The sequence below is a fragment of the Piscinibacter defluvii genome, assembly GCF_004011805.1.
GTDB lineage: Bacteria > Pseudomonadota > Gammaproteobacteria > Burkholderiales > Burkholderiaceae_C > Piscinibacter > Piscinibacter defluvii.
In genome coordinates this window covers 1-55,331 of record NZ_RCHJ01000030.1, presented here as the reverse complement: position 1 = coordinate 55,331, position 55,331 = coordinate 1, and the positions used below count along the sequence as shown (strand labels likewise).

The 55,331-nt window shown below is 67.2% G+C and carries 60 protein-coding genes and 1 tRNA gene; 45 read left to right on the top strand and 16 right to left on the bottom strand.

Annotated elements, in window-relative coordinates; all coding sequences use genetic code 11:
• Positions 1-73: 73 nt before the first annotated feature.
• From rpsJ to D9C15_RS30110, 33 genes are all read left to right on the top strand, one after another.
• A complete protein-coding gene (gene rpsJ, locus D9C15_RS30270) occupies positions 74-385 on the top strand; it encodes a 30S ribosomal protein S10 (protein ID WP_019561663.1) in 312 nt (103 codons plus the stop codon).
• Positions 386-470: 85 nt separating this feature from the next.
• Positions 471-1,142, top strand: coding sequence for a 50S ribosomal protein L3 (gene rplC, locus D9C15_RS30265; RefSeq protein WP_128003208.1), 672 nt, complete (start codon positions 471-473; stop codon positions 1,140-1,142).
• Positions 1,142-1,777, top strand: coding sequence for a 50S ribosomal protein L4 (rplD, locus tag D9C15_RS30260; protein WP_128003206.1), 636 nt, complete (start codon positions 1,142-1,144; stop codon positions 1,775-1,777). Before rplC ends, rplD begins: the two co-directional genes overlap by 1 nt.
• Positions 1,774-2,088 carry a 50S ribosomal protein L23 gene (gene rplW, locus D9C15_RS30255; RefSeq protein ID WP_112189928.1) on the top strand — a complete coding sequence of 105 codons (315 nt, stop codon included), beginning with the start codon at positions 1,774-1,776 and terminating at the stop codon, positions 2,086-2,088. Before rplD ends, rplW begins: the two co-directional genes overlap by 4 nt.
• On the top strand, positions 2,088-2,912 hold the full coding sequence (gene rplB / locus D9C15_RS30250) for a 50S ribosomal protein L2 (protein ID WP_128003204.1): 825 nt from the start codon (positions 2,088-2,090) through the stop codon (positions 2,910-2,912). Before rplW ends, rplB begins: the two co-directional genes overlap by 1 nt.
• 12 nt (positions 2,913-2,924) lie before the next feature.
• Positions 2,925-3,203: a 30S ribosomal protein S19 gene (gene rpsS / locus D9C15_RS30245; protein WP_112189926.1), complete on the top strand. Its 279-nt coding sequence runs from the start codon at positions 2,925-2,927 to the stop codon at positions 3,201-3,203.
• An 11-nt stretch (positions 3,204-3,214) separates the two neighbouring features.
• Positions 3,215-3,544, top strand: coding sequence for a 50S ribosomal protein L22 (rplV, locus tag D9C15_RS30240; RefSeq protein ID WP_112189934.1), 330 nt, complete (start codon positions 3,215-3,217; stop codon positions 3,542-3,544).
• Positions 3,545-3,560: 16 nt separating this feature from the next.
• Positions 3,561-4,457: a 30S ribosomal protein S3 gene (gene rpsC, locus D9C15_RS30235; RefSeq protein WP_128003202.1), complete on the top strand. Its 897-nt coding sequence runs from the start codon at positions 3,561-3,563 to the stop codon at positions 4,455-4,457.
• 2 nt (positions 4,458-4,459) lie between these two features.
• A complete protein-coding gene (gene rplP / locus D9C15_RS30230) occupies positions 4,460-4,876 on the top strand; it encodes a 50S ribosomal protein L16 (protein ID WP_128003200.1) in 417 nt (138 codons plus the stop codon).
• 10 nt (positions 4,877-4,886) lie between these two features.
• The gene (gene rpmC, locus D9C15_RS30225; RefSeq protein ID WP_128003198.1) at positions 4,887-5,087 is read left to right on the top strand and encodes a 50S ribosomal protein L29; all 201 of its coding nucleotides are present in this window, start codon (positions 4,887-4,889) and stop codon (positions 5,085-5,087) included.
• Entirely contained in the window at positions 5,084-5,368 is a 285-nt protein-coding gene (gene rpsQ, locus D9C15_RS30220) for a 30S ribosomal protein S17 (protein WP_128003196.1), read from the top strand. The genes rpmC and rpsQ overlap by 4 nt, the downstream gene beginning before the upstream one ends.
• Positions 5,369-5,530: 162 nt before the next feature.
• Positions 5,531-6,514: a hypothetical protein gene (locus D9C15_RS30215; RefSeq protein ID WP_128003194.1), complete on the top strand. Its 984-nt coding sequence runs from the start codon at positions 5,531-5,533 to the stop codon at positions 6,512-6,514.
• A 70-nt stretch (positions 6,515-6,584) separates the two neighbouring features.
• Positions 6,585-7,100 (top strand): peroxiredoxin, encoded by a 516-nt coding sequence (locus tag D9C15_RS30210; protein ID WP_128003192.1) that lies wholly within the window; start codon positions 6,585-6,587, stop codon positions 7,098-7,100.
• A gap of 176 nt (positions 7,101-7,276) precedes the next feature.
• Positions 7,277-7,645, top strand: coding sequence for a 50S ribosomal protein L14 (gene rplN / locus D9C15_RS30205; protein WP_011831006.1), 369 nt, complete (start codon positions 7,277-7,279; stop codon positions 7,643-7,645).
• A 22-nt stretch (positions 7,646-7,667) separates the two neighbouring features.
• Positions 7,668-7,985, top strand: coding sequence for a 50S ribosomal protein L24 (gene rplX / locus D9C15_RS30200; RefSeq protein WP_128003190.1), 318 nt, complete (start codon positions 7,668-7,670; stop codon positions 7,983-7,985).
• Positions 7,986-7,999: 14 nt separating this feature from the next.
• The gene (rplE, locus tag D9C15_RS30195; protein WP_128003187.1) at positions 8,000-8,581 is read left to right on the top strand and encodes a 50S ribosomal protein L5; all 582 of its coding nucleotides are present in this window, start codon (positions 8,000-8,002) and stop codon (positions 8,579-8,581) included.
• An 8-nt stretch (positions 8,582-8,589) separates the two neighbouring features.
• Positions 8,590-8,895: a 30S ribosomal protein S14 gene (gene rpsN / locus D9C15_RS30190; protein ID WP_112189917.1), complete on the top strand. Its 306-nt coding sequence runs from the start codon at positions 8,590-8,592 to the stop codon at positions 8,893-8,895.
• A gap of 21 nt (positions 8,896-8,916) precedes the next feature.
• On the top strand, positions 8,917-9,312 hold the full coding sequence (gene rpsH / locus D9C15_RS30185) for a 30S ribosomal protein S8 (protein ID WP_128003185.1): 396 nt from the start codon (positions 8,917-8,919) through the stop codon (positions 9,310-9,312).
• Between the two features lie 11 nt (positions 9,313-9,323).
• Positions 9,324-9,857, top strand: a complete 534-nt coding sequence (gene rplF, locus D9C15_RS30180; RefSeq protein WP_128003183.1) for a 50S ribosomal protein L6 — start codon at positions 9,324-9,326, stop codon at positions 9,855-9,857.
• A gap of 12 nt (positions 9,858-9,869) precedes the next feature.
• Complete coding sequence (rplR, locus tag D9C15_RS30175; protein ID WP_128003181.1) at positions 9,870-10,238, top strand: 50S ribosomal protein L18; 369 nt, start codon at positions 9,870-9,872, stop codon at positions 10,236-10,238.
• Positions 10,239-10,254: 16 nt separating this feature from the next.
• Positions 10,255-10,773: a 30S ribosomal protein S5 gene (gene rpsE / locus D9C15_RS30170; protein ID WP_128003179.1), complete on the top strand. Its 519-nt coding sequence runs from the start codon at positions 10,255-10,257 to the stop codon at positions 10,771-10,773.
• 19 nt (positions 10,774-10,792) lie between these two features.
• On the top strand, positions 10,793-10,975 hold the full coding sequence (gene rpmD / locus D9C15_RS30165; RefSeq protein WP_128003177.1) for a 50S ribosomal protein L30: 183 nt from the start codon (positions 10,793-10,795) through the stop codon (positions 10,973-10,975).
• A 2-nt stretch (positions 10,976-10,977) separates the two neighbouring features.
• The gene (gene rplO / locus D9C15_RS30160) at positions 10,978-11,412 is read left to right on the top strand and encodes a 50S ribosomal protein L15 (protein ID WP_128003175.1); all 435 of its coding nucleotides are present in this window, start codon (positions 10,978-10,980) and stop codon (positions 11,410-11,412) included.
• A 22-nt stretch (positions 11,413-11,434) separates the two neighbouring features.
• Positions 11,435-12,745 carry a preprotein translocase subunit SecY gene (secY, locus tag D9C15_RS30155; RefSeq protein WP_128003173.1) on the top strand — a complete coding sequence of 437 codons (1,311 nt, stop codon included), beginning with the start codon at positions 11,435-11,437 and terminating at the stop codon, positions 12,743-12,745.
• 1 nt (position 12,746) lies between these two features.
• The gene (gene infA, locus D9C15_RS30150) at positions 12,747-12,965 is read left to right on the top strand and encodes a translation initiation factor IF-1 (protein WP_128003171.1); all 219 of its coding nucleotides are present in this window, start codon (positions 12,747-12,749) and stop codon (positions 12,963-12,965) included.
• A 28-nt stretch (positions 12,966-12,993) separates the two neighbouring features.
• The gene (gene rpmJ, locus D9C15_RS30145; protein WP_009548427.1) at positions 12,994-13,107 is read left to right on the top strand and encodes a 50S ribosomal protein L36; all 114 of its coding nucleotides are present in this window, start codon (positions 12,994-12,996) and stop codon (positions 13,105-13,107) included.
• Positions 13,108-13,120: 13 nt separating this feature from the next.
• Positions 13,121-13,486: a 30S ribosomal protein S13 gene (rpsM, locus tag D9C15_RS30140; protein WP_128003169.1), complete on the top strand. Its 366-nt coding sequence runs from the start codon at positions 13,121-13,123 to the stop codon at positions 13,484-13,486.
• Between the two features lie 19 nt (positions 13,487-13,505).
• Positions 13,506-13,910 carry a 30S ribosomal protein S11 gene (gene rpsK / locus D9C15_RS30135; RefSeq protein WP_112189907.1) on the top strand — a complete coding sequence of 135 codons (405 nt, stop codon included), beginning with the start codon at positions 13,506-13,508 and terminating at the stop codon, positions 13,908-13,910.
• 145 nt (positions 13,911-14,055) lie between these two features.
• The gene (gene rpsD / locus D9C15_RS30130) at positions 14,056-14,679 is read left to right on the top strand and encodes a 30S ribosomal protein S4 (RefSeq protein ID WP_128003167.1); all 624 of its coding nucleotides are present in this window, start codon (positions 14,056-14,058) and stop codon (positions 14,677-14,679) included.
• Positions 14,680-14,831: 152 nt separating this feature from the next.
• Positions 14,832-15,824 (top strand): DNA-directed RNA polymerase subunit alpha, encoded by a 993-nt coding sequence (locus D9C15_RS30125; protein ID WP_112189905.1) that lies wholly within the window; start codon positions 14,832-14,834, stop codon positions 15,822-15,824.
• Between the two features lie 71 nt (positions 15,825-15,895).
• Positions 15,896-16,297 carry a 50S ribosomal protein L17 gene (rplQ, locus tag D9C15_RS30120; protein WP_112189904.1) on the top strand — a complete coding sequence of 134 codons (402 nt, stop codon included), beginning with the start codon at positions 15,896-15,898 and terminating at the stop codon, positions 16,295-16,297.
• 94 nt (positions 16,298-16,391) lie between these two features.
• The gene (locus D9C15_RS30115; protein ID WP_128003165.1) at positions 16,392-16,793 is read left to right on the top strand and encodes a hypothetical protein; all 402 of its coding nucleotides are present in this window, start codon (positions 16,392-16,394) and stop codon (positions 16,791-16,793) included.
• Positions 16,794-16,843: 50 nt separating this feature from the next.
• Positions 16,844-16,920: transfer RNA gene (locus D9C15_RS30110), tRNA-Met, on the top strand.
• A gap of 850 nt (positions 16,921-17,770) precedes the next feature.
• On the opposite strand, the gene D9C15_RS30105 is transcribed toward D9C15_RS30110, so the two are convergent.
• The 3 genes from D9C15_RS30105 to D9C15_RS30095 all read right to left on the bottom strand — a co-directional run bounded on the left by D9C15_RS30105 (position 17,771) and on the right by D9C15_RS30095 (position 20,435).
• On the bottom strand, positions 17,771-18,922 hold the full coding sequence (locus D9C15_RS30105) for a hypothetical protein (protein ID WP_128003164.1): 1,152 nt from the start codon (positions 18,920-18,922) through the stop codon (positions 17,771-17,773).
• 13 nt (positions 18,923-18,935) lie between these two features.
• Positions 18,936-20,012, bottom strand: coding sequence for a serine/threonine protein kinase (locus D9C15_RS30100; RefSeq protein ID WP_205854950.1), 1,077 nt, complete (start codon positions 20,010-20,012; stop codon positions 18,936-18,938).
• A 201-nt stretch (positions 20,013-20,213) separates the two neighbouring features.
• Entirely contained in the window at positions 20,214-20,435 is a 222-nt protein-coding gene (locus D9C15_RS30095; RefSeq protein WP_128003161.1) for a helix-turn-helix domain-containing protein, read from the bottom strand.
• Between the two features lie 133 nt (positions 20,436-20,568).
• Between D9C15_RS30095 and D9C15_RS30090 the strand changes: the two genes are divergently transcribed.
• Genes D9C15_RS30090 through D9C15_RS30075 form a run of 4 tightly spaced genes read left to right on the top strand, consistent with a single transcriptional unit; the run spans position 20,569 to position 23,386 of the window.
• Positions 20,569-20,808: a hypothetical protein gene (locus D9C15_RS30090; RefSeq protein ID WP_128003218.1), complete on the top strand. Its 240-nt coding sequence runs from the start codon at positions 20,569-20,571 to the stop codon at positions 20,806-20,808.
• A complete protein-coding gene (locus D9C15_RS30085; protein ID WP_128003216.1) occupies positions 20,801-22,069 on the top strand; it encodes a site-specific integrase in 1,269 nt (422 codons plus the stop codon). The genes D9C15_RS30090 and D9C15_RS30085 overlap by 8 nt, the downstream gene beginning before the upstream one ends.
• Positions 22,062-23,168: a nuclease-related domain-containing protein gene (locus tag D9C15_RS30080; RefSeq protein ID WP_128003159.1), complete on the top strand. Its 1,107-nt coding sequence runs from the start codon at positions 22,062-22,064 to the stop codon at positions 23,166-23,168. Before D9C15_RS30085 ends, D9C15_RS30080 begins: the two co-directional genes overlap by 8 nt.
• Positions 23,165-23,386, top strand: a complete 222-nt coding sequence (locus D9C15_RS30075; RefSeq protein WP_128003157.1) for a hypothetical protein — start codon at positions 23,165-23,167, stop codon at positions 23,384-23,386. Before D9C15_RS30080 ends, D9C15_RS30075 begins: the two co-directional genes overlap by 4 nt.
• 36 nt (positions 23,387-23,422) lie before the next feature.
• Here D9C15_RS30075 and D9C15_RS30070 read toward each other — a convergent pair whose 3' ends face one another.
• The 5 genes from D9C15_RS30070 to D9C15_RS30050 all read right to left on the bottom strand — a co-directional run bounded on the left by D9C15_RS30070 (position 23,423) and on the right by D9C15_RS30050 (position 35,359).
• Positions 23,423-24,274: a hypothetical protein gene (locus D9C15_RS30070; RefSeq protein ID WP_128003155.1), complete on the bottom strand. Its 852-nt coding sequence runs from the start codon at positions 24,272-24,274 to the stop codon at positions 23,423-23,425.
• Positions 24,275-24,276: 2 nt separating this feature from the next.
• The gene (locus D9C15_RS30065; protein ID WP_164886923.1) at positions 24,277-29,925 is read right to left on the bottom strand and encodes a site-specific integrase; all 5,649 of its coding nucleotides are present in this window, start codon (positions 29,923-29,925) and stop codon (positions 24,277-24,279) included.
• Positions 29,926-30,274: 349 nt separating this feature from the next.
• Complete coding sequence (locus tag D9C15_RS30060) at positions 30,275-32,341, bottom strand: TniQ family protein (protein WP_128003149.1); 2,067 nt, start codon at positions 32,339-32,341, stop codon at positions 30,275-30,277.
• Complete coding sequence (locus D9C15_RS30055; RefSeq protein ID WP_128003147.1) at positions 32,338-33,363, bottom strand: AAA family ATPase; 1,026 nt, start codon at positions 33,361-33,363, stop codon at positions 32,338-32,340. Before D9C15_RS30055 ends, D9C15_RS30060 begins: the two co-directional genes overlap by 4 nt.
• A 4-nt stretch (positions 33,364-33,367) precedes the next feature.
• Positions 33,368-35,359 (bottom strand): hypothetical protein, encoded by a 1,992-nt coding sequence (locus tag D9C15_RS30050; protein ID WP_128003145.1) that lies wholly within the window; start codon positions 35,357-35,359, stop codon positions 33,368-33,370.
• A gap of 723 nt (positions 35,360-36,082) precedes the next feature.
• Between D9C15_RS30050 and D9C15_RS30040 the strand changes: the two genes are divergently transcribed.
• From D9C15_RS30040 to D9C15_RS30025, 4 genes are all read left to right on the top strand, one after another.
• The gene (locus tag D9C15_RS30040) at positions 36,083-36,802 is read left to right on the top strand and encodes a ZIP family metal transporter (protein WP_128003143.1); all 720 of its coding nucleotides are present in this window, start codon (positions 36,083-36,085) and stop codon (positions 36,800-36,802) included.
• Between the two features lie 342 nt (positions 36,803-37,144).
• The gene (locus tag D9C15_RS30035) at positions 37,145-40,309 is read left to right on the top strand and encodes an IPT/TIG domain-containing protein (protein ID WP_128003141.1); all 3,165 of its coding nucleotides are present in this window, start codon (positions 37,145-37,147) and stop codon (positions 40,307-40,309) included.
• A 305-nt stretch (positions 40,310-40,614) separates the two neighbouring features.
• Entirely contained in the window at positions 40,615-41,403 is a 789-nt protein-coding gene (locus tag D9C15_RS30030; protein ID WP_128003139.1) for a transporter, read from the top strand.
• Positions 41,404-41,555: 152 nt separating this feature from the next.
• Complete coding sequence (locus tag D9C15_RS30025) at positions 41,556-42,029, top strand: hypothetical protein (RefSeq protein WP_128003137.1); 474 nt, start codon at positions 41,556-41,558, stop codon at positions 42,027-42,029.
• A 46-nt stretch (positions 42,030-42,075) separates the two neighbouring features.
• On the opposite strand, the gene D9C15_RS30020 is transcribed toward D9C15_RS30025, so the two are convergent.
• Positions 42,076-43,827 (bottom strand): BamA/TamA family outer membrane protein, encoded by a 1,752-nt coding sequence (locus tag D9C15_RS30020; RefSeq protein ID WP_128003135.1) that lies wholly within the window; start codon positions 43,825-43,827, stop codon positions 42,076-42,078.
• 85 nt (positions 43,828-43,912) lie between these two features.
• On the opposite strand from D9C15_RS30020, the gene D9C15_RS30015 reads away from it, so the two are divergent.
• Positions 43,913-45,820, top strand: coding sequence for an LTA synthase family protein (locus D9C15_RS30015; protein ID WP_128003133.1), 1,908 nt, complete (start codon positions 43,913-43,915; stop codon positions 45,818-45,820).
• Between the two features lie 55 nt (positions 45,821-45,875).
• On the opposite strand, the gene D9C15_RS30010 is transcribed toward D9C15_RS30015, so the two are convergent.
• The 3 genes from D9C15_RS30010 to D9C15_RS30000 form a co-directional block, all read right to left on the bottom strand.
• Positions 45,876-47,564, bottom strand: coding sequence for an alkaline phosphatase D family protein (locus D9C15_RS30010; RefSeq protein ID WP_240668655.1), 1,689 nt, complete (start codon positions 47,562-47,564; stop codon positions 45,876-45,878).
• A gap of 50 nt (positions 47,565-47,614) precedes the next feature.
• Positions 47,615-48,037, bottom strand: a complete 423-nt coding sequence (locus D9C15_RS30005; RefSeq protein ID WP_128003131.1) for a hypothetical protein — start codon at positions 48,035-48,037, stop codon at positions 47,615-47,617.
• Between the two features lie 67 nt (positions 48,038-48,104).
• Positions 48,105-48,332: a hypothetical protein gene (locus D9C15_RS30000; RefSeq protein ID WP_128003129.1), complete on the bottom strand. Its 228-nt coding sequence runs from the start codon at positions 48,330-48,332 to the stop codon at positions 48,105-48,107.
• Positions 48,333-48,491: 159 nt separating this feature from the next.
• Here D9C15_RS30000 and D9C15_RS29995 point away from each other — a divergent pair, with 159 nt between their 5' ends.
• From D9C15_RS29995 to flgB, 3 genes are all read left to right on the top strand, one after another.
• Positions 48,492-48,998, top strand: a complete 507-nt coding sequence (locus tag D9C15_RS29995) for a DUF6328 family protein (protein WP_240668654.1) — start codon at positions 48,492-48,494, stop codon at positions 48,996-48,998.
• 42 nt (positions 48,999-49,040) lie between these two features.
• Complete coding sequence (locus tag D9C15_RS29990) at positions 49,041-49,361, top strand: double zinc ribbon domain-containing protein (protein ID WP_128003127.1); 321 nt, start codon at positions 49,041-49,043, stop codon at positions 49,359-49,361.
• Positions 49,362-49,480: 119 nt separating this feature from the next.
• Entirely contained in the window at positions 49,481-49,909 is a 429-nt protein-coding gene (gene flgB / locus D9C15_RS29985) for a flagellar basal body rod protein FlgB (RefSeq protein ID WP_375138831.1), read from the top strand.
• Positions 49,910-49,945: 36 nt separating this feature from the next.
• Here flgB and D9C15_RS29980 read toward each other — a convergent pair whose 3' ends face one another.
• From D9C15_RS29980 to D9C15_RS29965, 4 genes are all read right to left on the bottom strand, one after another.
• Positions 49,946-50,263: a copper-binding protein gene (locus D9C15_RS29980; protein WP_164886922.1), complete on the bottom strand. Its 318-nt coding sequence runs from the start codon at positions 50,261-50,263 to the stop codon at positions 49,946-49,948.
• Between the two features lie 10 nt (positions 50,264-50,273).
• Positions 50,274-52,961: a heavy metal translocating P-type ATPase gene (locus D9C15_RS29975; protein ID WP_128003123.1), complete on the bottom strand. Its 2,688-nt coding sequence runs from the start codon at positions 52,959-52,961 to the stop codon at positions 50,274-50,276.
• Between the two features lie 128 nt (positions 52,962-53,089).
• Entirely contained in the window at positions 53,090-54,754 is a 1,665-nt protein-coding gene (locus D9C15_RS29970) for a phosphoethanolamine transferase (RefSeq protein ID WP_128003121.1), read from the bottom strand.
• A gap of 19 nt (positions 54,755-54,773) precedes the next feature.
• Positions 54,774-54,977 carry a hypothetical protein gene (locus tag D9C15_RS29965; protein ID WP_128003119.1) on the bottom strand — a complete coding sequence of 68 codons (204 nt, stop codon included), beginning with the start codon at positions 54,975-54,977 and terminating at the stop codon, positions 54,774-54,776.
• Positions 54,978-55,331: the final 354 nt, after the last annotated feature.

Genomic DNA, 55,331 nt, shown 5'->3' with positions numbered 1-55,331 from the left:
TTCGCGATCCGCGAAGGCGGCCGCACCGTCGGCGCCGGCGTCGTGGCCAAGATCATCGAATAAGGAGCGGGCCATGCAGAAGCAGAAGATCCGCATCCGTCTCAAAGCGTTCGACTACAAGCTGATCGACCAGTCGGCCCTCGAGATCGTCGACACCGCCAAGCGCACCGGCGCGATCGTCAAGGGCCCGGTGCCCCTGCCGACGCGCATGCAGCGTTTCGACATCCTGCGCTCGCCGCACGTCAACAAGACGAGCCGCGACCAGTTCGAGATCCGCACGCACCAGCGTCTGATGGACATCGTCGACCCGACCGACAAGACCGTGGACGCGCTGATGAAGCTCGACCTCCCGGCCGGCGTGGACGTCGAAATCAAGCTGCAGTAGAATCGCAGGCGTTTCCGGCCCGACACCTCACGTGTCGGGCCAAACTCGTCAGCTCCGCCAATCGATGTGGGGCATTGGAGAAAACATGAGTCTGAGCAACCGTCTCGGTTTGCTGGGGCGCAAGGTGGGCATGATGCGCATCTTCACGGACGACGGCGACGCCGTGCCCGTGACGGTGCTGGACGTGTCCAACAACCGCGTCACCCAGGTCAAGACCGCGGAGTCCGACGGCTACAGCGCCATCCAGGTGGCGTTCGGGGCGCGCAAGGCCTCCCGCGTGAACAAGCCGGAAGCCGGCCACCTCGCCAAGGCGGGTGTCGAAGCCGGTGAAGTGCTGAAGGAATTCCGCGTTGCCGCCGACGTCGCCGCCGGCCTGAAGCCGGGCGCCACGCTGCCGGTGACCACCTTCGCCGTCGGCCAGCTGGTCGACGTGCAGGGCACCTCCATCGGCAAGGGCTTCACGGGCACCATCAAGCGTCACAACTTCGGCTCGCAGCGCGCGTCGCACGGCAACAGCCGTTCGCACAACGTGCCGGGCTCGATCTCGATGGCGCAGGACCCGGGCCGCGTGTTCCCGGGCAAGAAGATGTCCGGCCACCTCGGTGACGTGACCAAGACGGTCCAGAACCTCGACATCGTCCGCATCGACGAGGCGCGTTCGCTGCTGCTCGTGCGCGGCGCCGTCCCGGGCGCGAAGAACGGCCACGTGGTCGTGCGCCCGGCCGTCAAGGTCAAGGTCAAGAAGGGAGCCCAGTGATGCAGCTCGAGCTCCTGAACGAACAAGGCCAGGCCACCTCGAAGGTCGACGCGCCGGACACCGTGTTCGCGCGCGACTACAACGAGGCGCTGGTGCACCAGGTCGTCGTCGCCTACCAGGCCAATTCGCGCCAGGGCACCCGTGCCCAGCTCGACCGCGGCGAAGTGAAGCACTCGACCAAGAAGCCGTTCCGTCAGAAGGGCACCGGCCGCGCCCGTGCCGGCATGACCTCCTCGCCGCTGTGGCGCGGGGGTGGTCGCATCTTCCCGAACCGCCCGGACGAGAACTTCAGCCAGAAGATCAACAAGAAGATGTTCCGCGCCGGCATGGCCGCCATCTTCTCGCAGCTGGCCCGCGAAGGCCGCGTCGCCGTGGTCGACTCGCTGTCCATCGAGGCGCCCAAGACCAAGCTGCTGGCGTCCAAGTTCAAGGCCATGGGTCTGGGCACCGGCACCGACAACTCGGTGCTCGTGATCGCCGACCAGGTGGACGACAACATCGCGCTGGCCTCGCGCAACCTGGCCAACGTGCTGGTGGTCGAGCCGCGCTACGCCGACCCGCTGTCGCTCGTCTTCTTCAAGAAGGTGCTGGTGACCAAGGGCGCGATGGAACAGCTCAAGGAGATGTTCGCATGAGCACCGTGAAGCATGACGAGGGCCGCCTGGCCCAGGTGCTGGTGGCGCCGATCGTCTCCGAGAAGGCCACGCGCGTGGGCGAGAAGCACAACCAAGTGCTGTTCAAGGTGCTGCGCGACGCGACCAAGCCGGAGATCAAGGCGGCCGTCGAGCTGATGTTCAAGGTCGAGGTGGCGTCGGTGTCGACCGTCACCCAGAAGGGCAAGGTCAAGCGCTTCGGCCGTTCCATCGGCCGCCGCGACCACGTCAAGAAGGCGTACGTCGCGCTGAAGCCGGGCCAGGAGCTCAACTTCTCCGGGGAGGCCGCGTAATGGCCATCGTCAAAGTCAAGCCGACTTCGCCCGGCCGCCGCGCCGTGGTGAAGGTGGTGCACGCGCACCTGCACAAGGGCAAGCCGGAAGCCTCGCTGCTCGAGCCGCAGAAGCAGAACGCGGGTCGCAACAACAACGGCCACATCACGATGCGGCACAAGGGTGGCGGCCACAAGCACCACTACCGCGTCGTCGATTTCCGCCGCAACAAGGACGGCGTGCCGGCCAAGGTCGAGCGCATCGAGTACGACCCGAACCGCACCGCCCACATCGCGCTGGTCTGCTACGCCGACGGCGAGCGCCGCTACATCATCGCCCCGCGTGGCCTGGAAGTCGGCTCGATGGTCGTCTCCGGCGCCGAGGCGCCGATCAAGGCGGGCAACACGCTGCCGATCCGCAACATCCCGGTGGGTTCGATCATCCATGCGATCGAGCTGCTGCCCGGCAAGGGTGCCCAGGTGGCGCGCTCGGCGGGCGCCTCGGCGACGCTGCTGGCGCGCGAGGGCACCTACGCCCAGGTGCGCATGCGCTCGGGCGAAGTGCGCAAGATCCACATCGACTGCCGCGCGACGATCGGCGAGGTCAGCAACGAAGAGCACAGCCTGCGCCAGTACGGCAAGGCCGGTGCGATCCGCTGGAAGGGCATCCGCCCGACCGTGCGCGGCGTCGCGATGAACCCGATCGACCACCCGCACGGCGGCGGCGAAGGCCGCACCGGCGAGGCGCGCGCACCGGTCAGCCCGTGGAACACGCTGACCAAGGGCTACCGCACGCGCAACAACAAGCGCACGCAGACGTTCATCGTCTCGCGCCGCAAGAAATAAGGGGCCGACGACATGACGCGTTCGCTCAAGAAGGGTCCCTTCGTGGACCACCACCTGATGGCCAAGGTCGAGAAGGCCGCCGCCATCAAGGACAAGAAGCCCATCAAGACCTGGTCGCGCCGCAGCACGATCCTGCCCGAGTTCATCGGGCTGACGATCGCCGTGCACAACGGCAAGCAGCACGTGCCGGTCTACGTCTCCGACCAGATGGTCGGCCACAAGCTCGGTGAATTTGCGCTCACGCGCACGTTCAAGGGCCACCCGGCCGACAAGAAGGCGGCGAAGAAGTAAGGATGAGCAGCATGGAAACCAGATCCATCGTTCGCGGCGTGCGCCTGTCGGCCGACAAGGGCCGGCTGGTCGCCGACATGATCCGCGGCAAGAAGGTCGACCAGGCGATCAACATCCTGACCTTCACGCCCAAGAAGGCCGCCGGCATCATCAAGAAGGCGCTCGAGTCGGCCATCGCCAACGCCGAGCACAACGACGGTGCCGACATCGACGAGCTGAAGGTGAAGACGATCTTCGTCGAGCAGGCTGCGACGCTGAAGCGTTTCTCCGCGCGCGCCAAGGGCCGCGGCAACCGCATCAGCAAGCCCACCTGCCACATCTTCGTCACCGTCGGCGACTGAGGCCACAAGGAAGACCATGGGACAGAAAATTCATCCGGTCGGCTTCCGTCTGCCGGTCACGCGGAACTGGTCCTCGCGCTGGTATGCGTCGAACCAGAACTTCGCCGGCATGCTGGCCGAAGACCTGAAGGTGCGTGACTTCCTCAAGACGCGCCTGAAGAACGCCGCCGTCTCGCGCATCCTGATCGAGCGTCCGGCCAAGAACGCCCGCATCACGATCTTCTCGGCTCGTCCGGGCGTGGTGATCGGCAAGAAGGGCGAGGACATCGAGAACCTGAAGGCCGAGCTGACCCGCCGCCTCGGCGTGCCGGTCGCGGTGAACATCGAGGAGGTGCGCAAGCCCGAGATCGATGCGCAGCTGATCGCCGACAGCATCACCCAGCAGCTCGAGAAGCGCATCATGTTCCGCCGTGCGATGAAGCGCGCGATGCAGAACGCGATGCGCCTGGGTGCGCAGGGCATCAAGCTGATGTCCTCGGGCCGCCTGAACGGCATCGAGATCGCGCGTTGCGAGTGGTACCGCGAAGGCCGCGTGCCGCTGCACACGCTCAAGGCCGACATCGACTACGGCTTCTCCGAGGCCAAGACGACCTACGGCGTGATCGGCGTGAAGTGCTGGGTCTACCGCGGCGACCGCCTCGGCCAGGGCGAAGCCCCGGCCGTGAAGCCGGAAGCGCAGGAAGACGACCGCCGCAACCGCCGCGGCCCGCGTGGCCCCGGCGACCGCCGTGACGACCGCCGCGGTGGCCCGCGTGGCCCCGCTGGCGACCGTGGCCCGCGCGGGACCGCGACGATGGGCGCGCCGGCCGACGGCAGCGACAAGCCGGCGGCCGCCGCCGACGCGCCCAAGACCCCGGCCGTCAAGCGCGTGCGCAAGGTCGCCGCGCCGGGCGCCGAGGGCAAAGGAGAATAAACATGCTGCAACCCGCACGCAGAAAGTTCCGCAAGGAGCAGAAGGGCCGCAACACCGGCATCGCCACGCGCGGTGCCAACGTGTCCTTCGGCGACTTCGGCCTGAAGGCCACCGAGCGCGGCCGCCTCACGGCGCGCCAGATCGAGGCCGCGCGCCGTGCCATCTCGCGCCACATCAAGCGCGGCGGCCGGATCTTCATCCGCATCTTCCCCGACAAGCCGATCTCGCAGAAGCCGGCCGAAGTCCGCATGGGCAACGGCAAGGGCAACCCCGAGTACTACGTGGCCGAGATCCAGCCGGGCAAGGTGCTGTACGAGATCAACGGCGTGCCCGAGGCGCTGGCCCGCGAGGCGTTCACGCTGGCCTCGGCCAAGCTGCCGCTGAAGACCACCTTCGTGGCGCGCGCCATCGGGTCCTGAGGAGCAAACGATGAAAGCATCTGAACTGCGCGCCAAGGACGTCGCCGGCCTCGAGAAGGAGGTCAGCGAGTTGCTGAAGGCCCATTTCGGCCTGCGCATGCAGAAGGCGACCCAGCAGCTGACGAACCATTCGCAGCTGGGCAAGACCAAGCGCGACATCGCGCGCGCCAAGACCATCCTGGCCGAGAAGAAGAAGGAGGCCGCGAAGTGAGCGAAGCCCAAGCCGCCGCGCCGAAGGCGAAGAACACCCGCACCCTGATCGGCAAGGTCGTCAGCGACAAGCGCGCCAAGACCATCACCGTGCTGGTCGAGCGCCGCACCAAGCACGAGCTGTACGGCAAGATCGTCGGCAAGTCGAGCAAGTACCACGCGCACGACGAGAAGGGCGAGTACAAGCTGGGCGACGTCGTCGAGATCGCCGAGAGCCGGCCGATCTCCAAGACCAAGTCCTGGGTCGTGACCCGTCTGGTCCAGAAGGCGCAGGCGGTCTGATCCGCCGCGCGCCGCGCCGCACGACGGCTGGTGTCCCGGGCAACCGGGCCCAGCCGTCTTGCTTTGCAGCGACCAACAAACGAAACACGCCGGGCCGGCGCGCGGAGCCCGCGTGAAACGCGCGCTGCCGAGCATGGCGTTCCCGACCAACCGGAACGAACCATGCGCCCGACGATCCTGCCGCCTGCCCTCCGTGCCGACAAGGCGCTCGCCCGCCAGGTGGCGGACATCGACGAGTCACTCGATTGCGCAGAGGACTTCATCGAACTGATCCGCACCGACAGCGTGCGCGCCGGGCTGCGCCGCGAGGTCGCGGCGCTGCGCAAGCGCCTGGCCGATGCGCTGGCCGGTAGCGATGCACGTGCGGCCGCCAAGCCGGTCGGCGCGCTGGCCAAGGAGGCGGCCAAGCTCGCCGACAAGGCCAGCGAGGCCAATGGCAAGGACCTGGCCAACCGTGCGCTGCCGCTGCTGCACAAGGCGCGCGCGCTGATGGCGCAGGCGATGGTCGAGGTCGGCCGCATCGAGCCGCCGGCGCTGCGCCTGCCGCTGCAGCGCGAGCAGGCGGTGCTGCGACTGGCGCTCAACGAGCTCGAGGCTGAACGCTGCGCGACGCCCGGCGGCATCGCCGCGCTCGAGAAGCTGCTGCCGGAGGTCGAGGCGTTCCTGCAGCGGATGGAGCCGGCGCGGCGGGCCGGCGACTGGATGCGTTCGACCTGGCTGCCGCAACGCGCGCGCGCCGAGGCCATCGTCAAGCGCGTGCCGGCCGATCGCTGCCGCCGCAGCCTGCTGGCCGAGCTCGACTTCATCGAGGCGGACATGCAGAAGTCGCTCGCGCGCGGCGACGTGCGCGGCGCCCAGGCGCAGGCCCTCCCGGCGCTGCAGCGCATCGAGCGCCTGGCCGTGCGGGTGAGCGCCGCGGCGCCGGCGGTCGACCGGGAGCTGCTGCGTCTTGCGCGGCTGCTGGCCGGCGCGGGCGACGCCACGCTCGGCAAGCGGCTGCGCGCGCTGATCCAGGTCCGGGCGGCGCAATGGCCGGAGGGTGCCGACGCCGACGCGATCGACGCCGCGCTGACCCGCTACGAGCGCGACCTCGCCCGCCTGGCGAGCGATGCCGCCGCCGCCCCCCGGGTGACGGCGAAGGCCTGAACGTCGACAGGGCGTCGCCCGGCCGGAGATACTTGCGGCCGTTTCCCAACACAACCCACGAGGAGCGCCCATGATCCAGGTCGGAGACAAGCTGCCCGCCGGCAGCCTGCAGGAGTTCATCGAGGTCGAAGGCAACGGCTGCACGCTGGGCCCGAACACCTTCGACATCCAGAAGTCGACCGCCGGCAAGACGATCGCCCTGTTCGGCCTGCCCGGCGCGTTCACGCCCACCTGCTCGGCCAAGCACGTGCCCGGTTACGTCGAGAGGTACGACCAGCTGCGCGCCGCCGGCATCGACGAGATCTGGTGCGTGTCGGTCAACGACGCCTTCGTGATGGGCGCCTGGGGGCGTGACCAGCACACCGCCGGGAAGGTGCGCATGATGGCCGACGGCAGCGCCGAGTTCGCCAAGGCCACCGGCCTGACGCTGGACCTGACGGCGCGCGGACTCGGACTGCGCTCGAACCGCTACTCCATGCTGGTGGTCGATGGGGTCGTCAAGGCCCTCAACGTCGAAGGCCCGGGCAAGTTCGAGGTCAGCGATGCCGGCACCCTGCTGGCCCAGGCCGGGCAGTTGCTCAAGTGACACCGGCTTCCCGGCGGCCGTTTGACACGGCCCCGGGGAAGCCCTCATAATCCGCAGCTTCGCCGAGCGTCGGCGGCTCGCGTTCGCGGGTCGACGGCCTCGGATCCGCCCCTTCGGTAACCCACGGGGCCCAAGACTGACCGGTGCATGCACCGGTTCAAGTTGGGGATCAGACAATGATTCAAATGCAATCGCGACTCGACGTCGCGGACAACACTGGCGCGAAGTCCGTCATGTGCATCAAGGTGCTGGGCGGCTCCAAGCGCCGCTACGCCGGCATCGGCGACGTCATCAAGGTTTCCATCAAGGAAGCCGCGCCGCGTGGCCGCGTCAAGAAGGGCGAGGTCTACAGCGCCGTCGTCGTGCGCACCGCCAAGGGCGTGCGCCGCCAGGACGGCTCGCTGGTCAAGTTCGACGGCAACGCCGCCGTGCTGCTGAACGCCAAGCTCGAGCCGATCGGCACCCGCATCTTCGGGCCGGTGACGCGCGAGCTGCGCACCGAGCGCTTCATGAAGATCGTGTCGCTCGCGCCGGAAGTGCTCTGAGCGTCGAGCGGAAGGACAGGCCATGAACAAGATTCGCAAGGGCGACCAGGTCATCGTGCTGACCGGTCGCGACAAGGGCAAGCGCGGCACCGTGCTGCAGCGCGTCGACGACGAGCGCATCGTCGTCGAGGGCGTCAACGTCGTGAAGAAGCACGTCAAGCCGAACCCGATGAAGGGCACGACCGGCGGCGTGGTCGACAAGACGCTGTCGATCCACCAGAGCAATGTCGCGATCTACAACGCGACCACCGGCAAGGCCGACCGCGTCGGCGTCAAGGTCCTGGGCGACGGCAAGAAGGTGCGCGTCTACAAGTCCAGCGGCGAAGAGATCAAGGCCTGAGAGGGTTGCTGACCATGGCGAAACAACAAGCTGCTGCCCAGGGCGCCGAGCCGAAGTCGGCCCGCCTGCAGGCCGTCTACCGCGAGAAGATCGTGCCGGACCTCATGAAGAAGTTCGGCTACAAGACCACGATGCAGGTCCCGCGCATCACCAAGATCACGCTGAACATGGGCGTGAGCGAGGCGGTGGCGGACAAGAAGGTGATGGACAACGCCGTCGGCGACCTCACCAAGATCGCGGGCCAGAAGCCGGTCGTGACCAAGTCGCGCAAGGCGATCGCGAACTTCAAGATCCGCGAGAACGTGCCCATCGGCACGATGGTCACGCTGCGCGGCGTTCGCATGTACGAGTTCATCGACCGCTTCGTGACGATCGCGCTGCCGCGCGTGCGCGACTTCCGCGGCATCTCGGGCCGCTCGTTCGACGGCCGCGGCAACTACAACATCGGGGTGAAGGAGCAGATCATCTTCCCCGAGATCGACTACGACAAGATCGACGCGCTGCGCGGGCTGAACATCAGCATCACGACGACCGCGAAGACCGACGACGAATGCAAGGCGCTGCTCGCCGCATTCAAGTTCCCGTTCAAGAACTGAGGTGGCCCGTGGCTAAGCTGTCTTTGATCAAGCGCGAAGAGAAGCGCGAGCAACTGGTCGCCAAGTACAAGAAGAAGTACGACGAACTCAAGGCCGTCGCCAACGACGCCAAGAAGTCCGACGACGAGCGCTACGCCGCCCGCCTGGAGCTGCAGAAGCTGCCGCGCAACGCCTACCCGACGCGCCTGCGCAACCGCTGCGAGCTGACCGGCCGTCCCCGCGGCACGTTCCGCAAGTTCGGTCTGGCCCGCAACAAGATCCGCGAACTGGCCTTCAAGGGCGACATCCCCGGTGTCGTCAAGGCCAGCTGGTGATCGGCGCATAGGAGATAACCCATGAGCATGAGTGATCCCATCGCGGACATGCTGACGCGCATCCGCAACGCGCAGATGGTCGAGAAGGCCAGCGTGTCGATGCCGGCGTCCAAGCTGAAGGTCGCGATCGCCAAGGTCCTGAAGGACGAGGGCTACATCGAGAGCTTCGCGGTGCGCGGCGAACCGGCCAAGGCCGAGCTCGAGATCGCGCTGAAGTACTACGCCGGTCGACCGGTCATCGAGCAGCTCGAGCGCGTCAGTCGCCCGGGCCTGCGCATCTACAAGGGCCGCCACGACATCCCGTCCGTGATGAACGGGCTGGGCGTGGCCATCGTCACCACGCCCAAGGGCGTGATGACCGACCGCAAGGCACGCCAGGCCGGCATCGGCGGCGAAGTGCTCTGCTACGTCGCCTGAGGAGCAAGAACATGTCTCGCGTGGGAAAGATGCCGATCGCCCTGCCGCAAGGTGTGGACGTGTCGGTCAACGCCGATCAGATCAGCGTCAAGGGCGCGCTGGGCACGCTGGTGCGCCCGGTCAATGCGCTGGTGACGGTCAAGAGCGAAGGCGGCAAGCTGCAGTTCAGCCCGGCCAACGAGTCGACCGAGGCCGATGCGATGAGCGGCACGATGCGCGCGCTGGTGGCCAACATGGTGACCGGCGTCAGCAAGGGTTTCGAGAAGAAGCTGACGCTGGTCGGCGTGGGCTTCCGTGCCCAGGCCGCCGGCAGCAAGCTGAACCTGCAGATCGGCTTCTCGCACCCGGTCGCCAAGGACATGCCGGCCGGCATCAAGGTCGAGTGCCCGACGCAGACCGAGATCGTGATCAAGGGCGCCGACCGTCAGGTGGTGGGCCAGGTCGCCGCGGAAGTCCGCGCGATCCGTCCGCCCGAGCCCTACAAGGGCAAGGGCATCCGCTACGCCGACGAGAAGGTTTCCCTCAAGGAAACCAAGAAGAAGTAAGGAGCGACGACCATGTCCCTGACCAAGAAGGAACAGCGCATCCGCCGCTCCCGTCAGACCCGCGCCCGCATCGCCACGCAGGTGATCGCGCGCCTGATGGTGCATCGCACGAACCTGCACATCTACGCCAGCGTGATCTCCGAGGACGGCACCAAGGTGCTGGCGAGCGCCTCGACCGCCGAGGCCGACGTGCGCAAGGAACTCGGCGCGCCCGGCAAGGGCGGCAACGTCGCTGCCGCGACCGTGATCGGCAAGCGCATCGCCGAGAAGGCCAAGGCCGCCGGCATCGAGAAGGTGGCCTTCGACCGTGCGGGCTTCGCCTACCACGGCCGCGTCAAGGCCCTGGCGGACGCGGCGCGCGAAGCCGGCCTGCAGTTCTGAGCAAGGAAGACACGAGATGGCAAAGTTCCAACCCCGCGTTCAGGACGAAGGCCGCGACGACGGCCTGAAGGAAAAGATGATCGCGGTGAACCGCGTCACCAAGGTGGTGAAGGGCGGCCGCATCCTCGGCTTCGCCGCGCTGACCGTGGTGGGCGACGGCGACGGCCGCATCGGCATGGGCAAGGGCAAGGCGCGCGAAGTGCCGGTGGCGGTGCAGAAGGCAATGGAAGCCGCGCGCCGCAACATGTTCAAGGTCCAGCTGAAGGACGGCACGATCCACCACAAGGTGGTCGGCGAGCACGGCTCGGCCAAGGTGCTGATGGCGCCGGCCAAGCAGGGTGACGGCATCATCGCCGGCGGCCCGATGCGTGCGGTGTTCGAGGTGATGGGCGTGACCGACATCGTGGCCAAGAGCCACGGCTCGACCAACCCGTACAACATGGTGCGCGCCACGCTGGACGCACTGCGGAGCTCGACCACGCCGGCCGAGGTCGCCGCCAAGCGCGGCATGACCGTCGAGCAGCTGTTCGGCTGAGCGGCTGCGGAGAGAAGTCATGGCTGACAAGAAAACTGTCAAGGTCAAGCTGGTGCGCAGCATCGCCGGCACGCGCGAGTCGCACCGCGCGACGGTGCGCGGCCTGGGCCTGCGCAAGCTCAACAGCGAGTCGACCCTGGAAGACACCCCCGCGGTGCGCGGGATGATCAACAAGGTCTCGTACCTGGTGAAGGTGCTGTGATCATGGAACTGAACTCCATCAAGCCCGCCGAGGGCAGCAAGAAGGCGCGCCGCCGCGTCGGCCGCGGCATCGGCTCGGGCCTGGGCAAGACCGCGGGCCGCGGCCACAAGGGCCAGAAGTCGCGTGCGGGCGGCTACCACAAGGTCGGCTTCGAAGGCGGCCAGATGCCGCTGCAGCGCCGCCTGCCCAAGCGCGGCTTCAAGTCGGCGCAGCAGAAGTTCAACGCCGAGGTGACGCTGGGCGACCTCGAGAAGCTCGGCGCTGCCGAGGTGGACCTGCTCGTCCTGAAGCAGGCCAAGCTGGTGAGCCAGCTGGCCGACACCGTCAAGGTCATCAAGACCGGCGAGTTGACCAAGAAGATCGTCCTGAAGGGCATCGGCGCGACCGCCGGCGCCAAGGCGGCCATCGAGGCCGCCGGCGGCTCCGTCGCGGCCTGAGCGACGGGCGAACGGGTACCCAGTGGCAACCAACGCGAACCAGCTGGCCAAGAGCGGGAAGTTCGGCGACCTCCGGCGTCGCCTGGTCTTCCTGCTGCTCGCGCTCGTCGTCTACCGCATCGGGGCGCACATCCCGGTGCCGGGCATCGACCCGCAACAGCTGCAGCAGCTGTTCCAGGGCCAGCAGGGCGGCATCCTGAGCCTGTTCAACATGTTCTCGGGCGGGGCGCTGTCGCGCTTCACCGTGTTCGCGCTGGGCATCATGCCCTACATCTCCGCGTCGATCATCATGCAACTGATGACCTACGTGGTGCCCACGCTCGAGGCGTTGAAGAAGGAAGGCGAGGCGGGCCGGCGCAAGATCACGCAGTACACGCGCTACGGCACGCTGGGCCTGGCCCTGTTCCAGTCGCTGGGCATCGCGCTGGCGCTGGAAGGCTCGCCCGGCCTGGTGATCGCCCCGGGCTTCGGCTTCCGCCTCACCGCGGTGGTGAGCCTGGTGGCCGGCACGATGTTCCTGATGTGGCTGGGCGAGCAGATCACCGAGCGCGGCCTGGGCAACGGCATCTCGATCCTGATCTTCGCCGGCATCGCCGCCGGCCTGCCGAACGCGATCGGCGGGCTGTTCGAGCTGGTGCGAACCGGCGCGATGAGCATCATCGTCTCGCTGTTCATCATTGCGCTGGTGGTGCTGGTCACCTTCGCGGTCGTGTTCGTCGAGCGCGGTCAGCGCAAGATCCTGGTGAACTATGCCAAGCGCCAGGTCGGCAACAAGGTATACGGCGGCCAGAGCTCGCATCTGCCGCTGAAGCTGAACATGTCGGGCGTGATCCCGCCGATCTTCGCCTCGTCGATCATCCTGCTGCCGGCCACGGTGGTGGGCTGGTTCGCCACCGGCGAGGGTTTCCGCTGGCTGAAGGACCTGGCCGCGCTGCTCTCGCCCGGCCAGCCGATCTACGTGATGCTGTACGCCGCGGCGATCGTGTTCTTCTGCTTCTTCTACACGGCGCTGGTGTTCAACAGCCGCGAAACCGCCGACAACCTGAAGAAGAGCGGGGCGTTCATCCCGGGCATCCGGCCGGGCGACCAGACCGCGAAGTACATCGACAAGATCCTCTCCCGGCTGACGCTGGCCGGGGCGATCTACATCACGCTGGTGTGCCTGCTGCCCGAGTTCCTGGTGCTGAAGTACAACGTGCCGTTCTACTTCGGCGGCACCTCGCTGCTGATCATCGTCGTCGTGACGATGGACTTCTGGGCCCAGGTGCAGAGCTACGTGATGAGTCAGCAGTACGAGAGTTTGCTGAAGAAGGCGAATTTCAAGGCGAGCTGAGATGGCGAAAGACGATGTCATCCAGATGCAGGGCGAGATCATCGAGAACCTGCCCAACGCCACGTTTCGCGTGAAGCTGGAGAACGGGCATGTCGTGCTCGGCCACATCTCCGGGAAGATGCGCATGCACTACATCCGCATCCTCCCGGGCGACAAGGTGACGGTCGAACTGACGCCCTACGATTTGAGTCGCGCCCGGATCGTGTTCCGGGCCAAGTGAGCAGCCAGACGAGGCTGAGGAGAAGAGCATGAAAGTAGCCGCTTCCGTCAAGAAGATGTGCCGCAACTGCAAGATCATCCGGCGCAAGGGCGTCGTGCGCGTGATCTGCACCGACCCGCGCCACAAGCAACGTCAAGGCTGAGCAGAGGAACACCATGGCACGCATCGCCGGCATCAACATCCCGCCGCACAAGCACACCGAGATCGGCCTGACCCACATCTACGGCATCGGCCGCACCACCGCGCAGAAGATCTGCGACACGGTCGGCGTGCCGTACTCGAAGAAGATCAAGGACCTGACCGATTCCGACCTGGAGAAGATCCGGGAAGAGATCGGCAAGCTGACGATCGAGGGCGACCTGCGCCGCGAGATGTCGATCAACATCAAGCGGCTGATGGACCTGGGCTGCTACCGCGGCTTCAGGCATCGCCGCGGCCTGCCGGTGCGCGGTCAGCGCACCAAGACCAACGCGCGCACGCGCAAGGGCCCGCGCAAGTCGGGCGCCCTGGTCAAGAAGTAATTGAACGAAGGTCACGAACATGGCTAAGGCTCCCGTCAACACCGCCGCGCAGCGCGTCCGCAAGAAGATCCGCAAGAACGTCGCGGACGGCATCGCGCACGTGCACGCGTCGTTCAACAACACGATCATCACGATCACCGACCGCCAGGGCGGCGCGCTGGCCTGGGCCAGCAGCGGCGGCCAGGGCTTCAAGGGCTCGCGCAAGAGCACGCCGTTCGCCGCCCAGGTGGCGGCCGAGAACGCCGGCCGCGCCGCCCAGGAGCAGGGCATCAAGAACCTGGACGTGCGGATCAAGGGCCCGGGCCCGGGCCGCGAGTCCTCGGTGCGCGCGCTGGCCTCGCTGGGCATCCGCATCACGTCGATCTCCGACGTGACGCCGCTGCCTCACAACGGCTGCCGCCCGCAGAAGCGCCGTCGCATCTGATCGCCGTTTTTCGCGGTCGGCGAAGCCGTATTCGGCCTCGCCGACTTTTTCGCTTGTAGAAGCCCACCGCCTGAGCGCTCACAACAACACCCGCCAGGCTCGCGCGACGTCGATGGTCGCGTCAGATTGAACCAAGGAAAGCAAAGTGGCACGTTACCTCGGACCCAAGGCCAAGCTGTCCCGCCGCGAAGGCACCGACCTGTTCCTGAAGAGCGCCCGCCGCGCCATCAGCGACAAGGCGAAATTCGACTCCAAGCCCGGCCAGCACGGCCGCACCTCGGGCACCCGCACGTCGGACTTCGGCCTGCAGTTGCGCGAGAAGCAGAAGGTCAAGCGCATGTACGGCGTGCTGGAGCGCCAGTTCCGCCGCTACTTCGAGGAAGCCGAGCGCCGCAAGGGCAACACCGGCGCGAACCTGCTGACGCTGCTCGAGTCGCGCCTGGACAACGTGGTCTACCGCATGGGTTTCGGCTCGACCCGCGCCGAGGCACGCCAGCTGGTCTCGCACCAGGCCATCACGGTCAACGGCAAGGTGGTCGACATCGCTTCCTACCTGGTGAAGGTGGGCGACACCATCGCCGTGCGCGAGAAGGCCAAGAAGCAGCTGCGCGTCACCGACGCCGTCAAGCTCGCCGAGGCGCAGGGCATGCCGGCCTGGGTGCAGGTCGATGCGAGCAAGCTCGAAGGTGTCTTCAAGAAGACGCCGGACCGCGACGAGTTCGGCGCCGACATCAAGGAAGCGCTGATCGTCGAACTGTATTCCCGTTGATGCACAACACGGGGGCGGGGTGAGGGCCGCAGGCCCTCGCCCCTTCTCGGCGATGCTTCGCGTGCCGGAGCGAAGCGATCGGTCACCCGCCCGGCGATGTCCGCCAGCCTTATCGGTGTAACGAGCCGAGGGCACGAGAGGAACAGGACTCAATGCAAACCAATCTGCTGAAACCCAAAGCCATCAACGTGGAGCCGCTGGGCGGCAATCGCGCCAAGGTCACGCTCGAGCCCTTCGAGCGCGGCTACGGCCACACGTTGGGCAACGCACTGCGCCGCGTGCTGCTGTCGTCGATGGTCGGCTACGCGCCGACCGAAGTGACGATCGCCGGCGTGCTGCACGAGTACTCGACGATCGACGGGGTTCAGGAGGACGTGGTCCACATCATGCTCAACCTGAAGGGCGTGGTGTTCCGTCTGCACAACCGCGACGAGGTCACCCTCGTGCTGCGCAAGGAGGGCGAAGGCCCCGTCACGGCCGGCGACATCCAGACGCCGCACGACGTCGAGATCATCAACCCCGAGCACGTCATCGCGCACCTGTCGCAGGGCGGCAAGCTCGACATGCAGATCAAGGTCGAGAAGGGCCGCGGCTACGTGCCGGGCACGCTGCGCCGCTACGGCGACGAGCCGACCAAGTCGATTGGCCGCATCGTGCTCGATGCGTCGTTCTCTCCCGTCTCGCGCGTCAGCTACACGGTCGAGAGCGCGCGCGTCGAGCAGCGCACCGACCTCGACAAGCTGGTGATGGAGATCGTCACCAACGGCGCCATCACGCCGGAAGAGGCGATCCGCTCGTCGGCCAAGGTGCTGGTGGAGCAGCTCGCGGTGTTCGCGCAGCTCGAAGGGCAGGTCGACCAGCTGTTCGAGCCGGGCGCGCGCGACCGCAGCGACCAGAAGTTCGACCCGATCCTGCTGCGCCCGGTCGACGAGCTCGAGCTCACGGTGCGCTCGGCCAACTGCCTGAAGGCCGAGAACATCTACTACATCGGCGACCTGATCCAGCGCACCGAGACCGAGCTGCTCAAGACGCCGAACCTCGGCCGCAAGTCGCTCAACGAGATCAAGGAAGTGCTGGCGTCGCGCGGGCTCACGCTCGGCGCGCGCCTCGAGAACTGGCCGCCCCAAGGCCTGGACAAGCGCTGAGCGAACGCTCGGCGTGTGTGCAACCCCCGGTACCTGACACGGCCGGGGTTCAATAAAGACAGGAAAGCACCATGCGTCACCGTCACGGACTCCGCAAGCTCAACCGCACCAGCGAGCACCGCCTCGCGATGCTGCGCAACATGTGCGTCTCGCTGCTGCAGCACGAGGCCATCAAGACCACGGTCCCCAAGGCCAAGGAACTGCGCCGCGTCGTCGAGCCGCTCATCACCCTCGGCAAGGAGCCGACGCTGGCCAACAAGCGCCTGGCGTTCGACCGCCTGCGCGACCGCGCCATCGTCGTCAAGCTGTTCAACGAACTGGGCCCGCGCTACAAGGCGCGCCCGGGCGGCTACACCCGCATCCTGAAGATGGGTTTCCGCGTCGGCGACAACGCGCCGATGGCCTACGTCGAGCTGGTCGACCGGCCCGAGCCGGCCGCAGCCGAGCCTGCGGTGACCGAGAAGGCCGAGTAAGGCAGCGGACAGCGCGAGAATTTGTCCTCGAAAGGGCCGGCTTGCCGGCCCTTTCTTCTTGATCGAGCGCGTTGCCGCGCGCAGAGTCTAGGGCATGCTCGAGCAACTGATTCCCCGCTTCCGGCTGCAACCACCCACCGGTCCGGACGGCGCACCCGACTGGAGCCGCGTGCGCAAGCCGGTCACCGATCGGGACCGGGTGATCCTCAGCACCACGCACTTGTGGCTGCGCAACGTCCCGACCCCGCTGCACCCGAAGCGCCTGTGCCGCTACTACCCGCACGTGGCGAACCGTCTGGCCGAGGCCTGGGACGACGTCGAACGCACCGACCGGCTGTTCGACGAACTGCTCAACGACCGGCGCGGCAAGCGGCGCGGTTTCCCGGAGCGCATCACGCTCGAACTGCAGAAGCTCGAGCGCTTTCACGCCCGCCGGCCGCGCTTCGGACGGCCTCTCGCGCTGGGTGAGCGACTGCGGTGGTGGGTGCGACGCTGACAACAGCGCCCAGCACACGTCGCTCCATGTGTTATACTTTGCGGCTCAGTCGCGAGGTGGAGCAGTCTGGTAGCTCGTTGGGCTCATAACCCAAAGGTCGCAGGTTCAAATCCTGCCCTCGCAACCAAAATTCTTGGATGAAAACAAGAACTTAGAAGGCCCGCCCCGAGCGGGCCTTCTGCCTTTTCGGGCCTTGTGACGAGGTTTGTGACGAGGTCTGTGCCGTCACAGCGATTCGGCAAATCGGCGGCAAGCTCCGTTTGACCATTGGGTGCTGTGACGAAGCGGGGAAATGGGCACAGGACGTGAAAACAGCTGGATTTGAGTCGGAATCCGCCCTCGTTAAGGCAATCATGGCCTGCGCAGCGCGCGCAAGGCGTCGTGAATACTCTTTTGAGCTAGAGGTTGACGCCGGCGTGGGCGTCGCTGACGTTGTCCTTGCCAAGCGTTCACCGCGCAGCACCAAAGCATTGCTGGCTGCCGCGCTCGTCCCACCTCGCCTCGCTGTGCTCCTCAGACAAGGCGTAGGCGACTCCATCAAGAGCCGCGCCGAACTCGCAGCCTTTTTGGGCACGTCCGAAGGTGCCGCGCAGAGGGTCATAGCTCAACTGTCGGCCGCGGGCGTTGCAAAGCACTCAAAGGATTCGTTGACCATCTCGGGTCTTCGAACTCCTCCGTTCGAGCGACTCATCGCGATCGAGGCCAAGAAGAGCGACTGGCAGCGTGTGCTGGTTCAGGCGTACAGGAATCTGCAGTTCGCAGATGAGTCTTGGGTCGTCTTAGACCACGCGTTCGCACGACCGGCCATTGCGCATTTGGACCGATTCCGAGTCGCTGGCGTGGGCCTCGCGTCCGTCGAGCGTGGGAGAGGTCTGTTCATTCATCACGCCGCCGATGCGCAAGGCCCCATGAGCCCAGCCAAGCAATGGCAAGCTCAGGCTGTGCTGTCGTCCCGCGCCCTCGGTCGCAGGAAGGGATCAGGCGCCGGCTAGGGCCTGTCGCCAGTCGTGCAAGTGGCTAGCCTGACCATGCCTCTCAAGCTCCACGCCCACGCTGTCGATGGCGCGATAGGCGGCCATCGCAGCATCGACCTTTCGAATGAGCGTTGCTCGCCGCTCAGCAAGTGATAGGGGGCGAAGCTCATCGACATGGTCCTGCATATTGCGGAAGTAGTGCTTGTATAGCGGAGGCTGGTTGAACGTCGGCTCGACCAAGCGAGCCAATGCCTCATCCGCCCAGGGCGTCGCGCGATAGACCTGTTCCCAAACGCGCGGAGCCCTGTCTCTGATTCGCTTGGCATCCTCGAACTGCACCCAGTTGAGCAGTCCGGCAAGGTAAATGCGCGCCTTGGGGCCGCGCCGCTCCCCTTCCGACTCCAGGAACTTGTCCACCGAGAAGATGCGAGTGTTCTCGAACGCGCCCATGGTGATGGTGAGATCACCTGCCGCGGAATAGAGAAGCCCCTCAGTGTTTGTGTAGCCCAAGACCAGGCCTAGGCCGGTGTTCAAGACGTCAGTGCAGAACGCCATGCAGTCGGTCAGAAACTGTGCGTCCTGAATTTGCTTTGTGTTGCGCTCGTGCTCGTACATCACATAGACCTCGTCGACATTCGGGAACGAGGTAATCCAGTTCAGTACGCGCCGACGCCAGTCTGCATCCTGGATCATGGGCGCCGTGAGGGCCACAGATAGGCACAGCGGACGGTCGCCAGCGTGCTCCATGAATGCGTCAATGGTGAACATCCGCTGCTGATCGAAGTACGAGGGGTACATCTGGTTGATGTACCTGGTCGGCACAACGACCTTTCGAAACCCCTGCTCGATCTGGAAGTCGATGCAGGCTTGGGCAACCTCAGAGGCGTGAGCCACGAAGGTAGCAGTCTGAAAGCCGCCATCGACCTGTTCCGGGAAGAATGGATAGGTCAGCAGCTTCGGCTTGCGCGAACTGGGTAGATAGAACTGCGGATCGAAGATCGATGTCGCGCGAGTCGCAGGCGGCAGCTTTTCAACCGTGGCCTTCGCCTGATGCAGCGGGCTAAGGATCAGTCCATCGCCACATTCGTCCGTTTGAAACGACTCGACATTCCAGTTGCTGTTGTGCCCGACCTGATGAAGTAGTCCCAGCGCCATGTGTGCTCCTATCCTAGTTCGCCAGCATCGCCTGCAGTTCTTCAATGAATAGAGCTGGGGTGCGCTGTCGCCGCCACGGCACTTTCATCATTGCTTTGGCCACGAAGTCGGAGAACGCCGGTGAGGCCCCTGCTACCTGCACCAGCGGCGGAGGTTCGTAGCCGGCTACAGCAATCATGACTTCGTGTATCTGCATGCCGGGCTTCGAGATGAACGGTTCGACGCCAGCCATGAGTCGGTACATGAGCACGCCGATCGAGAAGAAGTCCGTCTTGAATGTCACCGCCTCTTTCTCGTTAGCCATCTGCTCGGGCGCGCCATACCCTGGGGTAAACGGGCCAGGACCTGGGCCGTCATGAGTGACGCCGGGGGCGCCGGTCTCCCGCACTATTCCAAGGTCAATCACCACGACGTCACCCGAGGGCCGGATCAGCAAGTTCGCCGGCTTGATGTCTCGGTGCACGAACTTTCGATGATGGACCCACAGCGGCATCAGAGCGTTCGAGATGCCCAGCGCAAGCGTCGCGATACTCTTCTCATTGCCCTTGTACTTGTCGGCAATGTCGCAAAGCGGAGTCGAGTCGACGAACTCTTCGACTGAGACGTACAAGCGCTCGGCAAGGCGATCATCGGTAACTGGGTTTTCAGTGAATAGGTTGCAGAACAGCAGCTTCGGAAAGCTGGCCGGCCGGACATCCTCAAGGATTGCAGTTTCGGCCTGAAGCCTTGCCAGGGTGGTGTTGTCAGCCCCGGAGACCACTTTCACGACGATTGCGCCCCATGCTTCCCAGCCGTGAAGGAACGGACTCTCATCCGGATCGTCCCCGTTTGGTGGCGGGACGTCTGCCGGAATGCTGGCATCAACGAAGTGCGCCAAGTACACAACGCGCTGCCCCGACTCGGCGAGCGGCCGGTCGATCACAAGGCTCGGCAGGCAGGCGACCAAATCGTCGCGAAGCTGTAGCGAATCTCTTGGCACGGCGAGCCTCCCTGGCTCTTTGATGTTGAGTCCCTGGTCGGCTCTGCCTACCGAGGAACGCTGTTTGTGTAACCGAACATACCAGAACAAGCTAAGGATGCGGCCCAGCAAGAATGAGGTCCAAGGCAGCGGTCACCGAGCAACAGCAGTAGGGTGATGGGCCCGCGGCCAAACGGGCCAAGCCGCCACCCCGCGAGTGCCAATCGGCCTGAACCGTGCTCCGCGCAGGAACGGCGCCGGGCGCAAACAGTCTTTGCACGTGCATCTGCTGCGGCCTCCAAGCCTTCGGCCGTCCCCAGCCGCAGCGCGCGCTCAATCCTGAACGTGCTCAACCAAGTCGGCCACGCTGCACTGCAGGTAGGTGCACAACCGATCCAGCACATCAGTGCCCGTGCTGTAGCCCTTCTGATTGAGGATCTTCGACAGGGTCGAGCGATTGATGCCGGTCGCGTCCGACACCTCCTGCATGGTGATGCGACGGGAGTCGCGGAACTGCTTTTTCTCCAGCTGTTCGGCTAGCTTGAAGCGGATCACCTAGATGCCTTTTATCGTCTAACGTGGAGAAAACTCCACAAACGTGCTTGACAGTCGCCAAGCGTTGACTAATATTCTCATCATGCGTCGCGATGACGCGATGTTTGGTGAGTTTGCTCAACGTGAGGGTAGCATGGGCTCAACCTATTTGACGACTGATGAACTGGCCGCGCGTATCAAGTACGACGTGCGCACGATCCGTGAGCGACTGAAGGACAGCGTGCTGATCGAAGGCACGCACTACGTTCGGCCGTTCGGTGGCCGCAAGATCCTCTTCCTCTGGGAGGCCATCGAACGCGACATGATCTGCGTCGGTGTGGCCGAATCGCGGGCCGCGATCCCCATGGCCAATGGCGCGGTGTTGCATGGCTAAGGTCACCGCCCGCAAAGAGACCGGTCGACTGGTGATCGACTTCACCTACAGCGGCGTCCGCTGCCGCGAGCAGACGGCGCTGTCTGATACCGCGGCCAACCGCAAGTTGCTGCAGGCCGTCGTGAATCGAATCAAGAAGGCACAGGTGGAGGGGAACTTCCGCTACGCGGATTTCTTTCCCCAAAGTGCCTTGTGTGCGCGATTCGCCGGGCCGGCCGAGGTCTCTCGTCCAACTGGAGATGGCATTCCGGTAGAGGCAGAGGCTGACCCTACCCCAGCCTTCCGCACCTTCGCCGAAGACTGGCTCACCAACCATGCCGTCGAATGGCGCCGCTCGCATGTGCGGGTGCTGCGCTCCACCATCGACGGCCACCTGGTGCCGCACTTCGGCGACAAGCCCGTGGGCCAGATCGGCAAGGCCGACATCCTGGCCTTTCGCAACAAGCTCGCCGAGGTGCCGGGCCGTGCGGCCAAGGGCCTGTCGGCCAAACGCATCAACGGCATCCTGGCGCCGCTGCGGCAGATGCTGGCCGAAGCGGCAGAGCTGCACGGATTCACGTCGCCGGCGGTCAACATCAAGCCGCTGCGGGTGCGCAAGACCGACGTGCAACCCTTCACCCTGGCCGAGGTGCAGACGCTCGTCAACCGTGTGCGGGCGGACTATCGCAGCTACTTCATCACCCGCTTCTTCACCGGCATGCGCACGGGCGAAGTGCACGGCCTGAAGTGGAAGTACGTGGACTTCGAGCGCCGGCTGATCCTGGTGCGCGAGACCTTCGTGCTGGGCGAGGACGAGTACACCAAGACCGACAGCTCGCAGCGCGACATCCAGATGAGCCAGGTGGTGTTCGAGGCGCTGCGCGTGCAACACGCGGCCACCGCCAAGCTCAGCGACTACGTGTTCTGCAACCGCGCCGGCGAGCCGCTGGACAACAAGAACTTCAGCGACCGGGTCTGGTACCCGTTGCTGCGCCACTTGGGCCTGGCCGCGCGCCGGCCCTACCAGATGCGCCACACCGCAGCCACGCTGTGGCTGGCCTCGGGCGAGGCACCGGAGTGGATCGCGCGCCAGCTGGGCCACGCCAACACCGAGATGTTGTTCAAGGTGTACAGCCGTTATGTGCCGAACCTGACGCGGCGCGACGGCTCGGCGATCGACCGGCTGCTGGCGTCGCGCTTTGCCGGCATCACGGAGGTGGAGCCCGGTCCACCGCAACTGCCGGCCCCCAGCGGCGAACCGGCAGGAGCGCACCATGACTGACGCCGACACCCCGCGGACCACGGGACTGGTCGATGCGCCGGAGGACGACAGCTATCGGCTGGCCGCGATCCCGCTGTCGCCCGAGCGCTTCACGACCTGGCGCGAGCGGCTGGCGCAGTGGCGCGCGTTACGCAACGCACCGCTGCACCCGGAAGAACCGCGCATCCGTGCTGCTCGGCTGGCCGAACGCCGGGCACGGCAGCGCATCCGCCTGCACCACGCAACGCAGTACGGTCACATCTTCAGCAATCGGCGCATCCCGCGCGACAGCAGCGCCGCTGGCCTTGGCCGCTATGAGGCCGACCTGATCGCCGTGACCGCCCGCCGTGTCGTGTTGCTGGAGGTGAAGAACTGGAGCGGCCAATTGCACGTGGCCGGAGACGCGTGGGTGCAGGTGCAGCGCCACGGCACCGAGGTGCACCATCCGAACCTGCTGGCGCACAACCGAGAAAAGCTGCGAGCGCTGCACCGCCATCTGGCCGAGCGCGGGGTGCACATCGCCCCGCAGTGCTTCCACCAGGGCGTGGTCTTCGTGAACCCCCGGCTCGACATCGATCCCGAGATCGAGGGTCACCCTGCCGTGCTGCAACTGGACGGCCTCGGTGAACTTCTGGGCGACGGCACCAGCCTGGGCCGCCGGGTCGCCGCGCGGGTGGCGCAATGGCTGGCCAATGCCGAGACGAGCGCTGCGCTGGCGCAGCACCTGCTGCAGGTGATTCCACCGGCGGATGTGAAGGCCGCGGCCGAGGTCATCGGCGCCCTGCGCACCTGGGACCGGCTGACGCTGCGCGGTGGCCGGGAACTGCTCGGTGACATCGTGTGGTTGCGTGTCACCGGCAAGCAAGTGCCGGCGCAGGCGCTCAAGCTCGGCGGCGCGGCCGATCTGCAATGGCGCCGCGGCCTGATCGGCGGTGTGCAGTGGGTGGTGATGAACCAGCGGCCGGGCAGCATGACCGGTGACCTGTTCTGGGACCAGCACCTGGTGCCCGGCCGTCGGGTGTGGCTGGACACCGAGGACTGCGTCTGCTTCCACGAGCCCGGCAGGTCGAAGCCCGGCATCATTGCTCTCAACCATGTTGAGAGAATTCAGGTCGGATGAGCAGGCGACACGGTCAAGGTGGTGGCGAAGGCGGACAGCCGCCGATGACAGCGGTGCCAGGCGCGCGCGAAGCCATCGAGCGTGCCTGGTTCACCGCCGTGATGAGCGGCGCCGATCCGCAGCGCATCGCGCAACTCGAGCGGATGCTCAGGCCCGCGGCGAACGATCCGTTTGAAGTGATGGTGGTGTCGCCCGATGGGCCGCCGAAGGCTCCGTAGACGGACGCGACTCCAACCAGCGCCGCAGCGGGCGGGCTACGCGACCTTCAAGTCCGTCACCGCGTAGCTGCGCCGAAGCTCCCCCGCAAACGCGATCGCCTCCACCACATTCACCTCCAGGCTCATCGACTGCCCCGGCGGCACCGCGCGGATGCGCGCGAAGAGCGCGGCATCCTCGACTTGGCACGTGAAAGTGCGCGCGGTGATGCCCAGCTTCTTGGCCACCGGCGATGCCTTGCAGGCCCCCTGCAAGGTCAGGCGCCGGTGCCGGTCGGCCGTGCTGATGATGGAGCCGTCCAGCGTGATGGCGCCCACCACCTTGGGATCGGTGGGCGGCACCTCGGGCACGTCAAAGTGCTCGGCCGCGCCGCCACGGATGCGGCGCCACAGTGTCTGCCGTCGGCCGGCGCGCACCAGCGCTGCGCGCAGCGGGTCCACCGGCTGTTCGCCAGGCATCCAGGCGGGCCGCTTGGCCTCCACGGGCCGGTACTCGTCCACCAGGTCGCGGTTGACCATGCGGCGGTAGGCCTCGGTCTGGAGCGCGTTCAAAGCCTGGGCCACGTCGGCGCCGATTTGCTGCGCCACGCCGGCGCCGAGCTTGCGGCCGGTCTCCGGGGCGGCCAGCAGCACTGCACCGATCTGGTTGGTGTGGCTGCCGGGCAGTTGGTTCAGCACGGCCAACTTCACGCCTTCCAGGTGGTTGGGCTTGGCGTTGACGAGCCCCTGCTTCAGACCCTCCAGCACCGCGCGCAGCCGGATGGTCTTCGCCGCGGCGCGGAAGTCGCCCAGCAGGTCGTCGCCGTGCCGCACCACCGACCAACTGGCCGTGAGCGAGGCGATGCTCTGCCAGCCCGGGGACTCCAGCTCCTGCAACTTGAACGTGGCCATGGTCAGGTGCCCTCCTTGGTTTGTTCCGTTGTCGCGAGCCAGGTCGCGATCACATGCAAGACGCGGTGCAATTGCGTCATCTGCGTCAGGGGCCCAGCCTCGTTCTCGCGCAGCTGCACGCCCAGGCGGGTGCGACCCTGGCCGCGGTACTGCGCGCGGGCTGCGGCGAGCGGTGCTCGCACGGTTGGGTAGCGGCCCGTCAACCGGTCTGCATCGGCCGGGACGCATCCGTCGTCGGGCGTCATCACGATCAGGTCGTCCGCGCGCACGCCGCTGGCTTCGCACCAGGTGAGGATCGCCGCAGCCTCGTCGCCCGTGGTGACGATCACCGGTGTGGCGGTGGCGCGGTAGCGACGCTGCCACACGGCCACCGCGGCGTGGGCCTGGACCCGCCATATCGGGTCATCCAGGCGGGATGACATCTGGCGCAGGAAGCCACGCACACGCTCGGTCTCCGCCGGGCTGCGAATGCCGGCGCGGGCATGGCGCAAAGCGGCGCGGCTGCTGCTCGGGTGCCAGCCGGAATCGGTCAAGTCGTAGCCGGCTGACTCGCGGCAATGGAACTCCTGCTGAAGCAGTTGGCCGATCACCTCGGGCCGCAACATCAGCCGGTGTGCCAGCAGGCCGTCGACGCGGCTGCGGCGATGGACCTGCTCCAGCAACCGATCCACAGCCAGCGGTTCCGGCGGGGCCGATGGAGAAGCCCTGCGGGGTGACAGAGCCGGTGTGGGCTGTGACATGGACGCTCGCGGCAGCGCCTCGATCGCGCCGGGGGCGAAGTGCCTGCTGGCCCAGGCGCCGTCCACCGTCACAAGATGGCGCGAACGCCTCACCTGCTGGCCGCAGGTATAGGCCGCCGTGACGGTGTCGAGCCTGACGGCCAGCTCGGCCTCCAACTCGTGCAAGGCCAAGACCTGCAGCAGCTCATGCACATGCACGTACCAACGCAGCGTGGTGGCGGGCGACGCGTGCCCGATGGCCAGGGACAGCGCCCAGAGCGCCCGCTTGCTGGGCTCATCGGTGTCCAGCAGCAGGCGGCGCGTGGCCTCGGGATCGCAGGGGCCAACCAGGCGCTGCACGATGGTGCGCACAGTCTCATCCCCGGGAAGGGTTCGCAGGCACAGCAGCAACGCCGTCCGGCTGGCGAAGGTGTGCCGCAGGTGGTGCGGACGTACGCCCGCGCGGCCGGTGACGGCGCGCAATGCGTCGGTGATGCGGTCCAGCAGCCGCTGGCGATCAATCAGCCGGCGCGGTGCCTCGTGCCGACCAATCAGCACGCCACAGCGGTCGTTGCCCACGGTCTCGTCTGCATGCGCGCGCCAGCCTTCTAGTAGTTCTACTTCCAGCGCATCGAGCGGGCCGATCAGCGGCACTTGCCGGACGCCCGCGTCGGATTTGAGGTTGCGGTAGGCATTGCACCGCACGAGCACGATCCACTGGCCGTCATGGCAGATCAGATCGGCCGCGCGCAGGCCCAGGCACTCGCCCGAGCGCAGGCCGGCGCGGAACATCAACAGCAGCACGACGGCCTGAAGCCGGCGCTCGCGCAGATCGGCCGATGCATCGTCGGCAAGCAGCTTCAGCGCTGCCTGGTACTCGGCCCACAGCAGAACCCCGGCGTCGGGGGCGTGGTGTCGCTCCAGCCCCTCGGGCGTGACCTCGGACCAGTCGACATCGGGCACGCCATGGTGCTGCACCAGGAAGCGATGGAACTCGCGCAGCCGGCCCAGCGCATAGGGCTGACGGCCGGGGCTCAAGGCCTCCAGCAGTTCGGCGTAGGCATCGGCCAACGTGTCTTCATCGAGATCGGCCAGCGTGTGGTTGCTGAGCTGGTCGATCAACAGGCCGGCCAGCTCGGTGTAGTAGCGGTCGGCTGAGGACGAACGCAGCGCCCGGTCGGTGGCGCCGCTGCGCAGCAGTTCAACCAGCCACTGCACCACGGCGACTGCGAAGTCGGGCGCGCTCGCGTGCTGCTCAATGGCTTGCTCCAGCCGTGGCACCAGGGCCTCGATGCGATTGAGCGACTTCTGCTTTTCCTCGGCATGGGTTTCGGCGAGCCGATCCACCTCGGAGAAGATCTCGCGTACGTGGCGGTGAAGTGCCAGTCCGTGCGCGCGTGCTGCGGCTTCCGAAACAGCCATGTCGCAGGTGCGCAGGCGTGCCGCCGGACGGTCAGGCGGGTCGAACTCGGTGGCGAGCTGGACAGGATCGGAGGAAGCCCCCGCCGGCGGGTCGTGCCCGGCCATCCAGCGCGTCCAGTCGTGCACTGGCAGGCTCACCGCCTCGCTACGGCCGTCGAGCACGGCCACCAGGTGACCGGGCAGCCGCAGCCATGCGGCGGTGGCCGTCGTCTCGCACAGCCAGCGCTCGGCGGCATCTGCGGTGCCGAAGGACTCGACACCACCACCGGTCTGTCGAGCCAGGGCGTTCAGCAACCGGTGCAAGGCGCGCCGGTACTCGGTGCGGTCCTGGGCGTCGATAGTTTGCACAGCACGAGCGACCCGGCCCAGCAGCAGGGCCGACATCGGCTGCAGTGCGAGCCGTTGCGTGGCGGACCCCTGACCGGGCCATTGCAGCTTGAGCTCGAGGAAGACCCCGACCGACGCGATCTCGCGAAGACACCACGCGCCTGGTTGCGCCAACGCGTGGAGGACACGGCGCTCACAGATGAAGCTGTAGAGCGCGGCGCCCACGACGGCCTCGGCCAATCGGCCGGCATCCCCAAGTTCCGGAGCGCGCCGCGCGCGTTGATGCAGCAGGCGCTCAAACGCCTGGCGCAACTGTTGCCAGCGCTGCAGGGCCTGCAGGTCGCCAGTGGCGTGCGGGACCGGCGCCGTGTGCAGCGCGCGGCTTGCTGGCAGCCGCAGGTGTTGCAGTCCATGGCGACGCTTGAGCCAGCGCAGCAACCGATCGATGCGCTGCAGCCCTATCACTTCGGCGGCGGTGCCGGGCTGCATGCGGCCGCACAGCGACTCGCGGTACAGGATGTCGACATCGGCTTGCGGGAGCGCGCGCCAGTCACGCCCGCGGCACCAACGACGCAGAACCTCCTCCATCCGCCGCAAGGTGCGGCGGCTGCTGGCGGCCTGCTGGGCAGATCGCTGCGTTGAACCCAGCGTGGCGGTCGCAGCCGCGAAGCGAGGCAAGGGTCGGCCGCGGCGAGTGGGTCCGACGTCCAGGGGCGATGCGAGCTCGGACCACCCCTGTCGTTCGAGCATCGCAGCCAGCCCGGGCAGGCTGCGCTGGAGCTCCACGGGCGACAGGCTGGATTGCGCACCAAAGGCCGGCACGCCGAGGTCGACATGACCGAGTAATTGCTCAACCAACTCGGCGGGCCAGCCACCGTTGCTGGCCGCTGTGGCCAGCTCGCGCCGCAGTTGGTTGGCTGGCAGGCCGGTCCACCCGGTCGGCCACCAGGCTTCGATGGTGCTGCGGTCGATGCGCTGCACGGTCAGGTCATCATCCAGCACGAAGAAGAGCGGCAACGCGCGTGGGCCCGTGGCGTGCAAGGTAGTCTCGATCTGCAGCGACAGCATGGGCAGCGATTCGTTCACCCAGCGGGCCAGGCGCTGCAGGTGATCCCGCCAATGCGTCACCAGTGCCACCGTCATGGCTGTCAGCGGCACCAGCCGCGCCTCGTTCGGCTGGTGAGACGACTTGTCTGCCACCAGGGCCAGACTGCGCGGCAAGTCCAGCATGTCGAGCGACTCGAAAGGGTCGTTCACCGGCCGCATGCCGGTGGCGGCCAGCAGGTGCAGCAGCACATAACGACAGTACGAGTTGTGGCGCTCGGCCAGGGAGGTACCCGAGGCAACTGCGAGGCGAAGGGACCCCACCCAGTCGGCCAGCTCAGCGGGCTGCAGGACTGGGGCACCGATCAAGCTGGATTGGTCGCGGGCCTTGGCGTCGCCCTCGTCACCAAACAGCCTCGCCCATGCCTGTTGCGTGGCCTCCGCCAGTTGACCGGTGTCCAAAGCCACGTAGTAGCTCGCAACCGGGGGCACGTGCTCTTCGGTTCCGGTCAGCGCGTGAACCGCCAGTTCCTGGCCGGCCACGGCAAACACCTCCACGGCGAAGGCTCGGGCAATGCGGCCGCTGGTCAGTCGAGCCGAGGGATGTTGCTGGCGCAGCGGCTGGAGCCATTCCGACAACAACGCAGGCGCCTCCTCGGTTGATACGTGCAGCAGCGCGCCGAGTTCACCGGGTCGACCGGCAGCATCCAGCGCAGTCGTCAACGCGTCACGCAACAGTGGCGGCATATGCAGGGCGATCTCGCTGGAGCTAGTCACCAGCTGCGGCAACAAGTGTTCATCGGGAACCCAGGCCTTGGGCGGACGGCGGATGCGTCGGTGCCAACGCCACTCGGCATCGATCCAGTCGTCGCCGCCGGTGTCGACGCCCACGCCAAGCCGCAGCGCATCCGCGGTGGATCGGCCAAGTCCAAGCATCACCGCACACAGCACGCCGCCGCGCCATCGAGCTCCTGGGCTGGCACTGTCCAGCCGGATCGATGTGGTCAGGATGGCAATGTCCAAGGAGTTGAGGTGATCCCACGACCAGCGCAGGCGCTGGTTGATCTCGGTCAGGCGGTAGCTGCCCAGCCGAATGCCCAGTCGCGCGGCGCGGTTGGACAGCGGTTGCTCCAGCGGTGCGAGTTCGGTAGCCGCCACGAGCGGTACGCTGGCTGCGCCGTCATCTTGCGCGTCGTCATCGAACACCAGCGCGTGCTGCACAGGTCGCCGTCGGTCCACCACAGGATCGTCCAAGGCCACCCGCTGCCGCGCCGAATGGCTACGGCCTTTCGGTGTCACGAGCGGCAGAACGGTGCCCCGAGGTTCGAGGTCGTCGTCGAACAGACGCCGCTGCTGGCGCCGCGTCGGCTGGGCCGTGACATGACGGATGAGCGTCTTCAGCCCTGCGAAGAAGGCCCGGATCGACACCGCTGGAACCATGGCCAGATCGGATGGCGGTTCGGCTTGGTCCAGGTAGTCGACTAGCCCGTGCATCCAGTCGCCGAGGTCGAGGCCCGCTTCGCCCGGGCACGGCATGGCACGGACCACCTGCCGCCAGGCCTCCATGGACTCCGCCTTGCGCACCGCGTCGGCCACGGTCACGACGGCGCCGGTGGGCTCACCGCCTTGCGCCAGGAACACCACCATCACCCACCGCAGCCGGTTGAGCGCAGGTCGCTCCAGCGTCGCCCGCCGGTCCGCCAACAGGCAGGAAAGCAGGGGGTGATCCTGGACGTTTCCGGTGTGGCGGCCGCCCCGGCGGCTGGGGTTGGCGCTGCGGCGCCAGCTACCGTCAAGCCACGCAGGGAGGGTCATGACCGCGGTGACGACCTGCCTCAACGAGGCCGCGGCACTGGCGGCATCGTTGCCGGACGGCAAGTCGAGGACTTCGTCGAGTGCTTCGATCAATGGCGCTGCTGCGCCTGGATCGCCGGCCAGGCTGATCGCAGTGGCAAGCGCGCCCCAGGAGCCGTCCGCATCGGCTGCTGTGGTTTGCTCCAGGAGGTTGATGCGCCCGTGGCCGACAGGAATGCCCGAAGATTGCTCGCCTATCGCGGCCGTGCTGGCCGACCTGAGGGATGGTTCGGGCGGGTCCTCGGTCGCCGGGGCCGGCCGTTCCAGGAGTGTGCTGGGACGCATGGGCCGAAGCATTGCGGGCCGGCCGCCGCCGCGCAACCGGAAAGGCGGGTCGAACCCCCCTGGGTTTCGAGGCTACGTCCCGAGAATGTTGCTTGTCTTGGTGGCCTTGCTGATAGACATGTTCGCCAGCGAACTCTCACCGCGGTGAGAGTTTCAGCAGACTCAGCGCGGTGTGCTGATGCACGCCAAGGTGGTCGAGTCCTACGTCCCGAGAAGTGTTCTTATCAGGACGTCATTTGGCAGCGATAATTCGCTGGCCCCCGAAGGGGCCGCTCGTTCAACACAAGTTGTGCTCAAGCGGCAAGAGAAGTTGTGTTCCATGCGGCGAGGGGACGAGCAACCGTGCACGCTACGCCGATTCGCTCGGCACAGCAATGTCGCCGGTCGGCGGCCGATCATCAGGGTTGCCCTCGCCAGATCGGCCTTGGACCGAAGCCAGATGCTCCTGGGCGATATTGCGGAACATCCAAGGCCTTCGCCAGAAGCCGTGCGCGTGCAGTTCACGACTCACCCGCAGCTCGTATTCAGGTTGGTCTTCCGGCGGCAGGGGCTCAGGTTCGGACGACGGCAGGGACGGCGCTGCGTTGACCTGCGGACATTGCCTGCTGTGCTGCCGAACGGCCGACCTCAGTGCGTCGATGGCTTCGCGGGCCGTGGCGCCGAAGGCCTGGACCCTGATCTCGCACATCGTCGCTGCAAAGCCGCCTGCCCATGCAAACACCCAGAACCGCGGCGCGCCGGCGACGCCGAGCAGCCGGTGACGCTTGACCGGCGCAGTCGCGGGGCTGGCTGACGGGAGCACTTCCCAGCCGGCGTGCGCCGACCAGGTGAGGCATGGGCCGCCGCAGGCCCCGCGCAGCTCCGAGACCCTCCGCCGTTCGGCCTCGGACCAGGTTGCCTGCCGCTGGGCCTTGCTCGAACGCGGCAGCGTCCAGTCGATCCTGGGCATTGCCGGTGCGCTGACAAAGCGCAGGTGCTCGCCGCTGACCACCGCCGCCCAAGTCACCTGGTACGGCGGTGGGGCGTCGAACCAGAAGGCCGTCCCGCTCGGCTTGGGCCGATCGATGTGCGTTGACGAGATGGCCCCAACCGGCAAGTACCTCTCGGTGGCTGCACTCCAGTCAGCGAATCCGGTGGCGGCCGCGTGAACGGCGAGCATCTGTGCCCGTCGCCAAGCGTGCGTGATCGCAGTTGCGGCCGCCTGCCTGCGCACCCAGGCCAATCGCGCTTCGCGTAGCGCCGGCGGCCAGTCGTGACCGCCGTCGAGGCTCAGATGGGCAAGCCCGTCCCGGACCCTGCTGGTCGCACCTGCCCGCGGGTCGCGATAGGGCCACCGCCGCAGGCCCGCATAGGTCTCCATGCACTCCGTGAACATCAGATCGGCGAACGCCACCATCGCCGGGTGCTGCGCGCGCATCCTGGCGCCCATCTGCAGAGGATCCGGGTTCAGCATGAAGTCGATCGCGTGCGCCTCGGCGCCCCTGGCCACGTGTCGCCTGATGTGACGCGCCAATGATCGGTAGGTCGTCGTCGCATCGTCAGTGGACCAGTAGATGCTGTGCCGGCCGCGAGTCGACGCTGCGCCCTGGCGACTGTGCGTTGCTGGACGGACGGCGTTTGCGCACTCGATGGTGGACAGCCGCGCCACGCTGATGCTCACTCGCAGAGGCTGCGGGTCGCGGGTGATCGCCGAGCCAGGATTGCCGAGGTTCAACTCAGCGCACCAGGCGCCGACGGAGTCCAGAAGGATCCGGTCGTGTGCCCGCTGGGCCTGGTGATCGCCCGGCGATGGCCGAATGACACCCGCCAGCCGTTCCAGCCACGTCGCGACCACCGACATCGGCGCCGTCTCATCGTGCCGCATGGTCGGACGACGGCACGTCTGGCCGGTGAAGTACGCCATGCGGCCACACCGGCAGTAACCAGCGTTCATGTGGTGCAGGACCACCTGGTCGTCGGCGAAGAGCTCCCCGCAGTTGCAGCGGTCGTCGAGTTCGCAGCCGTGAATCGGGCAGGTCTGCAGCAGCCTCAGCGAGTACAGCGCGCTGTGGTACCCCCGAGCCATGCACGTCCTGCAAACACGAATACCCGGGGCGATGAGCGAGCGAACCGACCTCGGCAGGCGGCCCAGGTGAGCCCATGCGAACACCGCTTCCTGCTCGCCCAACGCCTGCGCCAGGGACCGCATCGACAGCGCTTCGACGCGAGCGCCACACAGGCCGTCAACCGCTTCGTTGTAGAGCAGGTTGACGTGCCGTGGGATGCCGGCTTGGTCAGCCCCGCGGCCGCAGAACGCCAACTCCTTGGGCCGCAGCGCGTTCAGCGACATCGCTCGTTGAACCGTGTGCCAGAGCGAGGAGTAGGGCAGGACACTGCCCTGGTGCCAGGTCAGCCGCGCGGATGGGCCGGTGGTCATGCACGCGATCCGCTGCGCTTCAAGCGCGGCGACAAGGCCGTCACGATGGCCATGAGTGCCTGATGACCGCAGCCGGCGACGATGCGTCGCCACGAGTCGATGGACATCACATCCCGAGGTTCAGCGCCGCCGGCGATGCGCAGCAGGGCATGCCGGGCGGCCTGTGCCACCGTCTTCATCGGGAACTCGATGGGGCCCTCGTACTTGGCAGGCAGTTCGAGCACCATCGCCTGCATCAGGCCTTCGGCATGGTGGGCCATCCTGAACCCACCGGCCCACGCTTCGGGCGCGAGGCCCGCCGTGAACGAGATTCCAGAGCGGGGTGGCCACTCGGTCCCCTCGTCGTAGCCGGACAGGACGAAGCGAAGTTCGTCGACATCCCGGATGCCGTGGAACGGCGCCGAGGCCAGCATGAAGCGGGCCGCGACGTGCGCACCGCCGGACATGGCCATGCCAACCGGTTCGTCGAACACCTGGAGCGAGGCGACCGAGAAGACGCACAAGCGGATGCGCTCCTTCTCGAGCAGGCTGTGCAGCTCGACCAGCCACAGCCACTCCCGCTGCGTCATGCCCTGCGCTTCGTCGATGACCAGGACCAGGAAGCGCCCGCCGCCCTGAGACGCCAGCTCTGCCCAGCGCTCAATGAGCATGTGCTGACGGTCGAGGGGGCTGCGTGCTGCCTTGGCCAGGGGGTGTCGGCTGGCGTGCAGCAGGTGGGCATGGAAGCGCCCGCCCGAGGCTGCGCCGCCGGAATCCGTGTGACTCCACACGATCATCGGGACGTGCCCACCACAGCGCTGCGACAACAGCGTCTGCAGCCAGTGGTCCACGGCGCTTGACTTGCCGAAGCGCGACGGGCCGAAGATGGTCGCGCCATCGACCTGGTCGTCGATCCAGCGGCCCACCGTGTCCACCATCTCGGAGATGGCCGGGGTGAAAAGCGAGTAGTCGCGCGTAACCACCGGGTGGTTCCTGGGCAGGTGCTCCGCGACCAGCGGGCTGGACGAATCGGCCTCCTTCACCAGGTCACCAGGTCTTGGCCATCTGCATGGATGGCAGCGGACGTCGGGGTTCATGCGTTACGCCGGGCGGAGGATCCGATGCCTCGCCATGGGGTGCCGGCGTGCCAGGCACCGGTTGGCCCGCCAGCGCCTGGGCGTGCTTTTGCAGCACCCTTCTGGCCTCCAGGTACGCCGGGTGTGGCGGCAACTTCTTGTCCTTCGAGCCTTCGGCATAGCGGATGAGTTCTTCGACGGCATCGCATTGCCCACTGAGGTGCAACATGCGGCGCTTCTCAAGCCCCCGGATGGCCTGGCGCATGTAAAGGGTGTGCGGCGACCGGTTCCACGGCGGCGCGGCCCGGACAACACCCAGGAACTCGCCGCGCTCGTTCGACACGCTTGCGAAGCGGGCGTCGTCCTCGTCCTCCAGTTGCAGCCACAGCAACTTGCCGAGCAGGTCCGTGCGCAGGGCGAGCCATTCGGCCGAGTAGAGTGCGTTTGCGAACTGGAAGTACGGCCGTCGGCCTGTGCTGACGCCTCCCTTCAGGGTGCACAGCTTGCGGACGCTGACCATGCGCTGGACCTCACCGGCATCGGCCTGGCGGATGCGTTCTGGTTCACGGCTGGTCAGGAAGTCGAGCTGGGCCAGCGGGCTGCGCCAGCCCAGGCCGGAGTGCGGGCGCACGTTGTAGTTGGCGATGAGGGTGTCGAGGAGCTCTTCGGCGTACTCGAGCTGGAACTGAGTCTCCGCCGCCGTCTCGCAAGGGTCCGCGCCGCGCTTGTCGCTCGGCTTGCTGCCGGTCGTGGTCGACAGCCGATGAAAGCCTCCCCTGGCGAGCTGGCCGAAGAAGGACTCGATGAACGGGCGGTCGTCCTTGCTGCGCCGGCTGGTGTAGCTGGTGGGGTCCTGCGGCTTGAGAATGGTCGAACCGACAACCTCGCGCAGCTGCCGTTCGACTCGGTCGCAGATGTTGGCCATCGCGCCATCGACGCTGAACTCGTCCCAGCAGGCGCCCAGGTAGCGCTCGTGGTGCGCCGACGGTAGGCCTGCGCCCTCGACGTACGCGTTGCCGCTCCACAGCAACTCGCGCGGCGCCCAGCGCGTCAACGCGCGTTTGACGGTTCGCAGCACGTCCTCGGCGCTGCATTCCGGGTGCAGGCTGAGGTGGTAGCCGAGCACGGCACGAGACTCGACCTCGATGATGACGATGACCCACAGACGACGAATCTTGCGGGTCTCGTAGCCGCCGTGCGGCGATGGAATGGCCACCACCATGCGCGAGTCGAGCTTGTGGGCATCGCACTCCACCCGTTGGAACACGCGCAGCAGTGGCCTGTCGGCGCCGTCGCCGGCGCGCGCCTTGCGCTCAGCCTCATGGCCACCGAGCAGCTGCCGCTGGCGTCGAGGGTTCTCGTCCATGACCTTGTCGATGAACTTGCAGATGCTGACGTAGCCGAGCTTCTCGACGTTGAAGGGCCACTCGCCTCGCGCCTCGAGGCCGGCCGCGCGCAGTTCCTTGATGAACCAAGTGAAGAGCTCCTGCTTCGGGCGCTTCGCGGCGGCGAGCTTCGGCAGCCTGCCCAGGATGTGCTTGCGGAACCTGGCCTCGAGCTCGGAGCCGCCTGGCGACTCGAACAGCCATTGGAGAGCCCCAGCGGCCCCGGCCCCCGCATCGCTGACTTCGAGCGGCGTCGTTCGAGACCATTCCTTCACTCGGCGATGCGGCAGCGCACCGCGCCAGCCGTTCGCATTGCCATCCGGATTCTGCGCCAGGCAGCGCTCCGTGATGAGGCGATAGATGTGTGAGCGCCCGAACCCGCAGGCCTCCCGAATGTCGGCCTCGGTCGCACCGTCGAAGTAGAGCTGGATGCCCGTCTTGCGACGCAAGAACAACTCTCGCCGGTCTTCCGGCAAGGCGTCTGCATCGACCTGAGTCCAGAGATCCGGCCGAACCTGATCGGGCACGGCGGCTTGGCCGGGCCAGGCCGCCGTGCCAATGCGAGCGCGTCTGGGCATGCGTGCCTCCCGCTCAAGCCGCCGTCGGCGGTCGCACAAGAATAGTTGAACCGCGCCCCTCGTTACAACTTCTCTTGTCGCACGCGCCCTCAGTAACCCATCGTCGCTGTCAGCGTTGCCCGGGAAGATGGTTCGACCGATGAGTTACAACTTCTCTTGTGTGAGCGGCTCCGCTCGCACAACTAAGAGTGATGCTGCCCGGCAACTAAATTTGATGCTTGGTCCGGGCCGCAGCGGACAACTCTTCACGCTACGCCGATTCGCTCGACACAGCAATGTCGCCGGTCGGTGTCCGATCATCAGCGTTCCCCGCCAGATCGGCCTCGGACCGAAGCCAGATGCTCCTGGGCGATGTTGCCGAACATCCAAGGCCTTCGCCAGAAGCCGTGCGCGTGCAGTTCACGACTCATCCGCAGCTCGTATTCAGCAGGCCAGTGCCACTGCCGGGCTGCTGTGGGATCGACTGGGCTCCCAGGCGACACTTCTGGCCGGTTCCGGGTTCGCTGCGACGGCCCTCGTGGCGCTGGCGGCCCGCAATGCTCATGCGCGTCGCGAACGAAGTGCTCGTTGCTCGCAATAATCGGGCTGCTGCTGACCTTTCCGCGCTCCCGCGCCGGCGGTCGGTCGAGGCGCCGCATGCGCGCCAGAGCTGAGATCCATTGACCTGAATCACAGTCGAGTCGCGTCGGGCGCACGCCGAAGCGTCGACGCAAGGAGCTTGATGTGGCATTGACCCAGATCCTCGGCCTGACGCTGATTCCAGTCGGCGCCACCTTGCTCGGCGGAGCCATCGCCACTTTCAGAGTCCCAAGCGCGAGGGCGCGGAGCTTGTTGCAGCACTTTGCTGCCGGAGTGGTCATGGCGGTCGTGGCCGGCGAACTTTTGCCGGAGATGACCCGCGAACATCGTCCACTTGGCGTGCTGATCGGCTTTGCCCTCGGGGTTGGACTGATGCTCGGCGTCAAGGCGATGGCGCAGCGAATCGAAGGTCGCGGCGAGCAGGGTGGAAGCGGCAATTTCGGCCTGCTTGTCACCGTCGGCATCGATGTCCTTCTTGACGGCGTTCTGATCGGGGTCGGCTTCGCGGCGGGCGAGCGCGTCGGGACGCTGCTGATCGTCGCGCTGATGCTGGAGTTGCTGTTTCTGGGCGTCTCGGTGGCAGCGAGCCTGGGTGAGGCCAAGGTGTCGCGAACTCGAACCCTGCTGACCGTGGCCGGGCTGAGTGCCCTGGTGATCGTCGGAGCTGCGCTCGGCGGCTCGTTGCTCGCCGGGCTGTCGGGGCTCGCGCTGGAGACCGTGCTCTCGTTCGGTGCCGCGGCGCTGATGTACCTGGTGGTCGAAGAACTGCTCACCGAGGCACACGAAGTCCAGGAGACGCCGCTGATTACCGCTTCCTTCTTTGCCGGCTTCGTCGCCCTGGATCTGCTGGAACTCATGGGCTGAGCCACCCGGCGGCGACATCTCCACCTCCTCGAAGGAACATCACACCGGCGAATCGACCCACCGGTCGCCTGACTTCGGGCTTCGCGCCCGCAGCTCAATGCGTACTTGAAGGATCGCTGCGGCGGCCCTGTGTGCGACCTTGGCCCCCCGCTCGTTCGCGCATCTCGTCGGTCAGCGGCGGGAAGGAGGCATGGGCACCCATCGCAAGCCTGCGGCTGTTCGTGGGAGACTACGGCAACGATCACCGGCAGTGGCCGGTCCGATACTTGATGCCCGTGCCGAGCCGCTGGGAGTTCTTGAGCGGCTGCCACACGTCCGGGTCCTCGATTGGAGGAGACAGCGATGATCGACGACTTCCTCAACCGCGTCACGGCTCTCGGCGAAGGTGCGCCTGAACGCGATGCCGGCGTCGACAAGGGGTGGCTGGCGCACGGAGTCGAGGCCAACCGAGTGCAGTCGAGCCTCGACGTCCTGCTGTCATTCGTCGACTCTGCGCGCGAGGGCGTCAAGATCAGTAAGGCGACGCTCTCCGGTGTCGTACGGGCGATGTTCGACGAGCAGAGGTCGGCACGAGACTTGCGCGCGGACCTCACGCGCGACGCCGAGGTTCTGCCCCGACGACCGTTCGGCCGAGACAAGCCACTTCTGCCGGGCACACGCGAGTTCGGAGATCTGCTCGACCGGCCAGACCTGCGCGACTTGCTCGACAGGCCGGACCTTGGAGATCTGCTCGGAAGGCGGGAGCCGGGTGATCCGCTCGATCCTCCGATCGACTTCCCCGATCTTGTTCCTCTCGACGAGTTCATGAAGATCGGCTGCGTACTGGACGTCATGTCCGGTCTGGCCAAGCTTGGTGGAATCGTCGCCACCGTTCCCCGTGCCCGCCCGAAGCAAGGCGCAGTGATCGAGTCGATCGAGCCGCGCCGCGCGATCGTCGGGCAGGAGATCACGATCCGAGGGTCTGGTTTCGGCGATCCGAAACCCAAGGATGTCGAGGTCTACGTCGGGACTCGGCACGCCCCCGCCCTGACCTGGGACGACAAGGCGATCAGCGTGAACGTTCCCAGCGGGGTGAATGGAGACGTCTGCGTCAGCGTGCTGGAGAACGTCGTCCTCAACTCCCCGGCAACCGGAGACGCCGTCGTCCTTGCGGTCGAGGTCGGCAGCACGATGACTGGATGCTTCGGCATCAGCCGGGTCGGCGAACGCCTCGCGGCCGGCACCATGGCGCTGCTCGAGCCGCACTCGGAGTGTGGGCCGTTGAACCATCTCTGGGTCGGCGCGCCCGCGATCGACACGTTCGCGATCAATGGTTCGTCGACGACGGCGCAGATTCACCCCAAGGACCTCATCGAGCTGAGCTGGGCGACGCGCTTCGCCGACCAGGTGCGCCTGCAGACCGTCGTCAGGACGGGTCTCGCCCCGCCTGCGATCCTCGTGCCGAACGTCCAGGTGGCTGCGACCGGCGCCCGACGGATGGGACCGCCTGCAACCCGGTCGGCGTGGGAGATCGACTACATCCTGACCGCCTCCAATGCGGCCGGAACCCGTCAGGCGACGGTTCGTGCCCACGGCACGTTCGGGTACGCGATGGCGTTTCTCGGCGCCGGGACCCGTTCGATATTCCACGCCGGGGCGCTCGAGTACCTCCCTGCGTCGTGTGATACGGCGCCCAGGGCAGTGTCGTCGACCGGCCTCGGCGCGCTCGGCGCGTTGTCGGCCGCGACGGCCTTCCGCAACAGCGCTGCGCTCGTCGCCAGCTGGAACACGATCAACGCCGCGCCGATCCCGGCGCCGCCTCAGAATGCGCGGGCGTACTCGGTGATGAACTCGTTGATCGCGGAGGACGCGACGGTTCGCCAGGCGTTCGACGCGTACGAGCAGGGAATCTACGCCCGGCTGCTCGTCGCCGTGGACACCTCGGTGAACGAGGCGATGCTGTCGTACGCCGACGCTCCCGTCATCGGGGACATCGCCATCGCGATCACCGACGACGCGACGATCCTCGAGAACAAGGTCATCGAGGGTCTCAAAGACGCAGGCATGTGGATCGCCAGTGAGGTGATCGGGCCGGCCCTCGAGGACGGCGGAGTCGCCGACAGCGAGATGGGCAAGGTCGCCGCTCCGGCGAAGGCTCTGGTGGAGGAGGCCATCGTCGGCAACGCCGTCCAGGGCGGGATCAACGCGGTCAGTACCGGCCTGATGAACGTCAACCCGGCTATCGCCGTGGTCTTCGTGGTCGCGGCCAACGTCATCAAGGGCCTGGTCGAGGGAGCCTTCGACATCGGCAAGGCCAACGCCTTGCGCGCCGCGCTCGCCGCACGCGGCTTGTGCGGCCGAGGGCCGCTCGTTGCCCTGATCGACGACTTCATCGCACGTTCCGGCCTGCTGGGCCGCACCGTCGGGACGTCCACGGGTGTCGCCCTCGCCGCCTCCATGCTCGAGTCGGGCGAGCCGGCGTACATCGACGGGTTCGCGACCGCACGCACGACGTCCGGCGGCACGATCGGCACGCTCGGCTGGCGGGATTCCCTGCTCGCCGTCACGGCCGTTCCCGGCGCACTGGCTCCGGTGACCGCAGGCGCGGTCAATCTCGTCGACGCCGCCTACACCGACATCGGTCCGCTCGAAATCCTGCAACGTCGCGACGTCGACGAGATCATCGCCATCCACGCCACCTGCAACCTCCTGCCGCGTGTCCAGGCTCCCGACAGCTTCTCGACGGTCGGCTTCCTGACCCTTGCCCGCCGCGGCGAGCGTGTCCGGGCGGCGAGTCTTGCGCTCACGGGGGTGGAGCCCGACCGCTTCTGGCAGGACCTGATCGACGCGCAGGACGGAACGCGGCGGCGATGGAAGACGCGCCACGTGATGCCGACGATCGCCCTGTCCAACCTCTACGCGTTCGAGCACGAGCCGGGGCTGCTGTCGATCTGGCGCGACTACGGCTATATGCGCGCCTTCGACGTGATGGCGCCGACGCTGGTCCATCCCGGCGAGGACGAGGATTCGGAGAACCTCCGGCGGGACCTGCGCAACCGCCTGGCCGTGCTCAGCGACCTCATCACCGGGACGCGCGAAGCGGCATGGCGGCTGGAAAGCTTCATCAACAAGGTCTTGCCCGTGGAACTCGGCGCGGCGAGCCGGCGCAACCCGCCACAGGTGTCGCTCACGAACGATGGCGGCGATCTCGTGGCCCTGCGGCAGCTCAAGACGCTCATCTGCAATCAGGTGCAGCGGCGTCTTCAGATGGTGCAGCTGGCGGAGAAGGTCTACCGAAGCCCGATGTCGAAGTGGCCGGGCGATGCCGTGCCGCGACCGCGCTTCTCGACCTGGTTTTCGGAGTTCGAGCAACACGGCTACTCGTTCGACAACATCTCGCCCGTCGACCCCACGGGCATGGGACGCGTCAACCCGTGGCTCGAGACGGGGGGATTCACAACGAACAACCCGGTCGCCGCCGCGACGCCGCCGTCGATCGCCGCCGCGCTGTTCAACCAACTGCCTTAGCAGGCCTGTGAACGCTGCGGGAAGGCTTGCGTGACTCGACAAATGGGCATCCGCGAGGCGCGTGGCGCAGCCCGGGCTGGTCGCCTGCAGGCGCACGGGCCGCAAGACCGACAGGGCCGCGCCGCTGCCCGGCGCGATCGCGGCGATGACACGGCCACCGAGCGCCTCGTTGATCCTGGCGGGTTCGCACGGGCGTCGCGAGTGGACCGGCAGCCATTCGAAGCCGAAGCGAGCGACCTGCGTACCGGCTCGGGCACATCGTCGGAGAATGAGACTCCTCGACGAGTTGACAGCGAGCACAGTTCATGAGCGGAAGCATCAGACAGGCAGTGGTTGCGGGGGTCGCGTTTGCCGTCGCAAGCGTCGCACAGGCGCAGCCCGAGGAGCCCATCAATGCCGACCGTCCGGGCATTGCCGACGGCAGCAAGGTGGTCGGCCACGGCCGCTGGCAGATCGAGGTCGGCGTCCAGAAGGAGTTCCGGCGCGTTGAGGGGGTCTCCGATCACCGCGTGATGGCGCCGCTGCTGTTGCGCGCCGGCATCGGGCAGAACTGGGAGTTCCGGCTGGAGACGAATTCCTATGTCTCGCTGCACTCGCGTGACGGCCTCCGCGAAGAAGGAGGCGCGCCTGTCGCGCTGGGGGCCAAGTACCAGATCACGGACCTGACGGACCGCGCGGCGCCCTCCCTGGGCGTCATCGCCCGGCTCGTACCGCCGTCGGGATCCGGCAGCTTTCGCAGCCGGCGCACGAGCGGCGATCTGCGGCTGGCGGCCGACTGGGATTTCGCGCAGAACTGGTCGCTCAACCCGAACATCGGCGTCGGCCGCGTGGAGGACGAGGAGGGTCGAACATTTTTCGCCCGGACCTTCGCGGCAACCGTCAGCTACAACCCGACGGCGTCGCTGAACCTGTTCGTGGACGCGGGGCTGCAGTCACCCGAGACAAGGGGGGGACGAGCCGCCGTCATCGTGGATGCCGGCATCGCCTGGCTGCTCACCCGGGACGTGCAACTGGACTTCAGCGCGGGCAAGGGCGTGCGGGGCAGCACGTCGCCAAGGGGTTTCGTGTCGGCAGGCATCAGCACCAGATTCTGAAGAGCAGCCGCGCCGCGTCCGATCCGATCGGCGGTCGGCCTTGATGCAAGTCTGAGCCGCCGCGCCCGACGCGACCCCGACTTGCCTCTGAGAACCGGCAGGCGCAGACTCCGCTCGAGCCTGGCGAATGCAAGCTGGACGGGAGTGCTGCCATGAAGTTCATCACCCTGTGCCTGTTGTCCGGACTGTTCTTGTCGATGGGCGGATGCGCTGCCTCGACGCCGGCCGACCCCGCTCCTGTGCCGATGCGTTTGGATGAACTGGTCGCCCTGTCGAAGTCAGGCGCGAGCGACGACGAAGTGATCGCCCAGCTGACCCGGCGCGGCGCAGCCTTCGTGCTGTCACCGCAGGACATCCCGGCGCAGCGCGAGGCAGGCGTCAGTGACGGGCTGCTTCGCTACCTGCAGGGGAGGGCGGACGCGGAACAGGTGCTTGCGGCGCGCATCCAGCGTGGCCGCTACCGGGTCCCCAGCTATGCCGGCCTCAGCTATCTCGGCTACCCGTACCTCGGCTACTACGATGGACTGCACTACTACGACTGGGGCGGTGCGTATGTCATCGGCGGCCACCATGGTGGTCACGGCGGCTTCCACCACCACGGCGGTCGCCACGGGGGCCGGCATTGAGAATGCAGCCCTCGTGCCATGAGGTGCTTGTTCCGCCGGCGGCGCCCTAGAAGCTGGCCTTGGTCTTGACCAGCAGTTGCACCCGTTTGACGTCGGTGTCGGGGTCGATCGGGAACGCCAGGTCGACGTGCACCACGTTGCTGAAGGCGGTACGTACGCTGAAGAAGCGCAGCCCGAAGCCCACGTTGCCCAGCCAGCCGGCCTTGCCCGTGGCGGGGCTGTCGCCGCCCCAGGCACGGCCGACGTCGAGGAAGGCGGCACCTCCAACGCGGTACAGGCGCAACGGGAACAGATCGGTGTAGAAGCGTTCCTCGAGCGTGAAGAGTGCGCGCTGGCGGCCGTTCTGATAGCGCAGCGGGTAACCGCGCAAGCCGTTGTCGCCGCCGAGCGGCAATGACTCTGTCGGGTTGGGGTTGCGCAGCAGGTCGCCCGAAGCCGAGGCGTAGAACAGCCACTGCGCGCCCTGCGGCAGGTAGTAGCGGACCTTTGCGCCGAGCCGCAGGCGATGCGCTCTGCCGTCCTCCGTGTGGCCGGCAACCGAAGCGGAAGCCGTCAGCAACCGGCCTGCCGCGTCCTCGAATCCACGGCTCGCTTCGCCGGCGTACAGCCAGGCGCTGCGGTCGGAGCCCAGGCCGGGTGCGGCGCGGCCGACCTGAACCGTCGCCATCAGGCCGAGTGCAAAGAACTCGGGACGGCCGATCAGGTCGCGGTTGCCCAGTTTCTCGAAGCGGTCCTCGACGAGTTGGTAACGCACGAAGGGTGCCACGAACCGCTCGTCGCCGGGCAGACGGGTCGGCGCAGTCGCGCCGGGTTCGACGGCGTAGCCGTCGTCCTGCAGTTCGACGCCTGCGGACCAGCGCTGCACCCACCCGCCGACCAGCCCGCTCGACAGCCCCGCGAAGACCTCGCCGCGGTTGTCGCGCCGGCGATAGCTGCTGGCCGGATTGCCGGCGTCGTAGAGCACGTCGATGCGATCGTCGCGGGAGAACGAGGCGCCCGCTGCCCAGCGTGTGTCCAGCGCATAGAACGGCCGCAGCACCGAGACCGCGTCGCGCCGGCCGTCGCTGTTGCGTGCGCGGCTGACGCTCAGCGCCGTGCGGCTGCCGAAGACTTGGGGATTCACGACCTCGAACTGCGTTCCGGAACGGTCGATGCCGTTGAAGCGGCTAAAGCCCAGGGAGATGCCGGTCCCGAGCAGGTTGTCTTCCTTGATGCCGAAGCTGCTGGTGTTTGCGCCGCCGGACCGGCCGGCACTGACGCCCGGATCGAGCGTCCATGTGTCGCGGGTCACGACTTCGATGTCCACCAGGCCGTCGTGCACCGCGGCGGGACGGATCTCCACGTCGTACAGATACTTCGCATCGCGCAGCAGACGCTCGGTCTCCTCGATCAGGCGTACCGAGACAGCCTCGCCGGGCCTGAACAGAAGTGCCCTCTCGATCACCCCGGGGCGCGTCTTCACGTGCAGGGCGTTGGCCCAGCGGTACAGCAGGCGATCCTCTCTCGGGTCGTCGGTGTCGAAGATGTCGCGGGTGAGCACGCGGATCTCGCCAATGCGCGCGCCGGCGGCTTCGAGATCGGCGAAAGACGGCGGCGGGGCGGCCGCGGCCGCGTCCACGGCAAGAAGGCAGCCCGCCGCGAGCCGGGCCACACGCGACCGCAGGCTCTGAAGACCCGGTTTACCAGAACTGGTCATGTCCCCATGCAGGCCATTGCTGCGAAGCGCCGCGCCATCGCGGGGCGGCGGCGCATCAAGCGTGGGCGCCTGATTGTCATCGCGGAGTGCATGCTGCCGCATCGAAACCGCCGCAGGGCTTCGCCAGGGCGACGGGCTTGCAACCGGCATCGTTAACATCCGCGATCACTCCGTGGAACCAGCCAACATGATTTTCCAGCGCTCTTGGCTGCTTGTTCAGCCATCGTTTCGCATTCCCCCGCGCTACGCAACGCTGGCGTGGGTGGCCGCCCTGTTCATGGCGATCAACACGCTGGTGCGCATCGGCCTCGTGGCGTTCGAGAACGATCCAACGCTGTGGCAGCCCGCACGGCTGGCGCCGACGCTGCTCGTCGGGGTTCTGTACGACGTGGCAGCGCTCAGCGGCGTGCTCCTGCCTTTCGCGCTGCTCGCGCTGGCCTGTCCCGCAGGCCCGATCGGACGCCGCGTGCACGCCGTGCTGGCCAGCGCGCTGGTGGCGGCAGGTCTGGCGGGCATGCTCTTCGTCGCCGCCTGCGAGGGTGTCTTCTGGAACGAGTTCGTCTCGCGCTTCAACTTCATCGCCGTCGACTACCTGATCTACACCCGCGAGGTGCTCGGCAATATACGGCAGTCCTACCCCGTCGGGCTCTTGCTCGCGGGGGTCGCAGGCGCGGCCGGCCTGCTGTACACGCTGGTCGCCGCCAGGGTCTGGCGCGCGGCGGGCGCCGAGGCCGGCCGCGTCACGGCCCGGCTCGTGGCCAGCGCTGCAGTGCTGGCCTGCACGGGGCTGTGGGCAGCCACCATCGGCGACGGCCCGCGCGAAGCCTTGGGCGACACGCTCGAAGGGCAAGTCGCGAGCAACGGCTACTACGAGTTCGTTCGCGCCCTTCGCAACAACGATCTCGACTACCGGACGTTCTACCGCGTGATGCCCGACGACCGTGCCGCTGCGGTGTTGCGCAAGGCACGAAGCGCAGACGCCGCACGGGCGACCACCCCCGACGCGACATGGAAGCCACGCCACATCGTGCTGGTCACCCTGGAGAGTCTCGGGGCCGACATGGTGGAGTCCTTCGGCGGCAAAGCCGGCCTGACGCCGAACCTCGATGCCATGGCGCGCTCCGGTCTGATGTTCGCCAACGTCTACGCAACGGGTCTGCGCACGGTGCGGGGACTGGAAGCGCTGACGCTGTCCCTGCCGCCGACACCGGGGCATGCCGTGCCCATGCGTCGGCGCAACAAGGGTCTGCCGACGCTGGGCGGGGCGCTGCGCGAGCAGGGCTACGAGCCGCTGTACATCTACGGCGGCTACGCCTACTTCGACAACATGCGCGACTTCTTCGGCGGCAACGGCTACACGGTGATCGACCGCACGGCGATCCCGTCCGGCGAGATCCACCACGAGACGGTATGGGGCGTGGCGGACGAGGACCTGTTTTCGCAGGCGTTGCGGGAGATCGATGCGCGCGCGGCCAGCGGCGCGCAGGTCTTCGCCCACGTGCTGACGACGTCGAACCATCGGCCCTTCACCTATCCGGCCGGCCGCATCGACATCGCTTCGGGCAGCGGCCGCGAAGGTGCCGTCAAGTACGCCGACTGGGCGCTCGGTGAGTTCATCCGTGAAGCGGCACGGCGCCCGTGGTTCCCTGACACATTGTTTGTGGTCGTGGCGGACCACACGTCCAACGGCCGTGGCCGCATCGACCTGCCGCCGGTCAACTACCGCATCCCGCTCGTCTTCTATGCGCCGGGCCGCATCGCACCGGGCCGGGTGGAGGCCACCGCCTCGCTGGTCGACGTCCCGCCGACGCTGCTGGCCCAGGTCGGCGGAGCCAGTCCCGAAGGCTTCTTCGGTGTCGACATGCGGGAACGCGGCGGCCGCCACGCGCGCGCTTTCCTGGCCAACTACCTGACCGTCGGCTACCTCGAGGACGGTGCGGTGGTCGAACTCTCACCGCGGCGCGGCACGCGCGTGCTCGATGCCGCCGACGGGCGTCCGCTGGCCCGGACCGACGCGCGCGTCGGCCGTCTGATCGAGCACGCCGTGGCAAGCTACCAGGTCGCCGCCGATCTGCTGAAGGGTGCGCGGCCCTGAGCGCCGCCCGACTGCGGGGCCCGTTCGCAGCGACACGGCGCGACAAGGTGGCTTGTCAGGCGCCGACCAGCACGCGCATCGCGGCAGTCCGTCCACTCACCTCGAGCTCCCACTCGGCGGACCAAGCCTGCCCGCGCCGCTCCAGCACGAGGTAATTCCGCTGCGCCGTGTAGATCGGCGAGTGTCCGGGCAATGGTTCCATGCGGACCGGCTGGCCGGCCAGAGGGTCTTCGCCGAACGCCGCGAGCATACCGAGGGCGCGGGCGTACGCCCCGGACGGCGGCGGATGCGCGATCCCTGACGCCACCAGCTGATGCAGGATCGCTCCGTCCTTGAAAGGCATCTCGCCGCGCGTGGCGAGGTGGATCTCGCCCGAGAGGACCGCCACCGGGTGTCGCCCTTCGGCCGCGCAGCGCTGCAGCGTCAGCAGCATGCGCTGCCACTCGGCACGGTGCGACCGGCTCTGCCATTGATCGAGCAGATCGTCCTCGTACTTCTGAACGTGCGGCACCACGTGCAGCAGTTTCTCGACCCAGCTCAAGCGCGGGCCGAGCACCGGCACGCTGGACATGAGCAAAATCCGGTCGCCGCCTTCGGTCTCTGCCAGCGCACGCTCGAAGGCGGCCCACCCGGCCGGTCCCATCACCTGCGTCGGCCGGCGCTCCGAGCGCAGATCGGGCGCGATCACGGACAGGCGCGGGAAGCGGGCGACCTGGGTCAGGCTGTCGCGTTGGCCCGCATCCTGTCCGGCCTGCGGCAGGGCGTCGGTGATGCCGAGCTGGAACAGCATGAACATGCCCCGCGCGACATCGAAGAGGCCGCGACCGACCGGGCTGTCAAGAACCGTTTCAGGCAGGCTGCCCCAGCCATCGAAGATGTCGTGGTCGTCCCACATCATCAACGCCGGCACCCGGGCGTTCAGGTGGGCAGGTTCCGGCTGGGCATATTGCGTCAGATAGCTGTGGAAGTAGTAGCGCTCGGCCGCCTCGCGCATGTCGGCGCTGAATGCCTGCTCGGCCTTCTCGGACCGCGTGCTCGCCGCCCATCGCGACAGGCTGGGATGCGACTGAAGCACGTCGTCGGCATAGACCTGATCGCCGCCGTGCAGCAGCAGGCTGAACGGCGCGCGGCCATGTTCGCCGGCCAGGCGGCGCCACATCGCATTGCGCTCGGCCGAAGGCCGATCCGCGTCGGCGTGCTCCTGCCCATTGCAGGCGACGTAGGCGATCCGCACATCCTCTGACCAATCCGCGGCCACCGCGAAGACGGCTTCGCCGCATCGGTAGCTGGCGTCGGCGCGCGCCGGCACGTGGAAGTCGAAGCGCCAGACGGTGCGGCCGAATTGCGAATGCAGCCGCACCGGCGTGGCTGCCTGCCCATTGACGGGGACCAAGCGGGGCTGATCGAGGGCGTCGGGGGTGACGACGACGGCGGACAGCCGACACTGGCGTTCATCGGCACCGCGCGCGAACAGGACCGGGCCGATCGTTTCTGGAAGGGGCGTCATGCCAAGACACATCCGTGCCTGGCGACGCACGTCTTGGTGCTCTCGATCATCTGCAGCGCTTGTCCTCCCGAAACCCGCCGACGCGGTCAATGCCCATGTCTGGCGAACACCCTGCTGACCGCCGATATCGGCATCGTCTTCCGCTTCGGGCGTTGCACGCAGTGGGAGATTGTAGTTTTGCGGTTGCCGCTCAGGTCGATGCGGCGTGGGGCGCGCCGCGATGCCGAGCGCCGTCAAGGACCGCGCTCGGTCACCGCGTGCCGAGCCGCTGGGTGCCAGCACCAACTCTATTGCAGAACGGCCCGCTCCCGAATCAGTTCGTCAAGACGCCCTTGCGCACGCGCTTCGGCGTCCGCGGCCCGCTGCTGGCGCTGCCAATACGTTGACGTGAGCCGACGTCCCTGCCGGTCGCCCTCTTGAACGTCTTGCGCGGCGGCGCGCGCGGCTGCCGCGCGTTGGAGCTCTTCACGGGTCTTGCTGACGTCGGAATCGATCTGCGCCAGGCGCTCGGAGCGGATCCGGCCTTCTCGCAGCAGGGCGTCGCGCTGTGCCGCCAGCGCGCGCTGTGCCGCCAGTGCCTGCAGCGGGTCCACCGGGTGCGGTTCGACCGTCAGCCTTTGCACGCGGCCGGCCCCCGCGGCGGGCGCATCGGCATAGAGCACGCGCCCGCCAGGCAACTCCGAGCGGTACACCGTACGCTCGCCCGCCATGGCAGTCCCCGTCCCGACCGCGCAGCACAGTGCGAGCACCACCGCTCGCCGCCGACGCCTGCGCTCATCAGTGGTGGCCGCCACGATGCCCGTAGCCCATTCCCGAGAACCCGCCGTGGCCCATGCCGTACCGCTGGCCGCTGCGATAGCCGGCATCGCCATGACCATTCCCATACGGGGTGCTGTACCCTGTTGGGCGGTAAGCAACAGGATGCGTCGGAACCACGGTACACCCGCCGAGAACCACGCCACTGAACAATCCGAGCACCACCAAACCAGACCGTTTGCGCTTCATTCACGACTCCGAGCCCTCCAGACAAGGACGCTCTACGCATGGTAGGAGCCGGCTGCAGCGTGATGGTTCCGCCGCGCATCCGCTTGACAGGCACCGGCTCACCGTCCGTGGCCTGGCGGTGCTGGATCAGTACCCATGAAACCAAGCGAAACTGTTTGAATGACAGCACGTCAGGCCCTGCCTTCCGACCGCGCCGAGACCGCGGTCGCGCCGCCGCGGTCCGGACAGGACGGCGAGGATGGCGATCTCACCGACATGCTGGGGGAACTGCGTGTGCTGTTGCCCACCGCACAACTGCTGTCCGCCTTTCTCATCGCGGTGCCGTTCGCTCCGGGCTTCGCCGCGCTGGTGGGTGCGGAGAAGAATGTGTTCCTCGCCACCTTCCTGCTCTCGATCGCGAGCTTGGTGCTGTTGTCCGCGCCCGCAGTGCAGCACCGGTTGCTGCGCCCGCTCACCGACCGCGCCGCCTTCAAGGCACTCGCCACACGGCAGATCGTCGTCGGCGCTTTCGCGCTGGCGCTGGCGCTGGTGTCGGCAACCCAGGTCGTGTTGTCGGCCGTGCTCGGGCACATGGTGGGCAACGTGGCGGCGGCGGCGATCGGGCTCTTGACCGTCGGCGTCTGGTGTATCTTGCCGAGACGATGGCGAAGTCGGGGAATTGTTTGAATCTGCGCCGGTCCAACATGGGCAGCTTGAAAGGAACAAGGCATGGGAATCCTCGATCGACTCTTCGGCGGCCATCATGGCGGCGGCCACCACGGCGGCCGTCGTCAAGGCGGCCACCATGACGGGTATCGCGACGATGACTACCGTCAGCCGTACGGCGGAGGCACGGGTCTTCCGCCCTCGAACCCGCCGGCTGGCGCGCAGCAGGTCGCTTGCCCCGCGTGCCAAGTATCCAATCCAGCAAGCGCGCGCTTTTGCCAGCAGTGCGGCGCATCTCTCGCGCCCCGCGCCTGCACCCAGTGCGGCGTGGCGCTTGGCGCGGGCGCGAAGTTCTGCGCCGGATGCGGTAAGCCGGCGGCATGAAGCACGTCGAAAAAAGCTGGGCGAATGCCCGGCTTCTTGTGCGGATCATCGGTCGGCTCGCGCCGATACTACGCTCACGCGGCCGTCGGGGCTGGCGCTGAAGGAATTCCGTGGAGACACTGCGCTTTGTGGCGGGTCGATGGGCCGCAGGAGCAGCCGCCAAAGACGACGACTTCAACGGCCAGGCTCTCATTCTGCGGGCCAAGAGGCAAGCCATGCTGGCCTCGAACATTGCCAACGCGGACACGCCCGGCTACAAAGCAACGGACCTCAATTTCAGCGCCGCGCTGCGGCGCGCTCTGGACAATCAGTCCGCGCAGACGAGTTCCGGCGAAGGCTACGTGGGTGCCGCGGACTTTCAGCTCAGCACGGCGTCCCTGGTCCAGTACCGGCAGCCTGCGCAGTCCAACCTTGACGGCAATACGGTGGACATGGATCTGGAGCGCGCTGAATTCGCGCAGAACGCGATCCTCTATCAGGTGGCTCTCAACGCGCTCAATGATGAACTAAAAGAGTTCAAGCTAGCCTCGTCCGATCCTCGGCGTTGAGGCTGACTGGAGTTGTGACAGCGAGATCTGCTGCCGTCATTTCGGCAACGGGATCATCGGACCAGTGACCACGAGCGCGCCGTCGAACCGGTCCGCCCGGAAGATGACGCGATCGCCCGCTTTCACGCGCAGCACGACGGTCGGGTGGTAGTAGCGGAAGACGGTGCGCTTGCCAGGCAGACGCAGGTACGGAATCGGTTCGTGCTGCAGCTCGACCGTCCCGCGCTCCGGATCGATCTTGACGATTTCGCCGCGCAGGGGATCGGACGGCAACGGCTCGGCCATTCCGGCCGACGTGGCTGTCGCCGCTGCGGCAGTGCCCAGGCTTTGCAGCAAGAGACGGCGCTTCATCATGTGACCCCCATCAGACGTTTTGCGCGGCGGCTTCCGGGGCCGACTGTCCCGGCGGCAGCGCTCCCTTGAATTCATAGGTCAGCAGTCGCAGGGCGTTCATGACGACCAGCAGCGTCGACCCTTCGTGGAACAGCACGGCCGTGCCGATGTTCAGTCCGAGGATCGTCGAAGGAATGAGCACGGCGACGACGCCCAGGCTCACCCACAGGTTCTGCCGGATGACCCGGCTGGTGCGCCGCGACAGCCCGACGGCGAATGGCAGCTGCGCCAGGTCGTCGGCCATCAAGGCCACGTCGGCGGTCTCCAGCGCGACATCTGAGCCGGCCGCACCCATCGCGATGCCGACCGTTGCGTTGGCCATCGCCGGCGCGTCGTTGACGCCGTCGCCCACCATCGCCACCTTGCCTGCGTCCACGCGCAGCGCCTTGATGGCGCCCACCTTCTGCTCGGGCATCAGATCGCCCTGCGCTTCGGTGAGACCGACGCTCCTGGCGACCGACTCCGCCACACGCTGGTTGTCGCCTGAAATCATGATCAGGCGCTTGATCCCCAGTTCCTGGAGCTGGCGCATCACGGTGGCGGCTGCCGGGCGCGGGGTGTCCATGACCCCGAGAACACCGAGATAGCGCTCGCCGACGCGCAGCACCATGGTGGTCCGGCCGTCGGCCATCAGCCGCTCGTTGGCAGACCTCAGCTCGGCCGGCATCGGTTGGCCGGGCACTTCATCGAACAGCGCCGCCTTGCCCAGGTGCACCTCCTCTGAGCCCAGGCGCGCCTTCACGCCGCGCCCGGTGATGCTCTGCAGCCCATCGATGCGCACCTGCTGCGGCTTGCCCTGCAGCCGCTCGCGCGCGCCCTGCACAATGGCACTGGCCAGCGGGTGGTCGCTGTGCTCCTCCACCGCCAGCGCCACCGCCAGCAGTTCCTCCTCGCCGCCTGGCTGCGCGGGCACCACGTCCACCAGGCGCGGCTTGCCTTCGGTGAGCGTGCCGGTCTTGTCGAAGGCGATCGCCGTCAGCGTGCCCAGGTTCTCCAGCGGCCCGCCGCCCTTGACCAGCACGCCGCTGCGGCCCGCCCGGGCCACGCCGCTGAGCACCGCGCTGGGCACCGAGATGGCCAGCGCGCACGGACTGGCGGCCACCAGCACGGCCATCGCGCGGTAGAAGCTGGCGCTGAAGGGCTCGTCGATCACCAGCCCGGCGAACATCAGCAGCACGACGAGCACCAGCACCGCCGGAACGAAGATGCGTTCGAACTTCTCGGTGAAGTTCTGGGTCGGCGAGCGCTGGGTCTCGGCCTCGGTCACCAGCTTGACCACCCGTGCCATGGTCGACTCGGACGACCGCCGGGCGACCATCACCTCGAGCACTCCGCTGCCATTGATGGTGCCGGCAAACACCCGATGCGCGGCCGCCAGCTTGTCGAAGCCCTGGAGCGCCTGCTCGCGGTCGTCCACCGGATGCTTGTCCACCGGAACGCTTTCGCCGGTGACCGGTGCCTGGTTCACGCTGGATTGCCCTTGCACGACAAACCCGTCGGCGGGCAGCCGCTCGTTGGGACGCACGATCACCACGTCGCCCACCTGCAGCGCCTCGACGCGGACTTCTTCGACCCGCGCGTCCTCGCGCCGCACCTGCGCCGTTTCGGGGGCCAGCTTGGCCAGCGCCTCGATCGCCTTGCGGGCGCGGCCCATCGCGTAGTGCTCCAGCGAATGCCCGAGGCTGAAGAGGAACAGCAGCAGACCGCCTTCGGCCCACTCCCCCAGGGCCGCCGCGCCTGCAGCGGCCACCAGCATCAGCGTGTCGATCTCGAAGCGCTTGGCGCGGATGTTCTCGATCGCTTCCCTCAGCGTGTAGTAACCGCCGAAGACGTAGGCCGCCACGTACAGGCCCGTGCTGACGACCTGTGGCGCCAGGCCGCGCCATTCGAGCAGCCAGCCGACGAGGACGGCGGCGCCGGCCAGCAGCGCGAACACGAGTTCGGTTCTTTCGCCGAAGAGGCCGCCGCCATGTTCATGGCTGTGCCCGGCATGCCCGGCTTCGTCGGCGTGCTCCGCGCCGTGGTCGTCTGCGCCATGGTCATGCGCTTTGGCGGCGCCGCTTTGGGCCACCGTGCCGGCCGGGCGGCGGCCGTGTTCTTCCTGATGATCGCGATCGTGCTGGTGATCCTTGTCGTGGCCATGAGTGTGACCGTCACGGTGGTCATGGCTGTCAGGGGCCGTGCCCGCCGGCTCCTGCGCCCGCGCACTCGGTTGCGGATCGAGGCCCATCTCGCGCAAGGCCTCGTCCAGCTTGCCCGCAGTCGTCTGTTGCCGGTCGAATTCGATGCGCACGGCGCCGCCTGCCGTGACCTCGGCTTCGACCACACCCGCCAAGGCCTCCACCCGGGAGGTGAGCGTGCGCGCGGCGCGGGCGTGCAGCGTGGACGTTCGCAGCAGCAGGTGCCCGAAACGGTCGCTCAGCTGCGCACCGGCCGCATGCGCCAATTCCCGCACGCGGCTGAGGGACAACACCTTGGGGTCGTAGTGAATGCACAGTTGGGCCGCGGCTGCCTCCTGTGCGTCGGCAACATGCACCGTGGAAATGCCCTCGCGGCCCGCCAGCGCCTGCACCAGCCGCTGCACGCACGGGTCCTGCACCTCGGTCACCGACGGCAGCAGCAGGGGGATGTCGAGTCTGAGTTTCAGCGGTTCGGCCATGTCGTTCTCCTTGTTCATTCACCGCTGGAGCAAGCTGCATCCCGGCGCAGGGCATTTGGCTCAGCCGGTGCTGCACGCAGCACGGCAACGGGCTGGCATGGTGCCATGGTGCCTCTATCCCGTCACCTTTACCGCGACGCACGGTCGCCCAGGCCGGGCTCGCGAACGGCCCTCGCCTGGACCAGCAGGTCCAGCTCGGCCCGGTAGGCGCGGGTCTGCACGCCGAACGCCCCGAGCAGGGTGGGCGCGAGGTTGTCGTGCGAATAGCTCTTCGACGCGGTCTGCTGCAAGGCGGCGCGGCTGACACCCAGGCGTTGCTGTGCGCCTGCCGACAACCAGGCGATCATCGGAATGCTGGTCTGCTCGGCGGGAGCCACGATGCGCGGCAGGCCGTGCAGGTAGACCCCCTTCTCGCCCAGGGACTCACCGTGATCCGACGCATAGAGCAGGACGCTGTCGACCCGGTCGGCCTGCGCGGCCAGCACATCGATGGTCTGGGCCAGGATCTCGCTCGTGTACACGATGCTGTTGTCGTAGGTGTTGCGCAAGGCGTCCTGGCTGCAACGCTGGATCTCGTTGGTGTCGCAGGTGGGCTCGAATCGGCGAGACGAGGGCGGATAGCGCCGGTGGTAGGCCGGCCCGTGGCTGCCTTTCATGTGCAGCACGGTGAGGCCGTCTTCGTCCACGAGCGCTCCAGCGCCGGCCGAGCCCGCCAGCCCTTCGCGCAGGCCCCTCACGAGCACGCCGTCCAGGCACTCGCGCCCGTCGCACAGCCCGGGATCGGTGTTGCGTGACAAGTCCACGCTGGGCACGCGCTGGCACACCCCCTTGCATCCGGAGTTGTTGTCGAGCCAGCGGACCGATACCCCGGCACGAGCGAGAACGTCGAGCACGTTCTCGCGCGCCCCGGCCGCGGCCACCGAGAAGCGCTCGGCGCCCAGATCCGAGAACATGCAGGGCAGCGACGTTGCAGTGTCGGTACCGCAGGCCGTGACGTCGGAGAAGTACACCACGTCCTTGCCAACGAGGGCCTGGTTCGTCGGGCGGCCGTAGCCGCCGAGAGAAAAGTTCGCGGCCCGGGCCGTCTCGCCCACCACCAGCACCACCCGCAGCGGTCTGGCCTGCGGCGGCGCGCGCCGGGCATCCTCACCCACCCGCGTCAGTTTCCGGTCTGCCCGACTGCGCTCCTTCCACAGGCCGTAGAAGCCGTTGAGAACATTGGTGGGCGTCAGCACGTGCCGCAGTTCGCGCTGGTTGCGCGCGGCGCTGGCGTAGTCGCCGTAGAACGCCGCGGCGAAGGCCAGCGCCAGACCGATCGTCAGCGCGGCGTGCCTTGCGACGCCCATGGCGGCCGCGCGCCACGAGACGAATTCGATGCGCAACACGACAACCAGCGCGGCGGGCAGGAGCCCGCGCAGCGCCAAGTCGATCAGCAACGGCACGGAAGCCAGATCGCCGGCCTCGCGCCAGTCGGTCTGCAGCACATTGCGAATCATGCCTTTGTCGATCAGGATGCCGTAGCTGCCGATGAAGTGCGCTGCCGCCGCTGCCACCAGCAGCAATACGACGACTGCGGGCTTGGCGAGCCGAGGCCAGCACAGCAGCCGTACCATCAGGCTCAACAGTGCCCACAGCACCAGCGCGAGTCCTGCCAGGGCGAACACGCTGCGCAGCGACGAGTCGTCACGGCCCGCCCACAGCGTGCGCCAGAAGACCGTGTTGTCGATGGCGAGCATCCACAGGCCGGCCAGCCAGGACAAGCTGGCGGTGGGGATTTGACGGGGGAACGTCATGGCGTCCGTGCGGCGAGCTCTATGGGCTGGGCCCCTTTTGCCCGCCGCCTGCCTTGGACGCCTTCGACGTGGGACGCTTGTTCCGGAAGCGCTCGCCGAGCCGATGAGCGTACTTCTGTGGCACCGGCACCGACGGCTTGGGCTTGCGACGCGGCCACAGCCAGTACAGCCCGAGCGCAATCACGACGATGGCGATCCAGATCAGCAGCAGCGTGAGCGCCACCGGGCCATGCATCAAGTGACGAAACACCGGACTTCGGGCTCAAGTCGTTTGAAGTTCGAGCTTGCATTCGTTGATGACCTCCTGGCCGACGTCCATCGAATGGTGGCGCTCCTTGTCGTCCAGTGGCATCAGCGAACCCTTGACCATGTGCACCGTCCGGAACGCCGCCCCCCACGACCGCTGCAAAAAGGAAGGCGCAGGTCGGCACTAACGCCCAGCGAAGCGGGCGCTCCTTGGTCGTCGCCGACAGGGGCGTGGTCGTGCCCCGCGCTCATCGCCCGACCCTCGCGTGCGGCCGAACCGGGCAGGCCTGCTGCCGCGTCATCGGATCGGCTCGGCCGAGGCTATGTCCAT

Coding starts and splice junctions, on each gene's coding strand:
- rpsJ (WP_019561663.1), top strand. CDS start 74: ATGCAGAAGCAGAAGATCCGCATCCGTCTCAAAGCGTTCGACTACAAG.
- rplC (WP_128003208.1), top strand. CDS start 471: ATGAGTCTGAGCAACCGTCTCGGTTTGCTGGGGCGCAAGGTGGGCATG.
- rplD (WP_128003206.1), top strand. CDS start 1,142: ATGCAGCTCGAGCTCCTGAACGAACAAGGCCAGGCCACCTCGAAGGTC.
- rplW (WP_112189928.1), top strand. CDS start 1,774: ATGAGCACCGTGAAGCATGACGAGGGCCGCCTGGCCCAGGTGCTGGTG.
- rplB (WP_128003204.1), top strand. CDS start 2,088: ATGGCCATCGTCAAAGTCAAGCCGACTTCGCCCGGCCGCCGCGCCGTG.
- rpsS (WP_112189926.1), top strand. CDS start 2,925: ATGACGCGTTCGCTCAAGAAGGGTCCCTTCGTGGACCACCACCTGATG.
- rplV (WP_112189934.1), top strand. CDS start 3,215: ATGGAAACCAGATCCATCGTTCGCGGCGTGCGCCTGTCGGCCGACAAG.
- rpsC (WP_128003202.1), top strand. CDS start 3,561: ATGGGACAGAAAATTCATCCGGTCGGCTTCCGTCTGCCGGTCACGCGG.
- rplP (WP_128003200.1), top strand. CDS start 4,460: ATGCTGCAACCCGCACGCAGAAAGTTCCGCAAGGAGCAGAAGGGCCGC.
- rpmC (WP_128003198.1), top strand. CDS start 4,887: ATGAAAGCATCTGAACTGCGCGCCAAGGACGTCGCCGGCCTCGAGAAG.
- D9C15_RS30215 (WP_128003194.1), top strand. CDS start 5,531: ATGCGCCCGACGATCCTGCCGCCTGCCCTCCGTGCCGACAAGGCGCTC.
- D9C15_RS30210 (WP_128003192.1), top strand. CDS start 6,585: ATGATCCAGGTCGGAGACAAGCTGCCCGCCGGCAGCCTGCAGGAGTTC.
- rplN (WP_011831006.1), top strand. CDS start 7,277: ATGATTCAAATGCAATCGCGACTCGACGTCGCGGACAACACTGGCGCG.
- rplX (WP_128003190.1), top strand. CDS start 7,668: ATGAACAAGATTCGCAAGGGCGACCAGGTCATCGTGCTGACCGGTCGC.
- rplE (WP_128003187.1), top strand. CDS start 8,000: ATGGCGAAACAACAAGCTGCTGCCCAGGGCGCCGAGCCGAAGTCGGCC.
- rpsH (WP_128003185.1), top strand. CDS start 8,917: ATGAGCATGAGTGATCCCATCGCGGACATGCTGACGCGCATCCGCAAC.
- rplF (WP_128003183.1), top strand. CDS start 9,324: ATGTCTCGCGTGGGAAAGATGCCGATCGCCCTGCCGCAAGGTGTGGAC.
- rplR (WP_128003181.1), top strand. CDS start 9,870: ATGTCCCTGACCAAGAAGGAACAGCGCATCCGCCGCTCCCGTCAGACC.
- rpsE (WP_128003179.1), top strand. CDS start 10,255: ATGGCAAAGTTCCAACCCCGCGTTCAGGACGAAGGCCGCGACGACGGC.
- rpmD (WP_128003177.1), top strand. CDS start 10,793: ATGGCTGACAAGAAAACTGTCAAGGTCAAGCTGGTGCGCAGCATCGCC.
- rplO (WP_128003175.1), top strand. CDS start 10,978: ATGGAACTGAACTCCATCAAGCCCGCCGAGGGCAGCAAGAAGGCGCGC.
- infA (WP_128003171.1), top strand. CDS start 12,747: ATGGCGAAAGACGATGTCATCCAGATGCAGGGCGAGATCATCGAGAAC.
- rpmJ (WP_009548427.1), top strand. CDS start 12,994: ATGAAAGTAGCCGCTTCCGTCAAGAAGATGTGCCGCAACTGCAAGATC.
- rpsM (WP_128003169.1), top strand. CDS start 13,121: ATGGCACGCATCGCCGGCATCAACATCCCGCCGCACAAGCACACCGAG.
- rpsK (WP_112189907.1), top strand. CDS start 13,506: ATGGCTAAGGCTCCCGTCAACACCGCCGCGCAGCGCGTCCGCAAGAAG.
- D9C15_RS30125 (WP_112189905.1), top strand. CDS start 14,832: ATGCAAACCAATCTGCTGAAACCCAAAGCCATCAACGTGGAGCCGCTG.
- rplQ (WP_112189904.1), top strand. CDS start 15,896: ATGCGTCACCGTCACGGACTCCGCAAGCTCAACCGCACCAGCGAGCAC.
- D9C15_RS30115 (WP_128003165.1), top strand. CDS start 16,392: ATGCTCGAGCAACTGATTCCCCGCTTCCGGCTGCAACCACCCACCGGT.
- D9C15_RS30105 (WP_128003164.1), bottom strand. CDS start 18,922: ATGGCGCTGGGACTACTTCATCAGGTCGGGCACAACAGCAACTGGAAT.
- D9C15_RS30090 (WP_128003218.1), top strand. CDS start 20,569: ATGGGCTCAACCTATTTGACGACTGATGAACTGGCCGCGCGTATCAAG.
- D9C15_RS30085 (WP_128003216.1), top strand. CDS start 20,801: ATGGCTAAGGTCACCGCCCGCAAAGAGACCGGTCGACTGGTGATCGAC.
- D9C15_RS30080 (WP_128003159.1), top strand. CDS start 22,062: ATGACTGACGCCGACACCCCGCGGACCACGGGACTGGTCGATGCGCCG.
- D9C15_RS30075 (WP_128003157.1), top strand. CDS start 23,165: ATGAGCAGGCGACACGGTCAAGGTGGTGGCGAAGGCGGACAGCCGCCG.
- D9C15_RS30070 (WP_128003155.1), bottom strand. CDS start 24,274: ATGGCCACGTTCAAGTTGCAGGAGCTGGAGTCCCCGGGCTGGCAGAGC.
- D9C15_RS30065 (WP_164886923.1), bottom strand. CDS start 29,925: ATGCGTCCCAGCACACTCCTGGAACGGCCGGCCCCGGCGACCGAGGAC.
- D9C15_RS30060 (WP_128003149.1), bottom strand. CDS start 32,341: ATGACCACCGGCCCATCCGCGCGGCTGACCTGGCACCAGGGCAGTGTC.
- D9C15_RS30050 (WP_128003145.1), bottom strand. CDS start 35,359: ATGCCCAGACGCGCTCGCATTGGCACGGCGGCCTGGCCCGGCCAAGCC.
- D9C15_RS30035 (WP_128003141.1), top strand. CDS start 37,145: ATGATCGACGACTTCCTCAACCGCGTCACGGCTCTCGGCGAAGGTGCG.
- D9C15_RS30030 (WP_128003139.1), top strand. CDS start 40,615: ATGAGCGGAAGCATCAGACAGGCAGTGGTTGCGGGGGTCGCGTTTGCC.
- D9C15_RS30025 (WP_128003137.1), top strand. CDS start 41,556: ATGAAGTTCATCACCCTGTGCCTGTTGTCCGGACTGTTCTTGTCGATG.
- D9C15_RS30020 (WP_128003135.1), bottom strand. CDS start 43,827: ATGCGGCAGCATGCACTCCGCGATGACAATCAGGCGCCCACGCTTGAT.
- D9C15_RS30015 (WP_128003133.1), top strand. CDS start 43,913: ATGATTTTCCAGCGCTCTTGGCTGCTTGTTCAGCCATCGTTTCGCATT.
- D9C15_RS30005 (WP_128003131.1), bottom strand. CDS start 48,037: ATGGCGGGCGAGCGTACGGTGTACCGCTCGGAGTTGCCTGGCGGGCGC.
- D9C15_RS30000 (WP_128003129.1), bottom strand. CDS start 48,332: ATGAAGCGCAAACGGTCTGGTTTGGTGGTGCTCGGATTGTTCAGTGGC.
- D9C15_RS29995 (WP_240668654.1), top strand. CDS start 48,492: ATGACAGCACGTCAGGCCCTGCCTTCCGACCGCGCCGAGACCGCGGTC.
- D9C15_RS29990 (WP_128003127.1), top strand. CDS start 49,041: ATGGGAATCCTCGATCGACTCTTCGGCGGCCATCATGGCGGCGGCCAC.
- D9C15_RS29980 (WP_164886922.1), bottom strand. CDS start 50,263: ATGATGAAGCGCCGTCTCTTGCTGCAAAGCCTGGGCACTGCCGCAGCG.
- D9C15_RS29975 (WP_128003123.1), bottom strand. CDS start 52,961: ATGGCCGAACCGCTGAAACTCAGACTCGACATCCCCCTGCTGCTGCCG.
- D9C15_RS29970 (WP_128003121.1), bottom strand. CDS start 54,754: ATGACGTTCCCCCGTCAAATCCCCACCGCCAGCTTGTCCTGGCTGGCC.